The organism is Bacillus sp. X1(2014) (assembly GCF_007678255.1).
The window spans coordinates 1-42671 of sequence record NZ_VEED01000029.1 but is presented as its reverse complement, the minus strand read 5'-3'; the positions used below and the strand labels follow the sequence as shown (position 1 = coordinate 42671).

Here is a 42671-nt window from a genome sequence, read left to right as displayed (position 1 = left end):
AGATTTTATTACTACTATTTTACAACAAAAAAACTGTAGGCAAGCTCGTTTTTTTCGAGTTTGTCTACAGTCTGAGAGGGATTCTGGAGAATCCCTCTTCAATTATGATTTATATGATTCCGTTGGGCCTGGTTTAAACGATGGAATTGATTGTTCACTACCATCTGTTAGTTCGTTATCTCTTTTAATCCGACCTTTGCCAACGGCCAATGCTACAAAGACTCCGACAGCTATAAAGATAAGTCCAGTTAAGAAAACTGTAGAAAATGAATCAGACCAGGCGATTTGAATGCCATGAATTACGCTATTTTGAATGTCTTCTGGCATTTTTAAAAGGCTAGGATTGAGAAGCAAACTAAATAACGAATCAGTTTTTTCAGAAAGAGCCGCTAATGCTTTATGTGCAATTGGATTTTCAGCATCATTTGCCACACTAATCATTTCACCTTTTAGTGTATGGTTCATGATTGAATTTAAAATCGTAATTCCAATCGTACCACCTATCGATCGAAAGAAGGTGGAAGCGGATGTAACTGTTCCTAGCTGTGACTTTGGAAATTCATTTTGAATCGCAATCATTAATGTTGGCATAACTAAGCCCATTCCTAGGCCAAGAACAACCATATATGCATAAGCAGTATATTCATTTGAATCAATGCCCATTGTACTCATTAAAAAGAACCCTAATGCACCAAGCAACATCCCTGCGGTTAGTACAGAGCGGAAGCTGAATCTAAGTAATAATTGCCCTCCAAGTATACTTGCCGCAATCATGGCGATCATCATTGGAGTCATGGTTGAACCTGCTTGTGTTGGTGATACACCAAGAATTCCTTGCATGTACATCGGTACGAACATTATTGCTCCAAACATGCCAAGCCCCAGTAAAAATCCTAGCGCATTCATCGTTGCAAACGTTCGATTTTTAAAAAATGAAAGGTCCAAGATTGGTTCGACCGCTTTTCGCTCAATAAAACCAAAAACGATTAGCAGCAAGATTGAACCTCCGAAAATAAGGTAAGAGGTTGCAGAGGCCCATTCAAATTTATCCCCGCCGAATGTTAAACCTAGTAATAATAAGACAATGGCAGGAATTAATGTGATAATTCCCCAATAGTCAATATTCACTTTTCCTTTAGCTGCGGTAGTTTCATGCTTTAATCCCATAAAGATTAGAATTGCTGAAAGTAGCCCAAAAGGAACGTTAATTAAGAAAATCCAGTGCCAGCTAATGCTATCAACAATAATTCCACCTAAGAAAGGGCCGATGACAGAACTTAACCCAAAGAGTCCGCCAAAAATTCCCTGCCACTTCGCTCGTTGCTCAGCTGTAAAGATGTCCCCAATAATGGTTTGAGATAGGGGCATGATCATCCCGCCGCCAATCCCTTGAAGGCCTCTATAGATTACTAACTGTTCCATTGATGTGGCAGTTGCACACAATCCAGAACCAATAATAAAAATGATTGTTCCTAGTAAATAGAGGAACCTTCTCCCGTACAGGTCTGACAGTTTACCAACAATCGGGACAACCGTTGTCGATGTAATCATATAGGCAGTTGTGACCCAAGCAAAAATGGTAAAGCCATTTAATTCTGATATAATCGTCGGCATGGCTGTTCCAACGATTGTTTGTTCTAAAGCACTGAAAAACATACCGATAATTAAACCGGTGATAACTAATTTGGTATCTATCCGTTTATCTTCTATCGCCATATCATTTTCTCCTATCTAGATGTTATTAAATAAGTCCCGGCATAAAATATACATTATAACTGTCCGGTCAGTCAATATTTTTCGTAGGAAAGGATAAATAATAAAAATATCCTTTAAAGTTCAAATCCATAAAAATCAGACATTTCCTTGGTGAGTGGTTCTAATTTTGCTATTCCTTTAAAATTGGAAAGCATTCCTTTGATGACTGGAAGGCGAGGACTTTGTTTGTTAATTTCCTCTTCAAGGACGTCTAATGAAATTTCTAAAACTTCTCTATTTTCCATCTGGTCAATTGCATTTCGCATGTTTTTGATCAGATTATTTACATTGGATGGTTCGAAAAATTGCTTTGAATTTTTAATAATATTCTCCATCTTTTCCTCGGTTATAAAGGGTTCCTCACTTGAAATGTCTTTTACGATACTATCCATCCTTTTCATTAAATAATGGGATAGCTTCTCAATCTCAAATTCTGCAGGTTCAAGCATCATTAATCCCACATATGTTTGGAATAACCCTTCAAGAATCATGGCTAAATCAATGGAAAAAGGCTCAATCTTTTGACCATAAATTGAAACTAATCCTTTGCGATGTAATAAATGTGATTCAAAACGCTTTTTGAATAAAAGTTTTTTTATTTCTTCATTCCTGGGGATCGCCTGTTCTTTGGCGAGCATTATCATAAATTCTTTATGACCAAAAAATGTTCTGAAAAAGGCACTGATTTGTTTGATGAATTTTTCTCGCGGGGATAAATCCTGGTTTTCAAAAACTAGCCTGCCTGATTCTATCGTCTCAAATATATATTCCAATATTGAGAGTAATAAATCATCTTTTGACTTAAAATGTAAATAGAAAGCTCCTTTAGAAATATTACTTTCGGTAGCAATCTCTTGGATCGACGTGGATGAAAAACCTTTTTGAGCAAAAAGCTTCATCCCTGATTGAATAATTACCTTCTCCTTTTCTGTCAAAATAAACCCTCCATTATTAGATGTTTCTATGTAGAAACGTAGTATAATTCTTGACTTATGACTGGTCGGTCAGTATTATTAGATTTGTTATGACCGCATAGTCAATCCTATTCGAATCAGACTGAAATGTCAACATGGTACAAGAAGGAGAGAAAAATGAAGAAAATCATTCAGTTTTCATTGAAGAACAAGTTTGCCGTATGGCTATTGACCATTATTATTACAATTGCTGGATTGTATTCAGGAATGAACATGAAATTAGAAACCATTCCAAATATTAATACACCACTAGTTTCAGTTTTGGCTGTGTATCCAGGAGCGACACCCGAGCAGGTAGCAGAGAAAGTGACGGAACCAATTGAAAAGCGTGTCGAGAATTTAGATGGGGTTTCAGTTGTGAGTTCTTCTTCGTTTCAAAACGCATCATCTATCCAAATAGAATATAATTTTGATAAGGACATGGAAAAGGCTCAAAATGAAGTAAAGGAAGCCTTGAGTAATCTTGATCTTCCAGACGGGGTAGAGGAACCAGAAGTCACCCGGATGAGTTTTTCTGCCTTCCCAGTTATGTCATTAAGTATTACAAATACAAAACAATCTTTGGCGGAATTAACCAAAACAGCTGAGGAAGATATCATTCCAGAACTTGAAGGTATTGAAGGAGTATCTACCGTTCAAATTTCAGGGCAGCAAGTTGACGAAGTTCAATTGAAATTTAACCAGTCGAAATTAAAGCAGTATGGATTAACAGAAGATACCGTGAAGAATGTAATCAAGGCATCAGATGTTACCATTCCATTAGGATTATACACATTCAAAGACACACAAAAGTCCGTTGTGATGGATGGGAATATTTCTACAATAAAAGACTTAAAAGCGATTAAAATTCCCATTATCCTATCTGTGGGCGGTGCCCAGCAAGGTGTAGCAGCTAGTCAACAAAACCAAGGACAACTAGGTGTGACAGGAGGCAATGTTAGCCAAGGGAATCCATCAACTGCAGAAGTCCCTTCTGTAGAATTAAAAGATATTGCCACAATTGAGGTAGTTGGCAAAGCAGAATCTATATCACGGACAAATGGAAAAGAGTCCATCGGAGTGCAGATTACAAGTGCACAGGACGCAAACACAGTGGATGTAGTGAATGCTGTCAAAGAAAAATTAGGTGATCTTGAAGATCAGGTAGAGGGATTAAAGGTTACTACCATTTTTGATCAGGGCAAACCAATCGAAGAATCGGTTGCAACCATGCTGAATAAAGCCATTTTCGGTGCAATTTTTGCCATGATTATCATCTTGCTTTTCTTGAGGAATTTCCGGACTACAATCATTTCGGTTATTTCTATACCATTATCCATCTTGATTGCGATTTTACTTTTAAAACAAATGGATATTACGCTTAATATGATGACCCTTGGCGCAATGACTGTTGCAATTGGCCGCGTAATTGATGATTCGATTGTTGTCATTGAAAATATTTTTAGACGGATGTCTCTAAAAAATGAAACATTAAGTGGGAAGGAATTAATTGTTGCCGCAACAAGAGAAATGTTTATGCCAATTTTTTCATCTACTATCGTAACCATTGCTGTGTTTCTTCCATTAGGATTAGTGAAAGGCCCGGTAGGCGAAATGTTCTTACCGTTTGCATTAACGATTGTCTTTGCATTATTGGCGTCTCTATTAGTTGCAATTACAATTGTCCCGATGATGGCTCATTCACTATTTAAAAAGGGCTTATCAATCAAACAAGCCCATGTAGAAAATAAACCAGGCAGATTAGCCTCAGGCTATAAAAAGCTTCTTAATTGGTCCTTGAACCATAAAATCATTACCTTTGGATTAGCAATTCTATTATTAGTAGGCAGTTTGTTCCTTGTACCGGTGATTGGTGTAAGTTTTCTTCCATCTGATGAACAAAAAATGGTAGTAGCGACTTATAAACCCGAGCCAGGTCAAACTTTAGATGAAGTGGTACGGATTGCAACCAATGCTGAAGAATTTTTTGAGAACAGAACCGGTGTAAAAACGATACAGTTTTCCGTGGGCGGAGAAAACCCTATGAATCCAGGTCAAAGCAATTCAGCTATGTTCTTTGTAGAGTATGATAAAGATACCAAAAACTTTTCTAAAGAATCTGAAAAAGTTATCAATGATTTAAACAAACAAAATGATAAAGGTGAATGGGCAAGTCAAGACTTTTCAGGTATGGGATCATCCAATGCACTTTCATTTAATGTGTATGGTGACAATATGGATGAAATTGAACCTGTTGTAAATAAGATAGAGAAAATTTTCAAAAGTAAGGACACTCTTAAAAATGTGAAGACTAGTATTGCTGATACCTATGAAGAGTATACGCTTGTCGCTGATCAGAAAAAGTTAAGTCAATTAGGACTGACAGCAGCGCAAGTAGGGATGGAACTTGCTGGTAATGGACAGCGTCAAGTATTGACAACCATTGAAAATGTTGGGAAGGAATTGAACGTCTACTTAGAAGTTGAAAAAGATGAATATGAGGATATTAATGAATTAACAGATAAAACGATCCAATCCCCGATGGGTATGGCGGTCCCTATTAAGGAAGTTATCGATATTAAGAAGGGGCATACATCTGATACGATTACCAGACGTGATGGCCGTATTTATGCAAGTGTAAGTGCTGAAATTACGACCAAAGATGTTTCAAAAGTTTCTGCCGCGGTTCAAAAGAAGGTAGACAAAATAAAACTTCCTTCAACTGTTGATGTTTCGGTTGGCGGGGTATCTGAAGATATCGCAGAATCCTTTACACAGTTAGGGTTAGCCATGCTTGCAGCGATTGCGATTGTCTATTTAGTACTCGTTATTACATTCGGAGGAGGATTAGCACCGCTAGCAATTCTATTCTCATTACCGTTTACGATCATCGGAGGACTATTAGGTTTATTGATCTCTGGTGAAACCTTAAGTGTTTCAGCTATGATAGGTGCCTTGATGTTAATTGGTATTGTTGTAACGAACGCAATTGTCCTGATTGACCGTGTGATTCATAAAGAGAATGATGGATTATCAACAAGAGAAGCCATCCTTGAGGCGGCTGGGACACGACTGCGTCCTATTTTGATGACAGCCATTGCGACCATTGGTGCACTTATACCGTTAGCAATAGGAATGGAAGGAAGCGGACTAATTTCAAAAGGATTAGGTGTGACAGTCATCGGCGGATTGACAAGTTCAACGCTGCTTACCTTAGTAATTGTACCGATTGTTTATGAAACACTAATGAAAATGAAGCGAAAAGAAAAGAAGCAAGTTGAGAAACCGTTATAGGGAACGAAAATGAATAGCAGCTGATTCTTTTGTTTTGTTAACAGTAGAGTCAGTTGCTATTATTTTTTATTGGAGCCTTGACATTTAAAAAAAAGAGAGTATAGTAATGTTCTTGTGTTGGTCATTTTGTTTTTTTAATAAATGTTCATGGATTGTTCATATTTAGCTGTTAGGATAGATGTTAGACTATTGGGGGCAGTAGTTCCTCATTAAATTAAAAATAATAACTGAAAGTATATAATCATAGATTACAAGGTAGGTGCTATATGATTAACTTATTGCAAAGAGGTCAAAGTATTTTTAATAAATATGTTGGCTTTTTCTTTTTGACAGTAATTTTCTTATGGATAAAAACATATATCGTTCAATTAACGCAATTTGACTTAGGAATCGAAAATTCTCTTCAGAAGTTTCTATTGTTTATCAATCCGCTCGGATCTGCTTTACTCTTCTTGGGCGTTGCTTTCTTTTTAAAAGGTAGAAAAAAGTATATTGGGCTAATTGTAATAGATTTTCTTTTATCGTTCCTTTTATATGCAAATGTCTTATTTTACCGATTCTTTAGTGATTTTATTACCTTACCAACCTTAACTCAGACTCAAAACTTTGGCGATGTAAGCGGCAGTGTCACTTCCTTATTGAAGCCATACGATTTATTATTCTTTCTTGATGTCATTGTGTTAATTGGTTTACTTGTTTTCCGTTTTGTGAAAATAGAAGTAAAGGATATGAATCGCGGGAAAGTTGCGGCATTATTTTCAATGGCACTTGCAATTTCAAGTGCGAACTTAGCTTTAGCAGAAACGGACCGTCCTCAATTACTAACTCGAGGTTTTGACCGAAACTATATTGTAAAATATTTAGGGATGTACAATTACACCATTTATGATGCTGTTCAAAGTACGAAAGCATCTGCTCAAAGGGTTATGGCCAGCAGCGATGATATTACTGAAGTTGTTAACTATACAAAATCTAATTATGCAGAGCCAAATCCAGCTTACTTTGGGGCTGGAAAAGGAATGAACGTAATCTATTTACATCTTGAATCTATGCAAAACTTCCTTATTAATTACAAGTTGAATGGGGAAGAGGTCACGCCATTTTTAAATTCATTAACGAAGGATCAAAATACCCTTTATTTTGATAACTTCTTCCATCAAACTGGACAAGGTAAAACTTCGGATGCTGAATTTATGTTAGAAAATTCATTATATGGATTATCTCAAGGTTCAGCTTATACAACAAAAGGGTTAAATACCTATGAAGCGGCTCCTGCCATTTTAGGTCAGCAAGGCTACACATCAGCGGTGTTCCATGGGAATTCAGGAAGCTTCTGGAATCGTAATGAAATTTATAAATCATTTGGCTACAACAAGTTCTTTGATTCAAACTACTATAATATAGATTCAAAAGATCTTGCGGAATATGGGCTGATGGATAAACCATTTTATGAACAATCCATTCCGTTACTAGAATCCTTACCAGAGCCATTCTATACCAAATTTATTACCGTATCGAATCATTATCCGTACCCAATTAATGAAGAAGATGCAACGATTGCACCAGGTACAACTGGTGATAAATCTGTCGATGGATATTTTCAAACCGCACGATATGCGGACGAAGCATTGAAGCAATTCTTTGATTACCTGAAAAAATCAGGTTTATATGATCGTTCGATCATTGTAATGTACGGGGATCATTATGGTATTTCTGAAAATCATAATAAAGCAATGGCACAGGTGATGGGAAAAGAAATAACTCCATTTGAAAGTACTGGATTACAGCGCGTGCCATTATTTATTCGTGTTCCTGGAATGGAAGGCGGGGTAAACCACGAATACGGTGGTCAAATCGATCTTCTTCCAACGCTTCTTCACTTACTTGGAACAGATACAAAACAGTATGTCCAATTTGGAACAGACCTATTATCTGAACAGCATGATGATTTAGTACCTTTCAGAAATGGTGATTATGTAAGTTCAACCATCACTTCTATTGACGGGAAGTTCTATGATTCTAAAACGGGTATGAAATTGGATGAAGCAAAAACTGAAGAAGCTAAAAAAGATCAAAAGATCGTCGAATATAAATTAAAGCTTTCAGATAAGGTTGTTAATGGAGATTTATTACGTTTCTACAAACCTGAAAACTTTACTCCAGTTGACCGTTCGCAATATAACTATAATAAAGATGAAAATGTCATCTCTAAATAGTAAACTGCCTGAGGAAATTCTCAGGCAGTTTTTTTGTCCTTCAATTTGTACAAACACATTCCGCTTGCATCATTATTTTCAAAAGGTGAAAAGATATAGGCAGAAGGAAGTCTGTATAGGGGGGATTATGATCGGGAAAGTTTGGCACATATATAAAACTGATTGGAAGAATATCTTTCGAGTTCCTACTGTAGTGTTGTTAATTGGTGCACTTATGGTACTGCCGTCGGCTTATGCTTGGGTGAACATAAAGTCAATGTGGGACCCGTATAGTAATACATCTGGGATTCGTGTGGCTGTTAGTAACGAAGATGAAGGAACCGAAATTCGCGGAAAAAAAATAAATGTCGGTAACGATACCATCAAGAATCTTAAAAAGAATCATCAACTTGGCTGGGTATTTGTTAGTCGTGAGGCAGCAGAAAGTGGAGTTGAAAAAGGTCGTTATTATGCTTATCTCATCATTCCTAGGGATTTTTCAAGGAAACTGTCGAGCATCTTAGAGATAAACCCTCAAAAACCAGAAATCGAATTCGGGGTAAATGAAAAAATCAATGCTGTTGCTCCTAAAATCGTAAATTCAGGAGCATCAAGTGTAACCGCCCAAATAAGCCAAGCATTTATTAAGACAGTAAGCGAAGCCATTTTCAATGGATTTTATAAAGCCGGAATTGAATTGGAGCAAGCGCTGCCATCTATACATAATGTTGAAAAGCAAATTTTTGCTTTGGAAAACGCTTTGCCTGAAATAGAAAAAATGGGGAAAGCAGCGATTGAACTCGAAAAGAAGTTACCTGATATCCAGGCAAAGGGACAAAAAGTAATCGAGTTAGAGCAGAGAATACCAGAAATAAAGGAGGCAGCTGCAAGTATTTTAAAGGTTGAAGAACGGTTACCACTTATCAAAGAATCAGGAGAGAAAGTCATAACCCTGCAAGAGAAAATTTCTAGTATCCAGGATGTGAGGGAGCTTATTTCAGGTGCTGTATCCAATTTAACAGAAGTAGAAAACGTTTTACTTCAGTCACTTGAACAAATGAAGGAATCTTCAGTATCACAGAGTGAGTCCAAAGAACAACAAGCAGAGATAAGCAGGATATTCGAAGAACTCTTAAAAATACATGGAAATGTTGTGGAAGCACAGACAGGTCTACATCAGAAAGTAGATGAACTGACAAAAGATGTTAACACAGCAGCCGATTTTTTTAAAAATGATTTTGCGAATTACGAACAAAAAATCCATAGTGCCGCTGACTTTGTCCGGACAGGTTTACCAAATTTAGAAAGCGATATTCGAAATGCATCAGATTTATTTAGAACGAGGTTTCCTGCTTTTGTGAGGGCTGTCCACAAAGCAGCGGACTTAGCTCGTAACGATTTACCTGGTTTTGAGGAGAAAATAAGGAGTGCTGCTGATAAAATTAGAAGATTTGAAAGCAGTGTAAATATGTATGATTTAATCCAGTTTCTAAAGCATGATCCTCAAAAAGAAAGTAGTTTTCTTTCGAATCCAATCTTATTAAAAACAAACCGGCTATTTCCTATTCCGAACTATGGATCGGCAATGACACCATTTTACACGATGCTAGCACTTTGGGTTGGTGCGACACTCTTAATTGCTTCACTTAAAGTGGATGTTGACAATCCAGATTCTAGCTTTAAAGGGTACCAGCTTTTTTTAGGAAGGCTTCTTACCTTTCTTACCATCGGAATCTTCCAAGCTGCCATCGTTTCCTTTGGTGATTTATTTCTCATTCATACGTATGCAGTAGACAAACTCTGGTTTGTACTTTTTAGTTTGTTTATCAGCATGGTATTTGTCACAATCACTTATTCCTTATGTTCGGTGTTTGGCAATATTGGAAAAGGGTTAGCGATCATTTTTTTGGTACTGCAAATCTCAAGTTCTGGTGCAACCTTTCCAGTTAGTTTGACCTCATCATTTTTTCAAGCAATCAATCCTTTTATGCCATTTACCTATGCCGTGAGTATGCTTCGTGAGACAGTTGGCGGCATGATTGTTGAGGTCGTGATAAAAGATCTATTCGCACTGGTTGTCTTTATTGCGTTGAGCTTACTTTTAGCATTGATGTTAAAAAAACCTTTAAGTAAACGGATTCAAAAAACAGCAGAAAAGGCAAGAACGACGAGGATTATTCCCTAGGGGGTATCAAGAAAACAAGTAGGAATTCGCAGACATGTAAACATGTCTGCTTTGTTAATTTCTTAGGTAAATAAATGTTTTATTTTGCCTTCTTAAATACTTTTTAAAATATTATAATAAATCAACTTGACAATTCCTATGTGTATGGTAGGATTAATTTTAAATAATAAATACAGGGATATATTGAGCACATGCTCAGGTCCATTATAATATGGATCTATTACTCTAGTAAATCAACAGGGAGGTCCACAGGGATGTCAAAAGCAGTGACTTATGAAAACTGGGATCAAATTTCGGATACTTTTTCCATTGAAGACCCGACAAAGGGTGCACGTGCTGTTTTAGAATGGGCATACAGCCAGTATCCTGAAGAAAAAATTGTCTATGCCTCCAGTTTTGGTGCAGAAGCCATAGTATTAATTGATCTAATTTATCAAGTTAAAAAAGATGCTCAAATCGTTTTTCTAGATACAGGACTTCATTTTCCCGAAACATACGAGGTAATCGACAAAATTGAAGCACGTTTTCCAGAGCTTCAAATCGAGCGAAAAACTCCTAAATTGAGTTTAGATGAACAAGCAGCAGAATACGGCTCTGCCTTATGGAAAAGGGAACCTAATCAATGCTGCCAAATTAGAAAGGTTATTCCTTTACGTGAGGCATTAACCCCAAGAGAGGCATGGATTTCAGGTCTACGCAGGGAGCAGTCTCCAACAAGAAAGGATACTCAATTCTTAAATAAGGATGAAAAATTTCAAAATATAAAAATTTGCCCGCTTATTCATTGGACCTGGGATGAGGTTTGGGAATACATCAAGGAAAAGGACCTTCCTTATAACCAATTACATGACCAAAACTATCCAAGTATTGGTTGTTTCCCTTGTACTCAGGCTGTTGGAACTAATGGTGATTCCCGTGCTGGACGTTGGTCTGGCAGCAGCAAAACAGAGTGTGGTTTGCACTCGTAGGAATTGAATGAAAACTTATAATTGAAAGGTTGATAAAAATGTCATACTTACCAAAACCTCATGGAGGCAAACTTATACAAGCGTTTGACCCTAATTACGATCTAACTTCAGTAGTAAAAGAACTAGAAATTGATGCGATTGCCTTAAGTGACCTTGAATTAATCGGAATTGGTTTATTTAGCCCATTAAAAGGTTTTCTTGGCAAAGCAGATTATGAATCTGTTGTTAACAATATGCGTTTAGCAGACAATACAATTTGGTCCATCCCAGTTACACTTCCAGTTTCATACGAGGTTGCTGGATCACTAGTTGTTGGAGAAGAATTCAAACTTACTTATAACAACGAAGTTTATGGAGTTATTAAAGTTTCAGAATGGTATGAACCTGATTTAGACAAGGAAGCAGTTGAAGTGTATAAAACAGGAGAACTTGCCCACCCAGGTGTGAAGCGTCTTTATGAAAGAGGACCAGTATACGTGGCAGGAGAAATCGTTCTAGTTAAAAAATCAGAAAAAGGTGTCTTCGGTGATGTATGGTTTGAGCCAAAGGAAACTCGGGCCATTTTTGAAGAAAAAGGATGGAAGACAGTGGTAGGTTTCCAAACTAGAAATCCGATTCACCGCGCACATGAATACATTCAAAAGGCAGCTCTTGAGACTGTTGATGGCTTGTTTGTAAACCCGCTAGTTGGTGAAACAAAGTCAGATGACGTCCCAGCAGAGGTTCGTTTAAAAAGCTACCGAGTGCTACTAGATAATTATTATCCAAAAGAGCGTGCACAGTTAGGTGTGTACCCAGCTGCAATGAGATATGCAGGTCCAAGGGAAGCAATTTTCCATGCACTTGCTCGTAAAAATTTTGGCTGCACTCACTTTATTGTCGGTCGTGACCACGCAGGTGTTGGTAACTATTACGGAACTTACGATGCCCAGCACATTTTTAGTAATTTTACAGAAGAAGAGCTAGGCATTAAGCCTTTGTTCTTTGAACATAGCTTCTATTGCAACAAATGTGAGGGAATGGCCTCAGATAAAACTTGCCCGCATAGCAAGGAAGACAGAGTCATCCTTTCCGGAACAAAAGTAAGAGAGATGCTACGCGCTGGCGTATTGCCACCATCCACCTTTAGCCGTAAAGAGGTTGTAGAAGTACTAATCGAAGGAATGAAAGAAACAGCTACCGTGTAAGGAGGAATTATATCTATGGCTAAACCAACAAATATTACATGGCATGACACAACTATTTCAAAAGAAAATCGACGTGAAAAAAATGGGCATGGAAGCTGTGCCCTTTGGTTTACTGGACTCTCAGGGTCTGGTAAATCAACGATCGCTAATGCGGTATCTAACGAATTATTCCGCCGGGGAATCAGTGAATATGTTCTCGATGGGGATAATATTCGCCACGGTTTAAATAAAGATCTTGGTTTTTCCGATTATGACCGAACTGAAAATATAAGAAGAATAGGCGAAGTGGCTAAATTGTTTGTCGACAGTGGCAAAGTTGTGACGACTGCTTTTATTTCTCCATTCCGCTCTGATCGTGACCAAGTCCGTGCTTTGTTCGAAGACGGTGAATTTATAGAAGTCTTTGTGCAATGCCCGATTGAAGAATGTGAACGTAGAGACCCAAAGCAGCTGTATGCAAAAGCACGCCGCGGAGAGATTAAGGATTTCACCGGAATTGATTCACCATACGAAGCACCAGAACAACCAGAAATTACTCTTCACTCAGATCAAGTAACAGTTGAAGAAGCGGTGGAACAAGTCTTTGCTTATCTAAAAGAGAAGAACATTATCTAAAAGAGAAGGTGGTTACTTCTCTCGCTTAAGAGGGAAGTATGGCAATCTCTTGAATGGTAGAGGATAGTAAGTAAGTGAAGCAAGGAAGGAGCAGTGAGGGTGAAAGCAATTCTATACATTGGCCATGGTACACGTTCAAAAGAGGGTGCTGAAGAAGCCAAATCTTTTATACATAGAGTGATGGAACGAATAAATGTGGAAATTCAGGAAATCTGTTTTCTCGAGTTGACCAAGCCAGGTATTGAAGAGGGCTTTCTGCACTGTGTAGATAGGGGAGCGACGGAGATAACTGTCGTTCCCTTATTTTTATTGGCTGCTGGTCATATTAATGAAGATATTCCACAAGCTCTTTCTTCTCTTTGCGAGCGGTATCCAACCATCAATGTAAAGATAAGAGATCCATTTGGTGTTCAAGGGAAAATTCTCGATGGGATTGCTGAGATGGTTAGGGAAACGGTCACCGATTTGACACATAAAGATTCGGTTTTAATTGTCGGAAGGGGAAGTAGTGATAAGAGTATTCACTCGGCCTTTGCCGCGATTACGAAAGGGATTAGTGATCGACTTGGAATTGAAAAAGTAGCGGTTTGTTATTTAGCTGCAACAGAGCCAAGGCTTAAAGAAGGGCTTGAATCCATTTCTGTTAATTCTGTTGGAAAAATAATTGTCATTCCTTATTTATTATTTTCCGGCCTTCTTCTAAAAGAAGTGGATCATATGGTCAAGATCAGACAAAAGTTAGGTCAGCAGATCATTCACACTAGCCAACTGAGTAAACATCGTGTCATTGAAGATATTATTATTGAACGAGCCACAGAAGGTGAATAAATTTATTTTAGCTAAAATCGTAGGATTTTAGCTATTTTTTTGGAAAAAAAGGGTAGATTAACAAAGTAAATCATCGAAAAGATGAACCTAAGTTCATCTTTGATAAAAAAATGATATAATTAAACAATAGATCGAGGTTGTTTCAGATATTACCGATATAATAATGACTAAATTTTAACGAAGAGATGTGATAATGTGACAGAACTTACCCAAGAAAAAGTACAACACCGAAAGTTACCGCTAAGAAGGATCATTCTACGAGCTATTGCCATCACTATTGGAGCTATCCTAATGGCAACTGGGTTAGAAATATTTCTAGTTCCAAACCATGTTATTGATGGTGGAATTACAGGTATTTCAATTATGCTTGCGCATATCACAGGATGGCAATTAGGAATTTTCCTCCTCATCTTAAACCTGCCATTTGTTTATATGGGATATAAGCAGATGGGAAAAACCTTCGCTATATCTACCGTGTATGGAATTATTGTTTTATCGATTTTCACTTCCTTTTTTCATCCCATTCCAGCGTTCACCGATGACATTCTCCTTGCTACTGTTTTTGGCGGTATGATACTCGGTACAGGGGTAGGTGTTGTTATCCGCAATGGCGGTGCCTTAGATGGAACAGAAATACTGGCACTTTTGATCACGAAAAAAGTTCCATTTTCTGTTGGGCAAATCATCATGTTTATTAATATCTTTATATTAGGTGCAGCAGGTTTTGTGTTTAGTTGGGACCGTGCCATGTATTCCCTGCTAGCTTATGTAATTGCATCGAAGGCTATTGATACCGTTGTAGCCGGCCTCGAAGAATCTAAATCTGTTTGGATTATTAGTGACGAAGCCGAAGAGATTGGAAATGCAATTAATGCGAGGCTGGGAAGAGGAGTCACCTATATTAAAGGGCAAGGTGCCTTCACTGGTGACAATAAGAAGGTCATCTTCAGTATTATTACGAGGTTGGAAGAATCAAAATTAAATACGATTGTTCAGGATATTGACCCGAACGCCTTTTTAGCAATCGGTGACATTTCAGAAGTGCGCGGAGGCCGATTTAAGAAAAAAGATATCCACTAATGAGAAAAAGGATCTGCGATTCATTCACAGATCCTGCTTTCATTTTAATGGCCTATTTCGATATTATCTACATGATTAATATGTTTATTATTCATCCAGATAAATAGGACCGAAATAACTACAAACCCGCCTCCAACTAAAAATGGAACACTTGGGTTATAGATTTCGGCAAGTTTACCTGCTGTAAATGGTGCTATCGCACCCCCAATAAACCGTAAAAAACTATAGGCAGCAGAGGCCGTTGATCGCTCAACTGGAGCTGCATTCATCACGGCTGTTGTAATAAGGGTATTATTATTTCCTAATAAAGCGCCAGCTAAAATGACAGCGGTAATGATGACCCATTGTGTCGATGTCCATATTCCCATTACCACTAAAAGTAGAGCAAATAAAATTAACATTAAACACATTGATTTAATAGTGCCAAACCATACAGTCAGTTTTGGAGCCATAAAAACTGAGGTAATAGCCAGCAAAACTCCCCAGCCTAGGAAGACGAATCCTAACCCGTGCTCATCTAAGCCCATGACGAATGGTGCATATGCAAGCAAAGTGAAGAAGCCGAAGTTATAAAGTGCCGCTGCAATACCGAAAACTAAAAGTGAACGATGTTTTAAGGCACGGAATGGATCCAGTAAAGAAGATCGTGATTTTACTCCTGTTGGTGTGGTTGACTTTGGCATTAAAATAAAGAGACCAAAAAAGGCAATAATCATTAATGTGGCAACCCCAAGAAATGGACCTCGCCAAGACATTCCACCAAGCCATCCGCCAAGTAGAGGACCAACAGAAATTCCAAGACCGATTGCTGCTTCATATAAGATGATCGCTTTTGCAGTTCCGCTATTTGATAGTGAAACAATTGCTGATAAAGCTGTTGCTACAAAAAGTGCATTTCCAAGTCCCCATCCGCCTCGAAGTCCGACAAGGGTCCAAATCCCGTTTGAAAATCCTCCAAGTGCTGAAAAGACTGCAATGATCACGATTCCCGACAATAATGTCCATTTAATGCCAAGTCTTGTAGAAATCACCCCAGTAATAAGCATGGCAACTGCCATAACTGCATTATAACTAGTGAACAGTAAGGTAACTTCACTATGTGAGGCATGTAGTTGTTCGGCAATTGCTGGCAAAATGGGATCAACTAAACCCAACCCCATGAACGCGATAATGCTTGCAAAAAAAACAGCCCAAACTGCTTTTGGCTGGCTAAGTAAACCTGCATTTTCATTGGGTTTCAGTTGTATCTGCTGTGGTGGTGCGGTATTAGTTTTTGGTGCTAGTGCCATTAAATCTCCCCCTATGTGATTATTTCCAACTTCTTGAATTAGTTGTATGATGAAAGTATATAATTGTATTATACAATCAATTTCCACTACGTCAATAGTGCTTTTGCCATATCAGTCAAATAGTGTTTCCTTACAAATAAGAATGTGAGTATGTTATCATAATTTATATGAGGAAATAACAGTGAGGTAGGAAAGTAAATGCATGAACATTCTTTAGAAATGATCGAACTTGAATTAGCAATTCTGATCCGCCGAACCACTTCAATTTCGAGTAATAAGAAATTGGGGAATCTTGATCGATCGGCCTATTTAATCCTACGAAGAATTAATGAAAAGGGTGCTGTCGGAGTAAAAGTATTAGCGGATGAATTTAAACTGGATATTTCTACAGTCAGTAGACAGGCAGCCGCTCTAGAGCATAAAGATTATTTATATCGAATTCCCGATCCATTGGATGGTCGAGCCTATTCTCTTCAATTAACTGAGCTAGGTGCAAAGGAATTATTTGATTATCAAGAAGCACGCTTGAAGAGAGTTGCGGAACTACTAGAAGATTGGTCGGATGAGGAACGTGAATTATTCGGGGTACTTTTGGAAAAATTCAATCGGTCTTTTAAATAATAGTTGTTTCGAGTTAATTGAAAAAGAGGTTATCCAAAAAGTTGTAATAAACACTTTTTTGGATCAACCTCTTTTTTTAATTGGCTTTCAACGGTGCTAATAGCTCTAAATATCTCTCAAAAGGCAGCTCGCATGCCGGGTATTTTTCTAATAGATGTAACATTGAAATTTCTTTTTCTGCAACTTGAAGTTGATAGGTTTCTTTATTTAGGAGTACCTCTAATTCTCTTTTATGTGGTGGACAGACAGTAAACTCCGCAAGTTCACGAAGTTGAGCGAGAGTCACAGTTTGCGCTAAATCAACACTATAGCTTAGTAAATCCCACACACGAACAGGAAAATCTAGAGGAAGGTGGGTAACTTCGCCTCTATTTCCGCTTAAGATCAGTTGTGTATTTTCATCAAGACCATAGCGGTTAAGAACCCGGCCAACTAGTTCTGCTGAATTGCGAGGAATGATTCCAAGCGCATTTATCTCTTGATTTAGGACTACATCTGCTGGGATTGGGTTATTGAATCCGTTTACAAAATGAACAGATAAATTGTTGGTTGGAGCCGTGCTATCGTTTTCCAACCCAAAGAAATCGAAAACTTTTGGCCAAACCTGTTCATGCCAGTCTTCGTACTGTTGCTCAAATTCGCTGCTTGCATCACCTTGTCCTTTTTGGAACAAACGAGTCCCGCCTCTTTCACACATCCTCTCATCAATAAAGGTAGGAATCTCTTGGTACGTACTTGCCCAATTGGTATCACCACAGCCAAACACGGCATATTTGACACCACTGAATGATACAGCATTGTCTTCTTTGAGCCATTTGACAAATTTACGGGCATTTTTTGGCGGGTTCCCATTGTAGGAGGAGGTAATAATAAAGACAGCACCTTCTTTTGGCAGCGCTCCTGCAAATTCATCAAGTGTTGCCACTTCACTTTGGAACCCCTTAAACCTTGCAGTCACAGCTAAATCACGCGCGATACCCTCAGCTGTTCCCATGTTCGAGCCATAAAGAACAAGCAGGGGAGTATTATGTGCACCTATAATTGATGGATTCATTTGATCTGCATGTTTGGTATTCTTTTCTAATGCTGCACTTGATTCATTCATCGCAATAGTAAAACGATTAGTAGTTTCACGTGGGCGAACCTGCATTGTTAATCCGTCAGGTTTCAATGTTAATGTTTCCTTCACTTTCAATTGATAATTGGTATGGTCAATTAGATCGAAGTGTTTTAAGATCATCCCAATTAATAGTGTTGCTTCGTGCATAGCAAATTGCTGTCCAATACAAGCACGCTGTCCGTTTCCAAACGGTTTGAATGCATCATGAGGGATTTTCTTTGGATCCTCAAATCGCTCAGGCCTAAATTCTTCCACGTCATCGCCCCAAGCTTTCGAATCGCGGTGCAGCTTAGGGAGCAACACATTAACAACATCCCTCTTCTTAAGCGGATATTTTCCGGCTAGCAATGTGTCTTCCTTTGCGAATAGCGAAAAAAGTGGAGCCGTTGGCCATAGCCGTAACGATTCATTCAGGATCATGCGAATGTATTTCAGATTTCGAACCTGAGGGTAGCTTGGAATAGAGTCAGTTAGAACTTGGTCTACCTCTGCATAAGCTTTTTCAAGCTTATCCGGGTGTTTCATTAAGAAATATAAAGCAAATGATAATAAGCCACTGGTTGTTTCATGCCCAGCAATTAAGAAGGTAATGATTTGATAGCGGATATTTTCATCACTCAGCTTTTCTCCAGTTACAGGATCAGCACTGTTAAGCATCCGGGAAAGAAGGTCTTCAGCCTCATGGTCCTCATTTTGTTTGCGTTCTTCGATGATTCTGTCGACGAGAGAAACCATGGTATGTATATCTTGATTAAATTGTCTTTTTGTTTTAACCATGAGTTTATCTTGTAATCCTAGACGGTTACTTTGATTCATGGCTTCGTCCAGTGCTGAAGCCATACTTGTAATAAATGGGTGCGATTTTTCGCGATAAAAACTATTAAATCGATAGTTAAAGCCACATAAACCAATCGTATCTAATGTAAGCCTTGTCATATCTTCGGGTACATCAATACTCTCATCAGAATTAAGACGTGACCATTTTTGGATGAGTTGGACGGCAATATCAACCATCATTGAATGATAGCCTTTCATGGCACTTTGACTAAAGCTGGGAAGAAGAATGTTGTGCGCTTTTTGCCAATTTTCTTCTTTTGTCCAACTGGTAAACAGACCATCTCCGGAGAAGGCACGGACTTTCTGCAAAGGGGCGTTGACCAGTTTGTCGAACCGAGAAACATCTGAAGCATCCTTTACTAATTCAGCAGAGGAGATAAATGTTCCAGTTCCCGATGGGAATTTAAGTTTGAATATGGGTCCATATTCATCGGCTAGTTTCATGATGGATTGAGTAGGTTGGCTTAAGTCTAGCTGCGGGAGATTACCAAGCGGGCCATATGTTTTTGGTTGTGGTATAGATGTTATCTCAGTAGTTAACATGATAACGATTCTCCTTCCATTCAAAATCAAATTGACTATAAATTTATAATATTGAAATAATATTAAGATAGATTATAACATGAATGGGTTGGTAATATAAGGTGTAAAATACAAAACCTTCAGATAAATTTTGTTAGATTATTATATTAACAGAGTAATCACTGTGAAAAGAGAGACAAAGGTCGTCTAAACTGTTATTATTTTTGTGTGAGCAACAATTTCACATTAATTGTCTTTATTAAGGGTGGGAGAGGTAATCATGGAAACTACAAGAACCGAACAAGACTTCTTAGGAAAAAAAGAAATACCATCAGATGCTTATTACGGTATTCAGACTCTAAGGGCAGTTGAAAATTTTCCAATCACAGGTTATCGAATACATGAAGAATTAATCATCGCCCTTGCGATGATCAAAAAAGCAGCTGCGATTGCAAATACAAATACGAAGCGGTTGTATAGTGGACTTGGTGATGTGATTTGCCAAGCAGCCGATGAAATTATTGCAGGGAAATGGAATGATCAGTTCATCGTCGACCCAATTCAAGGCGGAGCTGGGACCTCTATGAATATGAATGCAAACGAAGTAATTGCCAACCGTGGACTTGAGTTACTTGGATACGATAAAGGTGCTTATTTGCATTTAAGTCCCAATACGCATGTCAATATGTCGCAATCCACAAATGATGTTTTTCCAACTGCCATTCATATTGCCACACTAAGATTACTAGAAAAATTACTTGTGACGATGAAGGATATGCATAAGGTATTTAAAGATAAAGCAAAGCAATTTGAAAATGTAATCAAAATGGGTCGGACTCATCTCCAGGATGCTGTTCCTATTCGCCTTGGCCAAGAGTTTGAAGCATATTCGCGTGTGCTAGAACGGGATATTAAGCGAATTAACCACTCTCGTGAAAATTTGTATGAAGTGAATATGGGAGCAACTGCGGTTGGAACAGGTTTAAATGCGGACCCGAAATATATTGAAGATGTCGTCAAGGAATTGGCTGTAATTAGTGGTCTGCCATTGGTCAATGCTGAACACTTAGTTGACGCCACGCAGAATACGGATGCATATACAGAGGTTTCAGCTGCACTTAAAGTATGTATGATGAATATGTCAAAAATTGCTAATGACCTCCGGTTAATGGCCTCGGGTCCCCGTGCAGGATTAGGAGAAATATCACTGCCCGCACGTCAGCCGGGTTCATCGATTATGCCGGGAAAAGTGAATCCTGTCATGCCAGAGTTGATTAATCAGATTGCCTTCCAAGTAATCGGGAATGACCATACCATTTGTCTTGCGTCAGAAGCAGGACAACTTGAATTGAACGTAATGGAACCAGTATTGGTATTTAATTTACTTCAATCCATTAGCATAATGAACAATGGCTTCCGTTCTTTTACCGACCATTGTTTAGTAGGTATCGAGGCTAATGAGGCACGTTTGAAAGAGAATGTCGAAAAGAGTGTCGGGATCATTACGGCAGTAAATCCGCACCTCGGCTATGAAGTGGCAGCAAGAATCGCCAGAGAAGCAACCGTTACTGGAAAATCAGTTCGTGAACTATGCTTAAAGTATGATGTTCTTACCGAAGAAGAATTAGATCTGATTTTAAATATCTATGAAATGACCAAACCTGGAATATCAGGGGCAGCCCTCCTAGATAGAGATTAATATTTATGTTTATATAATATTTGGTGCCTGACACCCCATTGGGGTGTCAGGCACCATTTTTTATTTTAATAGAATGCTTAACGGGACGAGTTGGTAGCCTTGGTCTTTTAGCCATGGAATGACTTGGTCGACGGCTTCCGGTGTATTTATTCCCCCGATATGCATAAGGATGATATCACCATTACTTGCACCTGTTTTAATACGGGAAATGATGACTTCAGTGGCTGGCTGTTTCCAATCAATTGTATCAAGTGACCACTGGATGCTTAACGGATATCCCGCTGCACCAACAGTTTTGAGCGCGGCAGAATTGTACGAGCCGAAAGGAAAACGAAAATAGGGCTGTGGAGATTTTCCTGTGGCCGCCTTAATAGCTTCCTCTGCTTTGATAATATCCTGTTTTAACGCATTGGCTGTTGTTTTTACGGCATCAGGATGAGAGAATGAATGATTACCAATTTCATGTCCTTCCTCGACAATTTTCTTGGCAAGGCTAGGATACTTCTCAACCCACTTACCTGTAAGGAAGAACGTAGCTTTGACCTTATGCTTTTTCAGGACATCCAATATTCTTATCCCTGCTGCATCACTTCCAGCGTCAAAGGTTAATGAGATCCGCTTTTGCTGGGGATTTCCGTTTGTAATAATGACAGAAGAGGCTGTTGACGGTGGAGGGTCTTGGTTAGGTGGAGTCGGCTCCACATTCTTTCCATAAAGCTTTAAGATTTGATCTACAAAGATGGTATCGGAAAATAGATTATTCCATTGCTTTATTTTTTCTACAGTCACCTTGGCTCTAGTGGAAATGGAAAATAATGTATCTCCATTAACGACTTTGTATTCAACGATTTCGTTAGCACCCAGAATAATTTGTTCAGGAGCAGCAGGCTCTGGGTCATTCGGTTCATCTTCTTCAGGCTCTCCGGATGGAGGGTGTTCCTCACCAGTAGGGTTTTCCTTTTCCGGCTCCTTCCCATCATTATTTTGTCCGGGACCTGAGGGAGACTCTGTTTTAGGGGAATCGGCAGGTTCACCATTCCTAAGGCCCGTCAGGTTCCAGTTGTAAAAGAACAACAAGAATACAACACATCCTAAACAGATTGTGGCTAGAGAATAATAAATTCCTTTTCCGCTTTTTCGGTGAACCTGAGATAATACACCTAAAACAAGAGATACAGAAAATAATAGTATACTAAACAGTATTAAGGTTTCTCGCATGGCACTTTCCCCCTTAATTTTAAGTGATGACCAGGGAGCAGAATCATTTAGTTTGCAAGGAATCAATGGAAGGAGTAAATTGAGGTCTAAAGGAGTATTGATATTAATCTAATTTCTGCTTTAATTATACCATATGAGAAATTGGGCTTAGTTGCTACGTACCTTTTAAAAAAAGCCTAAGAAGTATCGAATATCAATTTAATCTCCTTTTATATATTAGGGATTCCAATATTTTTGCAGGAAATGGCCATTAAAAATGGAATAGAATAGGAGAGTCATATGAAACAAAATCAGTTGAATATCGTCTAATAATATAAAAGGGCATAAGGCTATACAAAAAGGAGTAAAGTAGGAGAAAATGGCGAAGCGTAATTGGGTTGTATCACTATTGGTAGCTGTGTGTTTAATTGGCACTGGATGTTCGGGACAAACTACAAAAGAAAAAGAGGCAATGGCAGCGGAAAAGCAACAGCAAATAGAAAAAGAGAAGAAATTACAAGAAGAAAAGAAGCTAGCCGAAGCAAAGAAACGGGAAGAAGAAAGAAAAAGAGAAGAAGCGAGACCTGTATACGTAAATATTGTGGATCCTGACACGAAAGACATTGTAAAAACTTTTAATACAAAGGATTTAGGATACATAACGAATCCTGACAATTATAAAGTCGAAATATCAAAATTGACAAGAGAACTAGCTCGTGGAACCCAATCAAAGCCTGGCTATGACAAACGAATGGTTCTTGATAAACTTGATGAAGAAGGGAATATCATCAAAGGTACCCCACAACAAATTCTTGATGAAGAAGAATTGGCTGAAAAGATAATGTTGGTTTCAGAAAAAGGCGGCAATGTGGAATTGCCTTTATATGTGAATGCAAGCGGGTATCAGGCTCAGGAGGCTTCCCAATTAGATGACGTTGTAGTCGCCTCATATACGACCTATTTTAATAGTGGGACGGTGGGAAGAACTAAAAATATTGAACTCTCAGCACAGGCGATAAATAACGTCATCCTTGGGACCAATGATTCTTTCTCATATAATACAACAGTTGGCCCGAGTGATGCTGAACACGGTTACCAAAAAGCACCGGAAATAAATTACGGTAAGTTAGTTGAGGGGTATGGCGGGGGCATCTGTCAAACTTCTTCTACTTTATATAATGCGATCGATCAATTGGCCGTCCAATATATCGAAAAACACCACCATTCTTTAACGGTAGGTTACGTGCCAAAAGGAAGAGATGCGACTGTTTCTTATGGAGGTAAAGATTTTAGATTTAAAAATACTACGGGTGTGCCTTTAATTTTAAAAGCGATCGTAAACGGAGGGTCGCTAACAGTTGAAGTAAGGACGTCAAAAACGTATCAAAGTCAACTTAAGAAACGAATCTAATTAGCCAAAAGATAATGGTATTATATTATAAAAAAATCCCTTCATTAAATCCAAACGGAATTAATGGAGGGATTTTTATTTATTTCAATTTACTGCATTTCTTCCCAATCTGTATATTGACCTGTGCCTTGGCAGCCTGGGCATTCAAATGAATTAAAGTAAGCAAATTCATTATATGGATATACGGTATAGCCGCGGCCGTGACAGTCAGGACATTTGCCTTGGTCTTTCATATTCGAGACATGATTTTGGTATTTAGTTTCTTTCCATTGGTTAAACGAGTTGAGTAGTCCCATTTTATTCACCTCATCTTTTCTTCTTAGTATGGAGAAAAAATGGAATAATTATGCTTGTATTAGTTTACGGCCTAAAGGGAATTAAGTGGAATAAAGTTTCCATTTATCAAACTAATTTACTTTTCTATAATAATTTTATGTGAATACATGTAATTTAGTGCAGGATCAAAATGAAAAAAGTGAAAAGCGTAATAGCTTTCCACCTTACTTATATAATCTTATTTTCCCGTTATGTTTAATTTTTTCATCCGATACTGCAGGCTTTGTCGGCTCAATCCGAGAAGATTAGCGGTTCGGGATATATTAAAATCATTTTTAGATAATACATGATCAATATAAGATTTTTCAAATAACTCCATCTGATGTTTCAGTGGTACTGCTGTCTCAGAATGTTCCTTTATAAAGGTGTCCACCGTAGAAAGGGGGATCATTCTCTCTCTCATCTGCATTTTGCTTCGATATTGGTAGGGTAAATGAGAGTAGGAAATCCATTCCTCGTCAATCATTATGTTCATCGCAGCTTCAATTATATGCTCAAGTTCACGGACATTCCCAAGCCAGTCATACTCGAAAAAAGACTGTTTAACCTCCTCTGTCAATCCTTTTACATTCATCTGAAACAATTCATTGTATTTTTGAATAAAACTCTCGACTAATAATGGAATATCCTCTTTACGATCTTTTAACGAAGGGATGAAAATTGTGACAACTCCCAGACGATAATATAAGTCTTTGCGCATTCGATTATTAGCAATCGCATCAATCGGATCTTCGTTCATATTGGCAATGACCCGAACATCTACAGGAGTATCCTTCGTATCCCCAATTCGCCTAATCGTTTTTTCCTGTAAAACACGGAGTAATTTTGCCTGCAGATTGAGATTTAATGAGTTAATCTCATCGAGAAGCAGGGTTCCTCCGTTGGCTTGTTCAAATAAGCCAGGGGTATCGACTGCCCCCGTAAAGGCACCCCGCTTTGTTCCAAACAGAAGACTTTCGATTAAATTATCAGGCAGGGCAGCACAGTTTTGTGAAATAAACGGAGCAGATAGCCGTGTGCTTCCATTGTGGATGCTTTGAGCAAAAAGCTCCTTCCCGGTACCTGTATCTCCAACGATTAAAACATAGGAAGAGGTGCGGGTTGCCCGCTTAGCAGATTCAATGACTTCTTTAATGGCTGGGCTGTTCCCAATAATTTTATCAAAAGTGTATCGGGTCTGCCCCTTATTCATATTGCCTTTAATCAGTCGTTCCAACTTTGTTACATCATTGGCGATCTCGACAGCACCCTGAAGTTTTTCGTTGTTAAAAATAGGAATGGTATTGTTAATGGTCGTAATTTCGCGTCCTTTATTATTAAAATAAGTTTGTTTGACGTTACTTGTTTCTTTGCCTTCCTGGAGTGCTTTTACTAGTGTACTAGATTGGTCGTCTTTAAACATAAATACATCAAGCAGGTTTTTATCAATAACATCTTGAAGGTCCATGGACTCCATTTGCATCATTTTTTTATTATAAATAATCGTTTTCCCAGTTTCGTCTACTGCATGGACACCTACATCCACTTCGTCTAAAATCCGTTTATATATCCGATTTAGGTACTGCAAATAATTGACTGTGTGATTATTTTTCTCCATTTAGATTCATTCCCTTTGATTAATCCTTTATGCAACTATTTAATCAAATAAAACACAATAATGCAAAATAGTTTTGCAGTTTTATTAGAAAAATGTTAAATTTGCAAAGAATGTTTGCATAGTAAGGGGATTTCTTTATTTAGTGGCTTTTTGAAGATAAACGCTCTTTCCTTTTTTGTGGAAAAATTATTTTTGCAGTATAGTGCAAAATTTTTATTGAAATGCAAAAATATTTTGCTTGTTTGTTCAAAGAATGTACACATTTTAGGTAATTTTAATTTTGGCACAAAACTTGCATATTTCTATTATAAAAATATAGTGATAATTTAGAAATTATTGTCTGTTGTTAATAGACTACTATTTCTCTATAATTTCTAATGGTAAGGGTTTAATCATATTGCCACTAGCAAAAAATTATCCTACTATTTTAGGTGTTGAAAGCGTATTCTTTTGTTTGGGGAGAAGGGGGAAATTTAATGAATTTGCAGGAAAACAACTCGAATCATGAATTAAAACGGACGATGAAGACGAGACATTTATTTATGATCTCTTTGGGGGGAGTAATCGGTTCAGGTTTATTCTTGGGTTCAGGTTATACAATCAGTCAGGCAGGGCCAATAGGTGCAATTCTTGCCTATATAGTTGGCGGTTTTATCATGTTTCTAACCATGCTTTGCCTTGGTGAATTGTCTGTAGCCATGCCGGTTTCAGGCTCGTTCCAAACGTATACGACAAAATTTATTGGTCCAGGAACAGGATTTGCACTCGGCTGGCTATATTGGTTAGGTTGGTCCGTTACAGTTGCATTAGAGTTCCTATCTGCTGGGCAACTTATGCAAAGATGGTTTCCTGATGTACAAGTTTGGATTTGGAGTGGCATTTTTGCAGTCATTTTATTCTTACTGAATGCTCTATCTGCAAGAGCATTTGCTGAAGCAGAATTTTGGTTTTCAAGTATAAAAATTTTGGCAATTATTTTGTTTATCGCATTAGGTGGCGCTGCCATGTTTGGATTAATTGACATGAATGGCGGTCAAGCTGCACCATTTTTATCAAATTTTACAGCACATGGTATTTTACCTAACGGATTTTCAGCATTAATTGTTACCATGATCGCGGTTAATTTTTCTTTCCAAGGAACGGAATTGATTGGGATAGCTGCAGGGGAAAGTGAAAATCCAGAAAAGACTATCCCAAAATCGATTAAACAAACTGTATGGCGTACCCTTGTCTTCTTTGTATTAGCTATATTTGTTGTATCTAGTTTAATTCCAATGGACAAAGCAGGGGTTGTTGAGAGTCCATTTGTTGTTGTATTTGATAGTATAGGAATTCCTTACGCTGCAGATATTATGAATTTTGTTATCCTTACTGCACTACTTTCAGTTGGAAACTCTGGCTTATATGCAGGAACCCGGATGTTGTATGCGATGTCAAAAGAAAAAATGGCTAGTCCTATTCTCACAAAAGTAAATAAACGAGGCGTACCGATTAATGCACTACTTTTCACAATTGGTATTGCTTTATTATCACTACTTTCAGGTTTTTTTGCAGAAGAAACAGTATTTATGTGGCTTCTTTCCGTAGCTGGTTTAGGTGCTCAGGTTGGCTGGATTTCCATTACTGCTTCACAACTCGCTTTCCGTAGAAGGTTTATCCGTGAAGGTGGAAAAGTAGCAGACCTTAAGTTCAAAACACCACTTTACCCAGTTTTACCACTTATCGGCTTAGTATTAAACGTTGCCGTTCTAGTAAGTTTAGCATTTGATCCAGCACAACGCTTAGCTCTTTATCTAGGAGTTCCATTTGTGGGTGCCTGTTACTTGATTTACCATTTTAGAATTAAAAAGCTTCGAGAACAGGATATGGTTGATGAACACCAAATTGAACTGAACGAAAATAAAAAAATGGTGATTTAATTACTTTGTAAAACGCTTGGAAAAAATCCAAGCGTTTTGTTTTTTGGATAAGATAAACCAAAACTTTAAATACTATGTATCGAGGTGATAGAAATGGGAGATTGGAATGAACAAGCGGCACCTAATAATAATTTGCCACCAAGGGTCATCAAGCAAGGTGAATTAATTGGAGACGAAGCAAAACATGAGTTTTCAGAGGAATTATCCGATGGAGGCGAGCGTGACCAAAACATTAAGGTACTTAGAAATAACGGAAGAGTAAAGTGAGGAAAGAATTGTGGCGATGAAAACATCGTCACTATTTTTTTTTAGCTATTTACAATAAGAAGGATTCAGTATAGAATTTCTATGTACCTAAAATATCTAGGTAGGTGAGAAAATGTTTAACCGCGAATTAGTAAAAGGCAGTACTTCCTTAATCCTTCTTCAGCTATTAAACGAACGCGATATGTATGGCTACGAACTCGTGAAAGAGCTGGAACAACGAAGTGATAATGATTTAAGTGTAAAAGAGGGAACCTTGTATCCTGCACTGCATAAACTTGAGAAGCAAGAGTACATAGAATGTTACTGGCAGGAGCAGGAAAAGGGACCAGCCCGGAAGTATTACAAGATAACAAAAGCTGGAAAAGAATTATTGGGTGAAAAAACACGTGAATGGCAGGACTTTGTTAAAGTAATGAACAAAGTGATAGGGAGATCAAAACATGGAACGGCCGAAGAATAGGTTTCTGAATGAGTTGTCAAAGGGATTAGGAAACCAGTTAGATAAGGATGAAATTCTCCGTGAATATGAGTCACATATTGATGAAATTCTGATTGAAACGGTAAATCTGGAAGAGGATACAGTTTATGAGATGATTGTATCGCGCTTAGGAAGCCCAGAGGAAATCACCAAAATTTGGAGAGAAGAATTTTCTGTCACTCCCAGCAATATGAAATGGCTGTTTATCCTTTTAAATGTTCTTTTTTTCGGCGGGGGAAGTTTACTCACCCTGGCTCACAATGTCTATCAATGGAAATGGATAACGGCTGCTTGGAACCACCTGACTGCGATTCCCACCTTGATTGCTATTTTGTATCTGTTTTTTTGGGTCTTGTTAGGATATGAAATTGGAAAGGGGTTTGGTCATAACGGAAGGGTGCTTCTTAATAAAACGTTTCTACTTTCCCTTATTCCAAATTTAATCTTAATGGTCCTTACGGTGTTTCAAATTATTCCACATTCTTGGTTTGCCCCATTGTTAACGAAAACGTTTATTATTGCTTGTATCATTTTTACCATCATCTTATATCCAATCAGCTGGATTGGCTACCGATGGGGGAGAAAAGCTTCGGTATAAGCATTTTTTTTGGATACATACCTAGTAAAACTACATATATAGAAAATCTATATAAAAGAGGGATGAAGATGGAAACGAAAATAGAAACAAAAATTGGTAAACCAGCTTGGATCTTTTTATTGTTATGTTTATTGCTTGGTATTTTAGCGGAAGAAGCGTTTTTTCGCAGTCAGATAGGAATATCCTACTTCGTGTTTGTTTCAGCATTTTATTCTGTGTTTCTTTGGCGTTACCGACGCTTTCGATTTTCCCATCAACGGTTAGGATACTTAATTCTTTGTTGTGTTTGGCTGATGTCTGCCAACTACTTCTTAAATAATAACTTTCTCTTTTATGGTTTAAATATCTTGCTGATCCCTGGGTTGGTTATCTTCCATTTGGTGTTAATAACTAGTCCGAAAAATTTTCAATGGAATAAACCTGCTTTTATTTCGTTAATATTCATCCGTCTAATCCATTCAGTAAAATTTAATTTCGGTTTTGTATCCTTGATTGGAAAGAGCTTAAAACAAGGCGGTCATGAGGACAAATTGATCGTATGGAAAAAGGTAATTCTCGGGATTGCGATCTCATTGCCAATCCTATTTGTTGTATTGAACTTATTGATATCAGCAGATTCACAGTTCGAACAATTGATTGGCGGTATCCCCCAGTGGTTTCAAATCGTCAATGGGGAACGGATCTTTAGACTTATGGTTATTTTAATTTGCACGTTTGCCTTCTTTGGTTTCATGCAGATTCTTTATACCAGACACATTAACGTAATGAAACATCCAACAAACGAGCAAAGATTTAATCTAGATGGGATAATCACCATTACAGTTCTAGTGATCATTAATTTAGTGTATCTATTGTTTACTCTCGTCCAATTTCGGTATTTCTTTAGCGGGACCTTATCGGAAGACTTTACCTACGCAGAATATGCTCGAAAGGGGTTTTTTGAGCTCCTGTTTGTTACACTTATCAATTTATCGATAACAGTAATCGTTTTAACGTTCGTTAAGCACGCAACAAGGTTTATGCAAAGAGCCACACAAATAATGTTAACCATCCTTGTCCTCGCGAGCTCTGTTATGCTTACTTCTGCCTTCATGCGATTAAGTATGTATGAAGATGCGTATGGATTTACGTTTACAAGGGTTCTTGTCCATTCGTTTATGATTTATCTTGTTATAATTTTTACGTATACGCTTGTGAAAATATGGGTGAAGAAGCTTTCGTTATTTCATTTTTACTTTATTTCATCCTTAATTTATTACACAGCAATTACAGTAATTGACTTAGATAAAATTGTCGTGAATGAAAATATGAATCGTTACGAGTTGAGTGGGAAAATTGATGTTCACTACCTTAATAACCTGTCGTATACAGGGGTGTTAGGATTAATCGAACTCTTTGAAAAAGACCAGAATATACCGGATTTAAAAACAGTTCTCTTAGAGCGAAAACAGGAAGTCCTTGCTGAAGACCTCCCGTGGCAATCGTATAATCTAAAACGAGAGCAGCTAGAATCTGAACTAAGGAAGTTGGATATTCAGTGAATAGGAAGACGTTTCGGAGTGAGGGCCGAAGCGTCTTTTTTGAAAATAAATTAGGAATATTGCAAAAATACTAATTAAATGGTAAAAAGGAAAGGGACTGTAATTTTTTAGCAATAATATTTGGGTGGGATAGAATGAAACGATTATTTCGAGGACTTATCAGACTTGTATTAATAGTAGCAGGATTTCTTTTTATTTTTAATCTGCCCTCTTTATTAGGGATTGGAAAGGATCATATAGAAGTTAACTTTGAAAGGTTTTGGGTAAATCTAACATCTGATTTTCAAATTTTACTTCAATCTAATCAAGATAAATACCTAGAGATTTTTGAAAAATTACATATTGCTGAGAGTTATCAGTATACGATGACAATTCTATTAAGCAGTCTTTTATATATCATTTTCCTAGCAATGATTACGGCTGTATTGATTTTCCTCTCACCAGAAAAAGTAAAAAATAAATTGAAAAGCGGGCTCAATTTCTTCGAAGGTATTCCAGATTTGCTCATTATTCTTTTATTCCAGTTTTTTGTTATCACACTTTATAAATCAACAGGATTAAAGTTTTTACAACTGTATGGGTTGTTTGGTCATAAGCCTTATTTTGTACCAATCATGACCGTTTCTTTTCTACCATTTTTCTTATTACTACAATTTCTCATTAAGATTATTGATGAGGAACAAAACCAACAATATGTTCACTACGCGAAGGCAAAGGGAATGGAACGTCTTCGGATATTACTTGTCCATATTATGAGAAACATTTTTCCACTTTTAATAATGCAGTTAAGAACAATCGTATGGATATTACTATCCAATATTTATTTGGTCGAAATTTTATTTAACATTAGTGGGTTTAACCAACAATTGTATAAAATTATTTTTATGGATGGAGAATTTTCTGTCCTTGTTATCTGTTTGCTAATGTTATCCATTCCATTGGTGATGATTGAAACTGCAGGCTGGTTTATTTCTAAGTTAATCAAAGGGAGGGAGGCGGTTAGTATATGAGAAAATACAAAAAGACGATTATTGGTTCAACATTACTGCTTCTTTTATTGATAATGAGTCTTTTATATCCTTATTATGGGCCAAAGGATTTTAATCATCAGGTGCTGGTTAAAAATGAACAGGGCGATATCATCGGCAGGGCGCCATTTCCACCTTCTGAACAACATTTATTAGGAACGAACCGAAATGGTGAGGACATGCACTGGCTATTACTCTATGGTGCAAAATTCACCTTAATTTCAGCCTTTGGAGTCGCTTTATTAAGAGTTTTTCTGGGGGGGATTTTTGGGATCTTTCTTTCCATGTGGGCTCCATTCTTAAAAGGTTATGTGAAAGACTTTTTTCTAACTTTCCGTTACATCCCATCGATTCTCATTGCGATCCTCTTGATGATACCGATTGTGAGCGATTTTAATGATATTGCTGTTTCTTCTATCGTTACCTATCAAATTATTATTCTTGTATTTATTGGATTTCCATCGGTCACTATTTTCGCCTCCGATGTAACCGATCAATTATTACAAACTTCATTTGTACAAAGCTCAAAGTTGATGGGGGCTGGAAAATTACATATTGTCAGAAAACAGTTGATGCCGTTTATCCGTTCTTACGGAATCCTATTTTCAGTCCAGCAATTTATAAGTACCCTTCACATTACAATGCAGCTCGGTCTGTTTGGAATGTTTCTTGGAGGAAGAAATAGGGCAGGTGTCATGGGGTATGAGGAACCACCTAAGCCGGCAACCATATCAAATGAATGGGCAGGTTTAATCGGTCAAAATTTTAGTGAATTTGTACGTGCGCCATGGGCCATCTTAACCCCAGTGTTCGGATTTTTTATAGTGATCGTCATCGTAAATATGATGAAGAATGAACTAGAAGGTAATTTAAATGGTGTAAAGGTGGTTAAAGAGAAAAAGAAAAAAAATCTAAGTCCAAAAGTTGCCGCATATTCTGCTGACCAATTTGAGTTTGTTCAAAAATAGCTATTCGTAAAAATCAAGGATCATGGGATAAGATTAGGATGTTAATTAATAGATTTTTCGATGAAGACCGGGCGGATGCTCGGTTTTAGTAGTATAATAAGAAGTACAAGTTTTTGAACTTAGATTACTGTCTAGCTCCAGCGCCATAGCGGCTAGTGTCCTTCGCTCTCCTCCCTACGATCAGTCAAGCACGAATGCGCCTCCGGCTCTTCGTGTTTCCTTTATCTCAGTTGGAGCGCTCCAGGCCATACGCCGCTGAACAGGGCGCTTGCGCTTTTCTTATATAAAAAAAGCAGGACCCATTGATCCCGCTCTCTTAAATCAGTCACCATTAAACATATCGAAAATGCCCCGTGCAATACTGCCTTCATCTTTTGCACCGCCGCGTGAAGGGGCTGCCGCAAATACTCGGCTTGCCAAACGGCTGAATGGCAAGGATTGAATCCATACCGAACCTGGACCTCTTAGTGTAGCAAAAAACAACCCTTCACCACCAAACAACGCTGTTTTAACGCCTTTTACAAATTCAATATCATAACTAACACTGCTTGTCATCGCCACTAAACAACCAGTATCGACTCTTAATGACTGGCCAGGCAAAAGGTCTTTTTTAATAATTGTTCCTCCTGCATGGACAAAAGCAAGCCCGTCGCCTTCTAACTTTTGCATGATAAACCCTTCACCGCCAAAGAAGCCAGCCCCGATTTTACGTTGGAATTCAATCCCAACTTGAACTCCTTTAGCTGCAGCAAGGAAGGCATCTTTTTGGCAGATGATTTTCCCGCCCAGTTGGCTTAAGTCCATTGGAATAATCTTTCCAGGGTACGGAGAAGCAAACGAAACGTGCTTTTTACCCATACCATTATTAGTGAAGGTTGTCATAAACAAGCTTTCACCTGTAAGAACGCGTTTTCCGGCACTAAACAATTTCCCCATTAGCCCACTTCCACCGCCAGAGGCACTGCCATCACCAAAAATAGTCTCCATATGTATGTCATCATCCATCATCATAAAGCTGCCTGCTTCAGCAACAACTGTCTCTTGCGGATCCAGTTCAACCTCAACAAACTGCATGTCATCACCATAGATTTTAAAATCAATTTCGTGGTTATTCATCCTTTTCCCTCCACTTTTCATAATGGCAAATCTATTTATATTATAAGAAATTTAGGAAAAAAGTGCTAATTTTAACCAATAAAAAAGGACGTCTGTTTACACAGACGTCCTTCGCGTATTGAGGCGAGAAACCACACTCCACATAGTGCGTTCCAAAAGGAATGTTTCTCGACTTACACAACTCAGCTCATCGCTTAGCTATTGTACCATGGCAACGTCAATCCAACAAGTAGTTTCTTAAAAAATAAATTTTTAAACAAAATACTTGAAACAGGAGATAAATTACCATATATTCAAATAATCAGATATACAAAAATAAGAAGATAAGAAGGGTTAATATGTTAATTGATAAAAGATTCCATAATTATTCCTTAAGGAGTGTGCCAAAAGATCTCCTGTCGGGATTGATTGTCGGGGTAATCGCGATTCCATTGGGGATGGCGTTTGCTATTGCTTCAGGTGTGAAACCAGAGTATGGAATCTATACGACTATTGTTGCAGGGATTCTTATCTCCTTATGTGGCGGATCGAGGTATCAAATAGGCGGCCCTACTGGAGCGTTTATTCCAATTTTATTTGGAATTGTGATGACATACGGATATGAAAATCTTCTCATCGCTGGGTTTCTTGCGGGATTTATTCTCTTGTTAATGGGCCTTTTTAAACTTGGATCCTTAATAAAGTATATTCCTAGACCTGTAACGATTGGATTCACCACAGGAATAGCCGTGACAATATTTACTGGTCAAGTTCCTAGTTTCCTAGGTTTGGAGGGTATAAAGAAACATGAGGAATTTATTAGAAATGTCCAAGAAATTTTTGTTCATTTAGGTACTATTAATATGTTTAGTATATTAACGGCAGCAATTTGTTTAGGGACGGTCAACCTAACACCAAAAATAGCACCAAGAGTTCCTGGTCCACTGATTGGCTTAGTAGTTTCCTCCGTCATAGCAACATTGTTCTACCCAACCCAAATTGCAACGATTGGAACTGCCTATGGACAAATTCCAAGTACTTTACCTGAACTCCATATTCCGAATCTGAGCATTGAGATAATTGTTAAGATGCTAAAACCAGCCTTCATAATTGCCATGCTGGGTGGGATTGAATCATTGTTATCAGCTGTTGTGGCAGATGGTATGACAAATAGCAGGCACAACAGCAATAAAGAGTTAATCGGACAAGGAATTGCCAATATGATTACCCCTTTATTTGGCGGGATCCCAGCAACAGGTGCAATTGCAAGGACTGCAACTAATATTAAAAATGGAGCAATTTCACCGTTTTCTGGAATGATTCATGGTGTTGTTGTCTTGTTAGTCTTGTTGTTTTTTGCACCGTATGCATCGTATATCCCGCTAGCGAGTATGGCGCCAATCTTGATGGTTGTAGCGTGGAATATGAGTGAAAGAAAAGTTTTTTCCCATATATTAAAAACAAAATCAACGGATTCACTGGTATTAATGGTTACGTTTTTATTAACGGTTTTTGTAAATTTAACAATGGCAGTAGAGGTAGGCTTAGTAATGTCTGCCATCCTTTTTGCCAAACGAATGAGCGACGTAATGGTTACGGCGAAAGCATTGCCAAACCGAAAACACAAGCATGAAAAAGTAGAATCAGGTATTGTCTCTGATACAAATGATTGCCCACAAATTAGTATTTTTAATGTAGAGGGCCCATTATTTTTTGGGGCAGCGGAAACTTTTGAAAAAACAATCATGAGCACCATCAATTATCGGCCCAAGATTCTTTTGTTGCGCATGAGTAAGGTTCCATTAATGGATACAACCGGTGAAGCGACTTTAACTAGTATTGTTCGCCATTTTTCAAAAAGTGGTATAATCATGATATCGGGCTTAAATCCGCAGCCGGAAAGTGTTTTGAAAAAGACAGGACTAAATCAAATCATCGGCGAGGAACATTTCTTTGAACATACTGGAGAAGCCATCCAATATGCCCTTGAGCATATTAACAAAAATAAATGCCTCGGATGTAAGCATTTCGCCTTTAGGGAATGTAAAAAACTATCAGCGACAGAGGCTATAGAGGGAAGCAGGACCAAGCTTACTGCTACTTTCTAAAATTGCATGGGAGTGGACAAATTGAATCTTGAAATGCAGCAATTTAAGGCGGAATTTTTCAAAGCACTAGCACATCCATTGAGAATCCGCATTTTAGAGCTATTATCTGAAGGGGATAAGAATGTCAATGAAATTCAAACCCTTGTAGGTAGTGAAGGGTCGGCTGTTTCACAGCAACTAACCATTCTAAGAGCCAAGAATATTGTCACTGGAACGAAAGAAGGCAACAAGGTCATCTACACATTAAAGGACCCGATGATCATTGAATTGCTCGCCGTTGCTAGACAAATTTTTAACAATCATCTAGTAGATACGATCACGATTTTAGACAAATTTAAAGAAGATGAAGAAGAACCAGCGATGCCGAAGAACTAAATACTTCGGTTTTTTTTACTTTTTTGACAAAAAAACGCTTAAAAGGTAAGTAACCCAACTTCGAAAAAGGGAGAGCCAAGAAAGTAAGAGCGTGTCCGAAGACGAGGCAACTTCGGACAAGGAAGTGCCCAGTAAGAAAGCGAGTGTCCGAAGTCGAGGCAACTTCGGACAAGGAAGTGCCCAGTAAGCAAGAGAGTGTCCGAAGACGAGGCAATTTCGGACAAGGAAGTGCCAAATAAGCAAGCGAGTGTCCGAAGACGAGGCAACTTCGGACAAGGAAGTGCCCAGTAAGCAAGCGAGTGTCCGAAGACGAGGCAACTTCGGACAAGGAAGTGCCCAGAATGCAAGCGAGTGTCCGAAGACGAGGCAACTTCGGACAAGGGAGAGCAAAAAAAGCAAGCGAGTGTCCAAAGTCGAGGCAACTTCGGACAAGGAAGGACCAAAAAAGCAAGCGAGTGTCCGAAGACGAGGCAACTTCGGACAAGGAAGGGCCAAATAAGCAAGCGAGTGTCCGAAGACGAGGCAACTTCGGACAAGGGAGAGCCAAAAAAGCAATCGAGTATCCAAAGTCGAGGCAACTTCGGACAAGGAAGGACCAAAAAAGAAAGCGAGTGTCCGAAGTCGAGGCAACTTCGGACAAGGAAGGGCCAAATATGCAAGAGCATGTCCCAAGTCGAGCTAACTTCGGACAAGGGAGAGCCAAGAAAGCAATCGAGTATCCAAAGTCGAGGCAACTTCGGACAAGGAAGGACCAAAAAAGAAAGCGAGTGTCCGAAGTCGAGGCAACTTCGGACAAGGAAGTGCCAAATATGCAAGAGCATGTCCCAAGTCGAGCTAACTTCGGACAAGGGAGAGCCAAGAAAGCAAGTGAGTGTCCGAAGTCGAGCTAACATCGGACAATGGAGAGCCGAAAAGCAAGCGAATGTCCGAAGTCGATCCAACTTCGGACAGATTTCATCATGCTAAATCTTTCGTGAGGTTAAACAAAGCTATCCAAGTTTTTAATTAAAAAGAAGTCGACAAAATTAATCGACATAATCGCAAAATAATAATAGCTATTGATCGTACAATTTTTCTTGAAAGCACTTACATTTCTTCGGAGATATCGTCTAAATTAAATGTCGAAATGACTCGAATTCCATTTGAAAACAGCGGAGAAATGTAGAAAGCTGTAGGTTTATATTACTTTGTCCTTTATTGACATATAGGTTGCTAGAATGCTAAAATTTAGTCAGCCGTTGCACGAGATTAGATTTATGTTACAAAGCTTGTTCAAAGTTTTAACCGATGTTTGGATGAGGAAATGAAGGTAAAGCTATCACGTTGTAATTTGGTGAATTTACACATGGCTTACGTGATAAGCCAATAGGAGGATTTTTTTTCATGAAAAACGGTAAAGTAAAATGGTTCAACTCAGAAAAAGGTTTTGGATTCATCGAAGCTGAAGACGGTAACGACGTATTCGTTCATTACTCTGCTATCCAAACAGAAGGTTTCAAAACTTTAGAAGAAGGTCAAGAAGTATCTTTCGAAGTAGTTGAAGGTGCTCGTGGACCACAAGCTGCTAACGTAACTAAAAAATAATTTGTTATCTACTATAACAGTCCGGACTAAGCTCCGGGCTGTTTTTTGTATTTACTAGTTTATATATGATGTCTAGTATAAAATACCCAATATTCCAGTAATCTGCTTGCATTTCCAACCTCATTTCCATTTGTATTTTGTTATAATAGTAGTATTGGAAAGATGCAGAATAATAAATTGGGGTGAGCAGATGAAATTTATCCATACAGCTGATTGGCATTTGGGCAAACTAGTCCATGGAGTCTATATGACAGAGAATCAGCGCGAAGTACTTGAACAATTTGTGGCCATCGTCGCGGAAGAAAAGCCGGATGCTGTTGTTATTGCAGGAGATTTATATGATCGCTCGGTACCACCAACTGATGCCGTGGAATTACTCGATGAAATTCTTTTTAAGATTAATGTAGAATTAAAAACACCGGTTGTGGCGATTGCAGGGAACCATGATAGTGCAGAAAGACTTTCATTCGGCAGTTCCTGGTATAAGCACAGCCAATTTTATTTATCAGGAAAATTAACAAACAGCTTTACTCCTGTGCAAGTTAACGGTGTTAATTTTTATTTAGTACCTTATGCTGAGCCTGGAGTAGTCCGTCAACTACTCGAGGATGATTCTATTCATTCCCATCAAGAAGCAATGAAAGCACTGATCGGAAAAATGGAGGAAAATCTTAATCCGAATGAGCCTAATGTGTTGGTTGGACATGCCTTTGTCTTAGGAGGTCAAACGTCTGATTCTGAACGTGTCTTGTCTGTAGGCGGTTCCGGTTGCGTTGGTGCTGAATTGTTCGAACCATTTTCCTACACCGCACTAGGCCACTTACACAGCCCAGATGCCATTAACCACAATAAAGTGAAATATTCAGGTTCCCTTTTAAAATACTCTTTCTCGGAAGCCAAACAGAAAAAGTCGATTTCGATTATTGAGATGGATGATAAAGGTAACTTTAAACACCGTTACCGCTCGCTGACACCAAAACATGATATGCGTGAACTTGAGGGGCATCTTGAAGAATTACTTGATCCTTATTTTTACGAAAAAGAAGCAATCCATGATTATTTGAAAATCACTCTCTTGGATGAAGGTGCCTTAATCGACCCGATTAATAAATTGCGACAAGTGTACCCGAATGTCCTCCATCTAGAACGAAAACTAGATATCACCGATTTGAAGAAAAAACAATCATTCACGTCGATTCGAAGTGAAAAAAAATCAGAGATTGAGTTGTTTGAACAATTTTACACAGAAATGACGACCTCCGAATTTTCGCTTGATAAAAAAGCAGCAATGATAGAAGTCATTGAAAAAGCGCTAAAGGAGGAGGGATTAAAATGAAACCGCTAAAACTAACGATGCAAGCTTTCGGCCCTTATGCTGGATTTGAAGAAATTGACTTTACCGCACTAGGAAATCGGACAATGTTTGTTATTTCCGGAAAAACCGGCGCCGGTAAAACAACCATTTTCGATGCCATCAGTTATGCGATCTATGGCAAGGCAAGTGGGGAGGACCGCAATGGTCCCGAACTCCGCAGCCAGTTTGCCAAAGACGAGTTATTAACCGAGGTTTCACTAGATTTCTCTCTTCGTAACAAAGCATACTCAATTACGAGGTCACCACAGCAATTGAAGAAGAAAGATAAAGGCGATGGCTATACACAAATAGGTGCCAAAGCTGAGTTATATATATGGGCAGAAAATGGCGAAAAGAAACTGCTCGCTTCTAAAATCAATGATGTTGAGGAAAAAATTAAGGAAATTATGTTGATTGATGCCAATCAGTTTCGACAGATTTTAATGATACCGCAGGGTGAATTCCGTAAACTTCTCACCTCAGACAGTAAGGATAAAGAAGTTATTTTACAGAGGCTGTTCCATACCCAATTATATAAATTGGTGGAAGAGAAACTTAAGGTTGAAGCAACCGAACTGAAAAAGTCGGTTGAAGACCAGGTTCTAGCAAGAAATGAGCAGATTAGACGCATACAAGCTGTAACCAATCAAGAACTTCGTGAATATTTAGATGTAGACAGTGTGAATGATACGATCATTATGCCGCTTTTATTAACAGAAATTGCGGGTATGGGTGAAGTGTTAGAACAACTGAATCTCCAATTAAAAGAAAAAGTTCAGAAACAAGACAAACTGAAGGGGCAGTTGATTGAAGCAGAGGGAGTATTAAAGAAGCTGCAAATGAAAGATCAGTTAAATGGGCAAAAGGCAAGCCTTGTTTCTCAGGAAGAAGTGTACAACGAGAAAGAAAAGCAAGTACAGCGTGCCCATAAGGCTGCCGTTTTAGCGAAGCAAGAAGAACTATGCCACCGTTTAAAGCGCGAAGTGGACCAACTTGAGGGGAATTTGAAATCCATTCGAATGGAAATGGAGGAATTAGACGGACTTCTAAAACAGCATGAACAACATTTACAAATAGAACTTGAACGAGAAGGAGAACGCCAAGCAGCCCTTGATGAGGTAAATCGATTAGTCAATATGAGAGAGGATGTCTATTCGTATGCAACATTACTTAAAGAAACACAAAACAAGGCTGCTGAATTAAAAGCTGCGCAACAAAAGCATAGTCATGCTGAACAATTTCTTGAACAACAAGAAGTGAAAATAGTGGACCTTAAACAACAAAAGGAAGAAATTGAAAAAGGGAAACTCGTCTATCTAGAAAATACAGGCAGAATCGATAAACTAAATGCGGAAATTGATCGCTATGAAAAATACGAAATGCTTTTAGCACGCCATCAAAAAGCCGAGCAAAATTTACGTTCGATCACTGCGAGATATGAAAATACTATTGCTAGATATACAGATTCAAGAGCATTGGTGGAACAACTAGAGAGCAAATGGATGCACGGCCAGGCAGTGATATTAGCAGCAAAACTTCAATCAGGTGAAGCCTGTCCTGTGTGCGGTTCCGAGCGCCATCCATCACCAGCAATACAAAATAGTGATAGTATTCCGACGGAAGAGGAAATGAAGGCAGCTAAGGCTCAAAGTGCCAACTGGGAAAAAGCAAAGTCAGCAGATGAAGCCGCCTTTTACCAGAGTCAGTCAGCTGAGGCAGCGCAAAGGGAAGCTGTTGAAGAAATAACAAACGAAATTCGTTCATTTCGAGCAGATTTTACTGCTGATCATTTAGAAGATGCAAAAATGGAAGCATCGATGTCGAAGAACCAGCTGGTTCAGAATCAAGAAAAGCTTGCGGTACAGATTAAGAATCTTGATAAAGTGAAGAGGGAATTAGAAACTAAAGAAGTTGAAAAAGTAGATATGCAAAACAAACTTCAGCAGGTTTCGGCTATAATCAATGAGTTAACCGTACAATTCACTGAAAAGAAGACGACTCTTTCTCGGATGATGAAAGTCATTCCAGAGAATTTACGCACGGAAGTGGAATACGAGAAAGCACTTGAGGCATCTAAAAACCGGCAGCAAATGTTAGTAAAACAGCTGGAAGAGGCACAGCAGCGCCTGCAGCAAGTGAAAGAAAAACTTTCAAATGAAACAGCAAGATTATTGGATGCCAAGAAGCATCATGGGAGTAAAAAACAGGAGCTGGATTCGGAAAGAGAAATCTTTATTAACAAACTCTCAGAGCAGGGCTTTGAAAAATACAGTACTTATTCTGAAGCGAAACGGACGGAAGCAGAAATTCGCAGTCTTGATGCTGAAATCCGCAGTTATCGAGAAGAATTACGTTCGGTTTCTGACCGATTGAAAGAATTAACCGATGAATTATTGAATATAAAAGCACCAGAGGTTGATGGATTAAAGCACGAGATTGTAGAAATCACAAGTGAAATTGAGGCTCTTAATCAGCAGCAAACCAATCTATTTGTTAAAAAGAGGGATAATGAAGAAATATATAACCGTGTGGAAAGATTGAATGAACAAATGAAGGTCCTTGAAGAACGTTATAAGTTAATTGGTCACCTTTTTGAAATTGCTAAAGGTCAGAATAACTTCCGAATTACCTTTGAACGGTATGTACTTGCTTCATTTCTGGATGATATTTTACGAGAAGCCAATGGCCGATTACGAAAAATGACTTCCGGCCGTTTTCAATTGCTGAGAAAAACCGACCGTTCAAAAGGGAATGCTCAAAGTGGCCTTGAATTGCTTGTGTTTGATCAGTATACGGGTCAGGAACGACATGTTAAAACACTTTCAGGCGGGGAAAGCTTTAAAGCTTCATTATCGCTCGCACTGGGTCTGGCTGATGTTGTTCAAAATTATGCCGGAGGGGTTTCCTTAGAAACGATGTTCATCGATGAAGGCTTTGGTACGCTCGATCCTGAGTCCCTCGATCAGGCAATCGAAGCATTAATGGATATTCAAAGCAGCGGCCGTTTAGTTGGTATTATCTCACATGTTCCGGACCTCAAAGAACGAATTGACGTAAGACTCGAAGTCAGGGCAGATCAGACGGGAAGCAGGACGGAGTTTGTGTTTACAAGTTAAAATTAATCCGAACAAAAAGCAGTGGATATCATTAATAAAGGGTTCCGTTTTCAGGTGCTTTCTATTTAAAAGGCATAAGAATGGACGTATGAATTGGCATACGTCTTTTTCTTTATTTATCAAGGTTTCTACGAACTTTCATTAACTTTGACATAACAATTGGACAATACTTATTATGATGGACAATAAGTATTGTACAATAAAAAAAGAGGGACAAAACTTCTGTCATTTGCAGTGACGTTTTGAGTACCAATTTTATTGATCTTTTTAAGTTGCTGGATCAGAGGTTCCGCACTTTTCGGTTGGGGGATCAGATTAAGCAGCCGAGAAGATAAATAGACGGAAAAATTCCGCCTATTTCGTAATTATTATTAAAAAAGGAGTAAATAGACGGAGAGATTCCGCCTATTTACTCGAAAAACGTGAAAATGGAAGATTTTGCTTAGCATAACCGGAAAATCTCCCCTTATATACCCCGAAACGAGTCAAGCCCATTATTATGTGTAAATTCATTCCTGATGAAAAACAATGTTAAGCAGCTGATTTATTTT

32 protein-coding genes are annotated in these 42671 nt (G+C 38.3%); 24 read left to right on the top strand and 8 right to left on the bottom strand.

The annotated features are described in order from the left end of the window. Positions 1–102: 102 nt before the first annotated feature. Positions 103–1716: an MDR family MFS transporter gene (locus FS608_RS27910; protein WP_144555817.1), complete on the bottom strand. Its 1614-nt coding sequence runs from the start codon at positions 1714–1716 to the stop codon at positions 103–105. 113 nt (positions 1717–1829) lie between these two features. Continuing rightward, the gene (locus tag FS608_RS27905) at positions 1830–2690 is read right to left on the bottom strand and encodes a TetR/AcrR family transcriptional regulator (protein WP_144555816.1); all 861 of its coding nucleotides are present in this window, start codon (positions 2688–2690) and stop codon (positions 1830–1832) included. A gap of 156 nt (positions 2691–2846) precedes the next feature. Between FS608_RS27905 and FS608_RS27900 the strand changes: the two genes are divergently transcribed. The 8 genes from FS608_RS27900 (at position 2847) to FS608_RS27865 (ending at position 15060) form a co-directional block, all read left to right on the top strand. Further along, positions 2847–6002 (top strand): efflux RND transporter permease subunit, encoded by a 3156-nt coding sequence (locus FS608_RS27900; RefSeq protein WP_144555815.1) that lies wholly within the window; start codon positions 2847–2849, stop codon positions 6000–6002. 266 nt (positions 6003–6268) lie between these two features. After that, a complete protein-coding gene (gene ltaS, locus FS608_RS27895; RefSeq protein WP_144555814.1) occupies positions 6269–8218 on the top strand; it encodes a lipoteichoic acid synthase in 1950 nt (649 codons plus the stop codon). 127 nt (positions 8219–8345) lie between these two features. Beyond that, positions 8346–10382: a YhgE/Pip domain-containing protein gene (locus FS608_RS27890; RefSeq protein ID WP_260871845.1), complete on the top strand. Its 2037-nt coding sequence runs from the start codon at positions 8346–8348 to the stop codon at positions 10380–10382. A 254-nt stretch (positions 10383–10636) separates the two neighbouring features. Then, on the top strand, positions 10637–11350 hold the full coding sequence (locus tag FS608_RS27885; protein ID WP_144555813.1) for a phosphoadenylyl-sulfate reductase: 714 nt from the start codon (positions 10637–10639) through the stop codon (positions 11348–11350). Between the two features lie 38 nt (positions 11351–11388). Beyond that, positions 11389–12537, top strand: coding sequence for a sulfate adenylyltransferase (gene sat, locus FS608_RS27880; RefSeq protein ID WP_144555812.1), 1149 nt, complete (start codon positions 11389–11391; stop codon positions 12535–12537). Between the two features lie 15 nt (positions 12538–12552). After that, positions 12553–13152 carry an adenylyl-sulfate kinase gene (gene cysC / locus FS608_RS27875; protein WP_144555811.1) on the top strand — a complete coding sequence of 200 codons (600 nt, stop codon included), beginning with the start codon at positions 12553–12555 and terminating at the stop codon, positions 13150–13152. A 99-nt stretch (positions 13153–13251) separates the two neighbouring features. Continuing rightward, positions 13252–13980 carry a sirohydrochlorin chelatase gene (locus FS608_RS27870; RefSeq protein ID WP_144555810.1) on the top strand — a complete coding sequence of 243 codons (729 nt, stop codon included), beginning with the start codon at positions 13252–13254 and terminating at the stop codon, positions 13978–13980. A gap of 195 nt (positions 13981–14175) precedes the next feature. Further along, positions 14176–15060, top strand: coding sequence for a YitT family protein (locus FS608_RS27865; RefSeq protein ID WP_144555809.1), 885 nt, complete (start codon positions 14176–14178; stop codon positions 15058–15060). A 44-nt stretch (positions 15061–15104) separates the two neighbouring features. On the opposite strand, the gene FS608_RS27860 is transcribed toward FS608_RS27865, so the two are convergent. Next, a complete protein-coding gene (locus FS608_RS27860) occupies positions 15105–16349 on the bottom strand; it encodes an MFS transporter (RefSeq protein ID WP_144555808.1) in 1245 nt (414 codons plus the stop codon). 198 nt (positions 16350–16547) lie between these two features. Between FS608_RS27860 and FS608_RS27855 the strand changes: the two genes are divergently transcribed. Continuing rightward, the gene (locus FS608_RS27855; protein WP_144555807.1) at positions 16548–16970 is read left to right on the top strand and encodes a MarR family winged helix-turn-helix transcriptional regulator; all 423 of its coding nucleotides are present in this window, start codon (positions 16548–16550) and stop codon (positions 16968–16970) included. Between the two features lie 76 nt (positions 16971–17046). Here FS608_RS27855 and FS608_RS27850 read toward each other — a convergent pair whose 3' ends face one another. Continuing rightward, positions 17047–19470, bottom strand: coding sequence for a cytochrome P450 (locus tag FS608_RS27850; RefSeq protein ID WP_144555806.1), 2424 nt, complete (start codon positions 19468–19470; stop codon positions 17047–17049). A gap of 259 nt (positions 19471–19729) precedes the next feature. Between FS608_RS27850 and aspA the strand changes: the two genes are divergently transcribed. Then, positions 19730–21148, top strand: coding sequence for an aspartate ammonia-lyase (gene aspA / locus FS608_RS27845; protein WP_144555805.1), 1419 nt, complete (start codon positions 19730–19732; stop codon positions 21146–21148). 60 nt (positions 21149–21208) lie between these two features. Here the strand turns inward: aspA and FS608_RS27840 are convergent, their stop codons facing one another. Beyond that, positions 21209–22366: a polysaccharide deacetylase family protein gene (locus tag FS608_RS27840; protein WP_144555804.1), complete on the bottom strand. Its 1158-nt coding sequence runs from the start codon at positions 22364–22366 to the stop codon at positions 21209–21211. A gap of 358 nt (positions 22367–22724) precedes the next feature. On the opposite strand from FS608_RS27840, the gene FS608_RS27835 reads away from it, so the two are divergent. After that, positions 22725–23756 carry a VanW family protein gene (locus FS608_RS27835; protein WP_144555803.1) on the top strand — a complete coding sequence of 344 codons (1032 nt, stop codon included), beginning with the start codon at positions 22725–22727 and terminating at the stop codon, positions 23754–23756. A gap of 89 nt (positions 23757–23845) precedes the next feature. Here the strand turns inward: FS608_RS27835 and FS608_RS27830 are convergent, their stop codons facing one another. Then, positions 23846–24052 carry a DnaJ-like cysteine-rich domain-containing protein gene (locus FS608_RS27830; protein ID WP_026566888.1) on the bottom strand — a complete coding sequence of 69 codons (207 nt, stop codon included), beginning with the start codon at positions 24050–24052 and terminating at the stop codon, positions 23846–23848. A 218-nt stretch (positions 24053–24270) separates the two neighbouring features. Beyond that, positions 24271–25689: a sigma-54 interaction domain-containing protein gene (locus FS608_RS27825; protein ID WP_144555802.1), complete on the bottom strand. Its 1419-nt coding sequence runs from the start codon at positions 25687–25689 to the stop codon at positions 24271–24273. A 476-nt stretch (positions 25690–26165) separates the two neighbouring features. Here FS608_RS27825 and FS608_RS27820 point away from each other — a divergent pair, with 476 nt between their 5' ends. From FS608_RS27820 to FS608_RS27795, 7 genes are all read left to right on the top strand, one after another. Next, a complete protein-coding gene (locus FS608_RS27820) occupies positions 26166–27608 on the top strand; it encodes an amino acid permease (protein WP_144555801.1) in 1443 nt (480 codons plus the stop codon). 93 nt (positions 27609–27701) lie between these two features. Next, positions 27702–27875 carry a hypothetical protein gene (locus tag FS608_RS30610; protein ID WP_186328932.1) on the top strand — a complete coding sequence of 58 codons (174 nt, stop codon included), beginning with the start codon at positions 27702–27704 and terminating at the stop codon, positions 27873–27875. 112 nt (positions 27876–27987) lie between these two features. Beyond that, positions 27988–28335, top strand: a complete 348-nt coding sequence (locus FS608_RS27815) for a PadR family transcriptional regulator (protein WP_026566891.1) — start codon at positions 27988–27990, stop codon at positions 28333–28335. Continuing rightward, positions 28316–28951, top strand: coding sequence for an HAAS signaling domain-containing protein (locus FS608_RS27810; protein ID WP_144555800.1), 636 nt, complete (start codon positions 28316–28318; stop codon positions 28949–28951). The genes FS608_RS27815 and FS608_RS27810 overlap by 20 nt, the downstream gene beginning before the upstream one ends. A 68-nt stretch (positions 28952–29019) precedes the next feature. Beyond that, positions 29020–30492 (top strand): DUF4153 domain-containing protein, encoded by a 1473-nt coding sequence (locus FS608_RS27805; protein ID WP_260871844.1) that lies wholly within the window; start codon positions 29020–29022, stop codon positions 30490–30492. 134 nt (positions 30493–30626) lie between these two features. Continuing rightward, the gene (locus tag FS608_RS27800) at positions 30627–31502 is read left to right on the top strand and encodes an ABC transporter permease subunit (RefSeq protein ID WP_144555799.1); all 876 of its coding nucleotides are present in this window, start codon (positions 30627–30629) and stop codon (positions 31500–31502) included. Further along, positions 31499–32488: an ABC transporter permease subunit gene (locus tag FS608_RS27795; protein ID WP_144555798.1), complete on the top strand. Its 990-nt coding sequence runs from the start codon at positions 31499–31501 to the stop codon at positions 32486–32488. The genes FS608_RS27800 and FS608_RS27795 overlap by 4 nt, the downstream gene beginning before the upstream one ends. Before the next feature lie 321 nt (positions 32489–32809). On the opposite strand, the gene FS608_RS27790 is transcribed toward FS608_RS27795, so the two are convergent. Continuing rightward, on the bottom strand, positions 32810–33604 hold the full coding sequence (locus FS608_RS27790) for a TIGR00266 family protein (RefSeq protein WP_144555797.1): 795 nt from the start codon (positions 33602–33604) through the stop codon (positions 32810–32812). A gap of 338 nt (positions 33605–33942) precedes the next feature. Here FS608_RS27790 and FS608_RS27785 point away from each other — a divergent pair, with 338 nt between their 5' ends. The 6 genes from FS608_RS27785 (at position 33943) to FS608_RS27760 (ending at position 42120) form a co-directional block, all read left to right on the top strand. Next, on the top strand, positions 33943–35691 hold the full coding sequence (locus FS608_RS27785) for a SulP family inorganic anion transporter (RefSeq protein ID WP_144555796.1): 1749 nt from the start codon (positions 33943–33945) through the stop codon (positions 35689–35691). A gap of 21 nt (positions 35692–35712) precedes the next feature. Next, complete coding sequence (locus tag FS608_RS27780) at positions 35713–36066, top strand: ArsR/SmtB family transcription factor (protein ID WP_144555795.1); 354 nt, start codon at positions 35713–35715, stop codon at positions 36064–36066. Positions 36067–36407: 341 nt separating this feature from the next. After that, complete coding sequence (locus FS608_RS27775) at positions 36408–36956, top strand: hypothetical protein (protein WP_144555794.1); 549 nt, start codon at positions 36408–36410, stop codon at positions 36954–36956. Positions 36957–37449: 493 nt separating this feature from the next. After that, positions 37450–37650, top strand: a complete 201-nt coding sequence (locus FS608_RS27770; RefSeq protein ID WP_007083969.1) for a cold-shock protein — start codon at positions 37450–37452, stop codon at positions 37648–37650. 190 nt (positions 37651–37840) lie between these two features. After that, positions 37841–38986: an exonuclease SbcCD subunit D gene (locus tag FS608_RS27765; RefSeq protein ID WP_144555793.1), complete on the top strand. Its 1146-nt coding sequence runs from the start codon at positions 37841–37843 to the stop codon at positions 38984–38986. Further along, positions 38983–42120, top strand: a complete 3138-nt coding sequence (locus tag FS608_RS27760; RefSeq protein WP_144555792.1) for an AAA family ATPase — start codon at positions 38983–38985, stop codon at positions 42118–42120. Before FS608_RS27765 ends, FS608_RS27760 begins: the two co-directional genes overlap by 4 nt. The last annotated feature ends 551 nt before the right edge of the window (positions 42121–42671 follow it).

Bases quoted from the DNA above. Each gene is read 5' to 3' on its own strand.
- FS608_RS27910 (WP_144555817.1), bottom strand. From the start codon at position 1,716: ATGGCGATAGAAGATAAACGGATAGATACCAAATTAGTTATCACCGGT.
- FS608_RS27900 (WP_144555815.1), top strand. From the start codon at position 2,847: ATGAAGAAAATCATTCAGTTTTCATTGAAGAACAAGTTTGCCGTATGG.
- ltaS (WP_144555814.1), top strand. From the start codon at position 6,269: ATGATTAACTTATTGCAAAGAGGTCAAAGTATTTTTAATAAATATGTT.
- FS608_RS27890 (WP_260871845.1), top strand. From the start codon at position 8,346: ATGATCGGGAAAGTTTGGCACATATATAAAACTGATTGGAAGAATATC.
- FS608_RS27885 (WP_144555813.1), top strand. From the start codon at position 10,637: ATGTCAAAAGCAGTGACTTATGAAAACTGGGATCAAATTTCGGATACT.
- sat (WP_144555812.1), top strand. From the start codon at position 11,389: ATGTCATACTTACCAAAACCTCATGGAGGCAAACTTATACAAGCGTTT.
- cysC (WP_144555811.1), top strand. From the start codon at position 12,553: ATGGCTAAACCAACAAATATTACATGGCATGACACAACTATTTCAAAA.
- FS608_RS27860 (WP_144555808.1), bottom strand. From the start codon at position 16,349: ATGGCACTAGCACCAAAAACTAATACCGCACCACCACAGCAGATACAA.
- FS608_RS27855 (WP_144555807.1), top strand. From the start codon at position 16,548: ATGCATGAACATTCTTTAGAAATGATCGAACTTGAATTAGCAATTCTG.
- FS608_RS27850 (WP_144555806.1), bottom strand. From the start codon at position 19,470: ATGTTAACTACTGAGATAACATCTATACCACAACCAAAAACATATGGC.
- aspA (WP_144555805.1), top strand. From the start codon at position 19,730: ATGGAAACTACAAGAACCGAACAAGACTTCTTAGGAAAAAAAGAAATA.
- FS608_RS27840 (WP_144555804.1), bottom strand. From the start codon at position 22,366: ATGCGAGAAACCTTAATACTGTTTAGTATACTATTATTTTCTGTATCT.
- FS608_RS27835 (WP_144555803.1), top strand. From the start codon at position 22,725: ATGGCGAAGCGTAATTGGGTTGTATCACTATTGGTAGCTGTGTGTTTA.
- FS608_RS27830 (WP_026566888.1), bottom strand. From the start codon at position 24,052: ATGGGACTACTCAACTCGTTTAACCAATGGAAAGAAACTAAATACCAA.
- FS608_RS27825 (WP_144555802.1), bottom strand. From the start codon at position 25,689: ATGGAGAAAAATAATCACACAGTCAATTATTTGCAGTACCTAAATCGG.
- FS608_RS27820 (WP_144555801.1), top strand. From the start codon at position 26,166: ATGAATTTGCAGGAAAACAACTCGAATCATGAATTAAAACGGACGATG.
- FS608_RS30610 (WP_186328932.1), top strand. From the start codon at position 27,702: ATGGGAGATTGGAATGAACAAGCGGCACCTAATAATAATTTGCCACCA.
- FS608_RS27815 (WP_026566891.1), top strand. From the start codon at position 27,988: ATGTTTAACCGCGAATTAGTAAAAGGCAGTACTTCCTTAATCCTTCTT.
- FS608_RS27810 (WP_144555800.1), top strand. From the start codon at position 28,316: ATGGAACGGCCGAAGAATAGGTTTCTGAATGAGTTGTCAAAGGGATTA.
- FS608_RS27805 (WP_260871844.1), top strand. From the start codon at position 29,020: ATGGAAACGAAAATAGAAACAAAAATTGGTAAACCAGCTTGGATCTTT.
- FS608_RS27800 (WP_144555799.1), top strand. From the start codon at position 30,627: ATGAAACGATTATTTCGAGGACTTATCAGACTTGTATTAATAGTAGCA.
- FS608_RS27795 (WP_144555798.1), top strand. From the start codon at position 31,499: ATGAGAAAATACAAAAAGACGATTATTGGTTCAACATTACTGCTTCTT.
- FS608_RS27790 (WP_144555797.1), bottom strand. From the start codon at position 33,604: ATGAATAACCACGAAATTGATTTTAAAATCTATGGTGATGACATGCAG.
- FS608_RS27785 (WP_144555796.1), top strand. From the start codon at position 33,943: ATGTTAATTGATAAAAGATTCCATAATTATTCCTTAAGGAGTGTGCCA.
- FS608_RS27775 (WP_144555794.1), top strand. From the start codon at position 36,408: ATGCAAGCGAGTGTCCGAAGACGAGGCAACTTCGGACAAGGGAGAGCA.
- FS608_RS27770 (WP_007083969.1), top strand. From the start codon at position 37,450: ATGAAAAACGGTAAAGTAAAATGGTTCAACTCAGAAAAAGGTTTTGGA.
- FS608_RS27765 (WP_144555793.1), top strand. From the start codon at position 37,841: ATGAAATTTATCCATACAGCTGATTGGCATTTGGGCAAACTAGTCCAT.
- FS608_RS27760 (WP_144555792.1), top strand. From the start codon at position 38,983: ATGAAACCGCTAAAACTAACGATGCAAGCTTTCGGCCCTTATGCTGGA.